Raw genomic sequence first — 47355 nt, forward strand, 5'->3', positions numbered from 1 at the left:
TCCTGTGGCTACAGCCTTTTTCGTTCTGGGCTATGGGGCCGTAAACGGACTGAATACGATCGTGAAGGCCGTACTTCCTCTTGTGCTGTTTGATCCGCAGCAGTACGCCCGCAAAACAGGAATACTGATGTCGCCGGCATTTTTTCTCGCGGCACTGGCTCCGTCTGCGTATGCCATACTGCTGGAGCGCTACGGTATACCCGGCACGCTGCTTTTTTCCTTCATCCTGACCCTGATCATTACGGCGATTTCTGTGGTCCTCTGGCAGCGTCATTCTGGCTCTGTTGTGCAGAACCGGGACCATGGAGCATCTACCCTTCACGAAAAAAATGTTTGACGGCTTCCATATTTCTATTATTCTGGAAATATAGTTAAAGGAGGCCGCATGGATTTACACACCGCAGCAAACGCACTTCGAGAACTGGGCCACCCGACACGTCTCCGCATATACCGGGAGCTGGTCAGGGCTGGTCATGAAGGCCTGCCGGTTGGCGAACTGCAGAAGCACCTTGAGATTCCTGCCTCCACGCTCAGCCATCATCTTTCAGCGCTGATGTCCGCTGGACTCATAAGCCAGGAACGGCAGAGTCGTACCTTGTTCTGCAGACCTTGCTATGCGCAGCTTGAGCAGCTGATGGCTTTTCTCACTGAAGAGTGCTGCGCCGGTGGCAGTAGCTGCAGCCTGTCTACCGAGATTTCCCATAAAGAGACTCCATTGTGAATAACGTGAATGATGCCCTGAACAATATCGATCTGACACTCCTGGATACGCCCCTTTCGGAAGAGAAATTAAAGGCCGAAGAGGTGGCGCATCCGCCCCGCATACTGATGCTCTACGGTTCGCTTCGGGAGCGCTCTTACAGCCGACTCACCACGGAAGAGGCCGCACGGCTGCTGACGGCCATGGGCGCGGAGGTGAAGTTATTCAATCCGTCCGGCCTGCCGCTGCCGGATGATGTACCTGAGACGCATCCGAAGGTCGCAGAGCTGCGCCAGCTAGTGCTCTGGTCTGAAGGGATGGTCTGGTGCTCTCCTGAGCGTCACGGTGCCATGACCGGCATCATGAAGACGCAGATTGACTGGATACCGCTGACGTCCGGGGCGGTCCGGCCCTCGCAGGGGAAAACCCTTGCTGTCATGCAGGTCAGCGGAGGCTCACAGTCTTTCAACGCCGTAAACCAGATGCGTATTCTTGGGCGCTGGATGCGGATGATCACTATCCCGAACCAGTCATCCGTTGCAAAAGCCTGGGCCGAGTTTGATGAGGACGGCCGCATGAAGCCTTCTCCGTATTATGACCGCATAGTGGACGTCATGGAGGAACTGATGAAGTTCACCCTGCTGACGCGCGGTCGTAGTGGTTATCTCACCGACCGCTACAGCGAAAGGAAGGAGAGTGCTGCGCAGCTCTCTGAGCGGGTAAACCAGCGCAGCATATAAAAAAGCCGGCATCTGCCGGCTTTTTCACATTTTCCCTGTCACAGCCAAGGGAAACATCAGTGGCTGACGCGATTCCCTTGCTCATCAATGACTGCTTCGCCGTCCTCTTTGGTAAACGCTCCCTTCTGCGGGTCCGGCAGTATGCCCAGAACCACTTCGGAGGGGCGGCAGAGCTTCGTTCCCAGCGGCGTCACCACCACCGGACGATTAATGAGGATCGGATGAGCCAGCATCGCATCGAGCAGTTCTTCATCGCTGAACCGGTCTTCAGCCAGGCCGAGCTGCTCGTAGGGATCGGTATTTTTACGCAGCAGGGCACGCACGCTAATGTCCATGTCCGTAATCAGCTTTTTCAGCTCGTCGCGCGACGGCGGTGTTTCCAGATACAGAATCACCGTGGGCTCGGTGCCGCTGTTGCGGATAAGCGCCAGGGTATTGCGGGACGTCCCGCAGGCCGGATTGTGATAAATGGTAATGTCAGTCATGAGCGTTACTCCATAAAGGCGCTGCACAGGCACAGCTCCGGGGTTAAGGTTAAACAGACAGGCGCAGGGCCAGCGCAGCCAGCGTCACAAACAGTACCGGCAGGGTCATCACGATGCCCACGCGGAAGTAGTAGCCCCAGCTGACGGTTATGTTTTTCTGTGCCAGGACGTGCAGCCACAGCAGGGTAGCGAGGCTACCGATAGGGGTGATTTTCGGACCGAGGTCGCAGCCGATGATGTTGGCGTAAATCATCGCCTCCTTCACCACGCCCTGAGCGGTGCTGCCGTCAATGGAGAGCGCGCCAACCAGCACGGTAGGCATGTTGTTCATGACTGATGAAAGCGCCGCCGTCAGAAAGCCGGTGCCGAGCGTTGCGCCCCAGACGCCATGCTCGGCAAACCGGTTCAGGGCGGCAGAAAGGTAATCAGTTAGCCCGGCATTGCGTAGTCCGTATACCACCAGGTACATGCCCAGCGAGAAGATAACGATCTGCCAGGGCGCACCTTTCAGTACCTTTCCGGTATCAATCACATTGCCTTTCCGGGCTACCAGCCAGAGAATAAACGCCGCCACCGCGGCCACAAGGCTGACCGGCACGCCGAGTGGTTCGAGGGCAAAGAAGCCGATCAGCAGCAGGATGAGAACAATCCAGCCGGTTTTAAAGGTACGCGCATCGCGAATGGCCTCACGCGGCGCCTTCAGCTTCGCCAGGTCGTAAGTGTCCGGGATGTCCCTGCGGAAAAACAGGTGCAGCATCACCAGCGTGGCGGCCACGGACGCGATATTCACCGGCACCATCACCGAGGCATACTCGCTGAAACCCAGTTTAAAGAAGTCTGCCGTGACGATGTTGACCAGGTTTGACACGATGAGCGGCAGGCTGGAGGTATCGGCGATAAACCCGGCCGCCATCACAAACGCCAGCGTGGCCCCGGGGCTGAAGCCCAGCGCCAGCAGCATGGCGATAACGATCGGCGTCAGAATTAGCGCGGCTCCGTCATTGGCAAACAGCGCCGCCACTGCCGCACCCAGCAGAACGATATACGTGAACAGCAGCCGGCCCCTGCCGCCTCCCCAGCGGGAAACGTGCAGCGCGGCCCATTCAAAAAAGCCGGACTCATCGAGCAGCAGGCTGATAATGATGACCGCAATAAACGTGGCCGTGGCGTTCCAGACAATCTGCCAGACCACCGGAATATCCCCGATTTGTACTACGCCGGTCAGCAGCGCCAGCGCGGCGCCGATAACGGCACTCCAGCCAATACTGAGTCCTTTCGGCTGCCAGATAACCAGTACCAGCGTCAGAATAAAAATCGCACCCGCCAGAAACATACCCTCTCCTTCTTAATTATAACTGCCCGTTGAAGCGGGCTGCTAACTGTACCCTGTAAATATATGCGTTTAATCGAATGTGTTTAGATAAAATTTTTACATGCAGACAGCTTTGCCGTTGGTGGTTGCGTTATCACGCTCAGCCTGCTGACTGAGATGAAGAATTTCATCCCGCTGACACAGATATGCCTGCTCAATGACCGCTGCTGCCCACGCAGGCATGTGTGGCGATAACCGGTAATGGATCCACTTGCCGTCGCGCCTGTCGATAAGCAGTCCACTCTCTCTGAGCAGGGCCAGGTGCCGCGATATTTTTGGCTGTGTTTCTTTCAGGATAGATACAAGCTCGCAGACGCAAAGCTCCCCTTTTTCGCGCAACAACAGCACCAGGCTGAGCCGGGTTTCGTCAGAAAGATTCTTAAAAAGTTGCAGGGGCAGCAGTGACGGCATAATTTCTCCTTCGTGGCGGACAGCAACAAGTCTCGTCTGCTGCAGACGAAAGGTCAACTTTATATTTATAAATTCATATATGTTTTGACGTGCTTACAGGCTTTTCAGTACAGCTTAATGAGGGAATAGCGGTTAAACGATATCACACAGATTTTAACGGCAGCACACTTTCAGCTGCCTTAATGGTCGGGCATGACGAAGTAACATCACAAAAAAAGCCTGTTTCTTTAGTGAACCGTTCTACTTATGGCAGAAAGCAGCATCAGTAAGAGTGGCTTCCGGCCAGATGACCTGCAGTGATAACCGGCACGATATCCTCAGGCTCTTCTGCCTGCTCCAGTTCGCGCAGAATACCGCAGTCCCGTGTTGCCCGGTTGGCATTGCAGTGGCTGTGGAGCTCAAATAGTTGTTTTTCCAGCATATTTAGTTCACGAATACGGGCCTGAACGTGGTTCAGATGTTCATTTATCAGGGCATTAACCGTACCGCAGTCTGCGTCTGGCTGGCTGCGCGCCTGCAGCAACACCCGGATTTCTTCATGGGTCATATCGAGCGCCCGGCAGCGCCGGATAAACATAAGCCTTTCGAGATGTGCGCTATCGTAATGGCGGTAGTTATTAGTCTGGTCCCGCAATGCGGCCTGCAGAAGCCCCTCTCGCTCATAATAACGTACCGTCTCTACAGGACATCCCGCCTGGCGGGCCAGTTCACCAATTTTCATATCACACCTCTTCTGAGCTTGACCCTGTAGTTACATCAGGGTCTTTAATGCCAGTATACGTTATGAACGGGATAAAAAAATGAGTGACTGCTGCAGTAATAAAAAATGTGGATCAGCCGCAACCGGAGAGGAGGCGTCTGTTAAAAATACCGCCACTGCCCCGACTGAGGCTTCAGGGAAAATGCCACCAAAAACGACTCAGACCACACCGGCCTGTTGCAGCACCGGGAGCTGCTGCTCAACGGACGGCCTGAGCCAGATGTCCGAACCGGTTGCAGAGCTTCCCCGCAACGATGACGTTCAGACGCGTCTGCGCATCATGCAGATGGACTGCCCGACGGAGGAGACGCTCCTCCGAAAAAAACTGGCAAAATTACCTGCCGTCAGCAATCTTGAATTCAATCTGATACAGAGGGTGCTTACCGTGACCCATACACCGCAGGCGCTGGAACCGGTTCTGCAGGCGGTGCGCTCGCTGGGTTTTGACCCGGAACCGATTGATAAAGCAATGCAGCCTGAAGGCAGCTGCTGCTCAGGCCGTGAGGCGGAAAATACCGGCGGTTCCTGCTGCTCGCCTGCCCCTGTCACATTCGGTGAGCTGCAGACGCAGCAGGTGACCGCTGACGGGGTGCGTACCAGTATCAGGATCATGCAGATGGACTGCCCGGTTGAAGAGGGCATGATCCGTAAAAAGCTGGACGGCATGTCAGCCGTCAAGGAACTGGATTTCAATCTTATGCAGCGTGTACTGACGGTGGTTCACGCACCGGATACGCTGGAGCCGGTTCTGGCCGCCATTCGTTCTCTGGGCTTTGAACCTGAACTTCCTGACAGTAATGGCCGGCACGCGGTCACTGAGGAAAAGAAAAAACACTGGTGGCCGCTCGCGCTTGCCGGTTTGGCGGCAATCGCCGCCGAAGCCATGCACTGGGCGGGCATGCCGGAATGGCTGGAAGCGGCTCTTGCTCTGGCTGCCGTTGCGGCCTGTGGCCTGTCCACGTACAAAAAAGGCTGGATTGCTCTTCGCAACGGCAACCTGAATATCAACGCCCTGATGAGTATTGCCGTCACCGGGGCGCTGGCGCTCGGACAGTGGCCTGAAGCCGCCATGGTAATGGTGCTGTTCACGATTGCGGAACTGATTGAAGCGAAATCTCTTGATCGCGCCCGCAATGCCATCGGCTCTCTGATGAAGCTGACGCCTGAAACGGCCACGGTTCAGCAACCGGACGGCTCCTGGAAAGAAACTGAGGCCAGGTCTGTATCCCTTAACAGCGTGGTCAGGGTAAAACCGGGCGAGCGTATCGCTCTCGACGGCACGGTGGTCCGGGGCAGGACCGCCATTAATCAGGCACCTATTACCGGCGAAAGTCTGCCGGTGGATAAAGGGGAAGGTGACCCGGTCTTCGCCGGGACGGTCAACGGCTCCGGTGGCTTTGAGTACCGTGTAACGGCCGCTGCCGGAAATACCACGCTGGCGCGTATCATTCATGCCGTGGAGGAAGCGCAGGGGGCAAAAGCCCCTACGCAGCGCTTTGTTGATCGCTTTGCACAAATTTATACCCCTGTGGTGTTTGCTATTGCCGTCGCAGTTGCCGTTCTCCCACCGCTGATTGCAGGTGAAAGCTGGCAGGAGTGGATTTACAAGGCGCTGGTGATGCTGGTTATCGCCTGCCCCTGTGCGCTGGTCATTTCCACGCCAGTGACCATTGTCAGTGGCCTGACGGCAGCAGCCCGCCGGGGGATATTGATCAAGGGCGGCGTTTATCTTGAAGAAGGCCGAAAGCTGAAGTGGCTGGCGCTCGACAAGACCGGCACCCTGACGCACGGTAAGCCGGTACAGACGGATGCGATTATCTATACCGGGGTGGCAGAAGATGAGGGGCGCAGTCTGGCTGTGAGCCTGGCAGGTTACTCCGATCATCCGGTTTCGCAGGCTGTATCGGCGGCATCAGATGGCATTCAGCGTTATGAAGTGGAAAACTTTGAGGCTCTGCCAGGCCGCGGCGTGCGCGGCGTCATCAACGGTCAAACCTACAGTCTGGGCAATCTGAGGCTGGCTGAAGAAACGGTGCGCTGTCCGGAAGCGGTCAGGGCTGCACTAACGGAACTGGAGACCGGGGGTAAAACGGTCATCATGCTCTGTGACACTCATCAGGTGCTAGGGCTGTTTGCGGTGGCTGATACGGTGAAGGAAAGCAGCCGCGAGGCGATAAGTCAGTTGCATAGTCTGGGTGTTAAAACGCTCATGCTGACCGGAGACAATGCGCACACTGCGCAGGCCATTGCCGGTCAGGTTGGTATCGATGAGGCGCGGGGGGATCAACTGCCGGAAGATAAACTGCGTGCTGTAGAAACATTTACGGCGCAGGGCACGACCGGCATGGTGGGCGACGGCATCAATGATGCACCGGCGCTGGCCCGCGCCGATATCGGCTTTGCCATGGGTGCAATGGGCACGGATACCGCCATCGAGACTGCCGATGTGGCCCTCATGGATGATGATTTGCGTAAAATTCCGGCTTTTGTCCGACTCTCCCGGCAGACGTATAACATTCTGGTTCAGAATATCGTTATGGCTATTGGGATCAAGGCAGTGTTCCTGGCCCTGACCATTGCAGGTATGGGGACCATGTGGATGGCCGTATTCGCGGATGTGGGGGCAAGCCTGCTTGTCGTGGCAAACGGTCTGCGCCTGTTGCGTAAGTAACCTGTCTGGCTGCTCTTCCGGTAAAGACAGGCACCTGAAAATAGCCGCTAATCTGCACTCCGATAAAGGAAGAGAGTATGAAACCGCGTAACATGATTTTATTGCTGATGCTCGCAGTCGTGTTTCCGGCAACGGCTGCGCAGGCAGTACACGGAAACCATGCCGGAATGTCACCGTCTTCTGAGGCCTATATGGACGGCATGAATAATATGCACGAAGGAATGATAAAGGCCGTACAGGACCCGGATGCAGACAGGGCATTTGCCAGGAGCATGATTGAACATCACAAAGGAGCCATTGCCATGGCCGAAACGGAACTCCGTTATGGTAAATCACCGGCAATGCGGAAGATGGCTGAAAGCATTATCAGCGCCTAGAAAGAAGAAATACGGCAGATGGAAGTATGGCTCAGTAAATAAGCTCTTTTTTATTACTTTCGTTACGGCGTAGCAGCTCCTTACTACGCCGTCCTTCACACACATAAAGTGAATTCCGGTCAGGGCCTGCTACAGAATACGTGGGATATCTGTTTTCATAAGAGCGGCGTTCAGTTTTTCCACATCACCTTCTATTACTTCTTTCTCATCGGGCGTCAGTGGCACTTCTTCAAGATAATGTTTTACCGATGCCTTACTTTCCAGTAACAGTCCTCTTGCACTTCTCTTTGGCAGATTAAAATCACATCCGATGCATGCCATACGGTGCGGGCAACTGCTCCAGAAGGGATTAGTACAGAAAGAGTCGCCCAGATCATAATATGTCGCAGGTCCCGTGAGGCTGGTTGCTGCGGGGTCATGATCAATCAGCACGCTTATCATGTGCGCTACCCGGTCAGCTTTAACAAAAGAGGCAGCAAGCTGCGTCGGGCGTATTCGAATATAATGCATGGTGGATTGCGGCGAAGAGTGTCCTGACCACTGCATCAGCTCGTATAAAGACATGCCCTGAGGAACACTGGCCAGGGCAGTTACGGCCGATGCGCGTCCCCTGTGGCTGGTAATGGGGCCCCGGCTGTCTTCCTCAGGCACTCCTGCCCGGGCACAGAGAACCGGAATAACGGTGCGGTTTATTATGTCTCTTCCCACCGGTTTGCCCCGGTACTGAAACAGAAAACGGACTTTTTCACCGGTGCGTTCATCCGTCAGAGCTGCCTGTTCTTCTGGTCGTTCTGCCAGCCAGATATCGACATACTTTTTCACCACTGCAGAAACCGGCTTAACAAAGGCTTTAGATGTCTTGCCGGCCGGCACGTTCAGATAGCAAAGAGTCCCGGCAGGAATGGTACTGCCGTCGTCCCGGTTAATATCTTCCGATTGTGGAATGATGCAGCCAGCGGTCAGGCGCATCAGCTCATTCTGACGCAGCCCTGCATGCGTCCAGATGACTGCCATAGCCTGCAGCATAGAGAGGGGGTAGTGAATTTCACTGAGCAAATCTTCCTGACGCAGATTCAGGCTTGCCCAGACCAGTTTCAGCCATACAGGATCATCAATAACACGCGGATTGACGCCCTGACGAAAGAGCGGTGTATCAGGTGTGGAGAGATGGCGGGCCGGACTGAATTTCAGACGTCCCCATTCCCAGAGTTCGTAGTCAAACATAAAACGACGAACGGCATACACGAAACCGGCACGGGAATTTGGCAGCATGGGCTCTCCGGAACGTGGAGAGCGGCGCACCCCACGTTCTGTACCCAGTGAAAGTTCATCAACCTTCATTCTTCCGATTGCAGCAATGAAGCTGGCGCAGATCTCCATTGTCCAGTCGGACGGCGAGCGAATTTCCGGATGCTCGCGGGCGAGCCACAGACCGCAGCGGAGGATAAAGCTGTACTGGCTCTCTCTGGACCGGGGCCGAAGCACCGACGTTTCTCTCCAGCGCCGGCACCACGTTACCCACTCTGTGGCAATATTTTCTGTGGGTTTTTCGTGCCACTCACGGTAATTGCGCATACGTACGGCACTTTTGAGGATGCCCATTGCGGCCAGCGCATGTGAAACTCTGCCTACTGTTCGTGCGATTCCCCGATCGTGATAATTCTGCGCGCGCCACAGGAGTTCAGTTGTGAAGCTTTCAAGCTCAGGATTATTGTTCATCATCATCAGTATGCCCAGCAGGGCTGACAGGGCGTTTTTCTGGTTCTGTCGTTTGTATCCCAGCGAGACAAGCGTATCAGTCAGCCGGTTGAGTTCCTGAATGAAAATGTCCCGGCCATAGATGGCACAGGCGTACAACGACGGAGCACCATGATGCGGCAGGTCGAACGGTGAGGGAAACGGGCCAAGATGGAAGGCAAATGCCGCAATAAGGGGCCTGCCGGAACGGTGCTGCAGGCACAACGTCAGCCACTTTTCCGAATCCCACAGCCAGCAGGGTTTCCTTGTCCGGTGTATTTCCGCCAGCACGACAGGAATGATAATCCTGACGAGTCTGTCACTCGTACCGCTGCGGGCGGCAATATCCTGAAGTGGCCGCAGTAAAGATGACAGCGGACCTTGCTTGCTCAAAGCAGAGATACGTTTGTGCCCTGTGCTTAATGCCTCAAGCTCTTCAATGCTTAACACATTATTCAGCTGATAATCTGAACGCCTGAAGGGGACATAAATTTTATGAATTCCTGTTTCTGCTTTCATCACACGGCTCCCGCCTGAAAGATAAGCCCTGCAATCTTACGGTCGGTTTCAGCGACGGCAGCAGCCATGCGGGCAGCCATATCCGTTCCCGACAGATGAATATAAATTTGTGTTGTACGTGGGTCCCTGTGCCCTGCATAAGTAGCCAGTTCATGCAGTTTCCATCCGGCCCGTGCCAGATGCGTCAGCCGGAGGTGACGAAAAGTATGCGTGGTGATGTCTGGCTGATCAGTCTCTGCCGCCCATTTCCGTACGGTTTTACTCCAGCTCCAGAAAGAGAGAGGAGCGCCGTAATTACGGTCAGAGACGGAACGGAACAAAGCACCGCCTGACCAGCCTTCCAGCCGTAGCTTTTGAAAATGGTTTGCCAGTACCGGCGCAACGTCGGCGCTATAGCAGACCATTCTTTCCCGTCTGTTTTTCGTCGTTTCTGCCCGGATGCGTATCAGGCGATGAGCCAGGTCAATGTCCTCAAGCCTCAGAGCCGTCACTTCAGTACGTCGGAGCGCCCCATAATAAGCCAGAGCAAGCATCAGTCGGTCACGCAGAGGCGCTGCAGAAACGTGTTTCAGGAACCTGAGCCACTCCCCGTCATCGGGAATAACGGGGAGTCGGTTGATACGTGGGATCAGGCCGCGTCCGGTATAAATGGCACCAGGCAAACCCGAACGGGGTAACGGGTTGAGACTGCAAATATCCTGATAAACCAGAAAGTCATACCAGAGACGAAGAGCTGAAAGGCGCAACTGGAGCGTGGCGCTTGCAACGGACGACGGCATATCAGGGAGCTGAGGTCGGATATATCCTGCAATGTCTTCAAAGGAAGCTCTTTCAGGAGCAATGTCGTGTATTTCACAGAAGGCAAAAAAATGCGTCAGGGCACTTCGATAGGCTTTAATAGTTGCGCTGGCTCTTCCTAAATTCGAAAGAATTGTAAGCCACTGCTCAGTCAGCAGAAGAGCAGATGCGGAATGCATGGAAGTGTTCACGGCCTTCCCCTTTCAGTTCATAACAACTGATTAAAGTTTATACCGAAGATGTTGCATTCCATTTAACTTACTATAAGCTGTAATTACTTGAAAATGCTACAACACCCTTTTTCTCAGCCTCACGACCAACCTTGAACCAGGGATCGCCCATTTTTAACCCAAGTGATTTTGCTGCTGAGGAACGGGCTATTATGCAGCCATCGTTATTAGACAGCACCACCACAGGTTTGCCACGGAGATCTGGTCTGAAAACTGTCTCGCAGGAAGCGTAAAATGAGTTAACATCGACTAGGGCGAACACTGCTAAGCGCCCCTAAACTTGAATGAATGCACAAGATGGCGTACCACACCGAAGACAACGGTTTCGATGTCGTCAGTCAGGGGTATAGCTGAATATGCGGGATTAGCTGGCAACAGGGCTGGAGAAGGCAACAACTGCAGTCGTTTACAGGTAAACTCTCCATTTACAGCTGCAATGACAATATCACCGTGCCTGGCCTCACGAATACATTCAACTATTAATAAATCTCCATCTCTGATACCGGCGTTACGCATCGAATCCCCTTCTGCTCGCACCAGGTAAGTACTTTCTGGATAGCGGATACAAAGGTCATCCAGGGAAAGACGCTTTTCAACATAATCCTGAGCGGGAGAAGGGAAACCACATGAAACCCCATCGCCAAACAAAGGAACACATGCCAGTGATGGATTGCTACCTGTAAGTCTGGCTATCGCCGCCATCATCAAAACCGGTGTGTTTGCTGAATTTTTCTGCGAACTTTTATCCCAACACATCGTCTGTTCTAAAGGAATTGGCATAACTCGCCCCCCTCAAATTATACTGTTTATAAATACAGTATAATAATGCATTTTCAACGATGACAAGCTGTAACTATTTGGAAAAAAGTAACCTGATGAGTTTTAAAGAATTAATTAGTGTTCTCAGTCAGGTATCATGGATGTTCGTAATTGCACAAAAATTCCGCTATAGTCCCTTTAGAATTCACGTAATTCGGAGGGGGTGATGTATCAGTCTCAAGAGAAACGCGCCTGGAATCGTGGCGTCCGTTTTGCGGGTATATGGAAACGAGCCAGAACTACTCTATTAAACTGGGATAAACGGTGTGTGTCGTGGGCGGCTACTCATCGTCTACCGTCTTGGTGTGGGCATATCCCAATGATACCCATTGCATGTTTTGTAATCCTCACTTTTGGATCATTGTTTCTCATTAGTGCCGTGCTCTCACCTCATAGAAAACATCTCTCCGAAAGTGAAAATGCACCATGTGAGAACTTTATGGAAGAGCAGCCAGGTTATGGAAAATATCGTGATGGCCAGCATGGATGGGGATGGTACGACGCTGCAGGGCGTATGGTTAACGAGGATGAGTAAGGGCTCCCCCTTACTCATTTGTGACAATTTACGCTTACTTCATAGCTTTATTTGCAACAGCATTAGCTCCAGCCTCTCCCAACTTACCTCCAGAGCTTTCAGCTTTTGCTGTTCCTTGCTGATATGCTGAGCTTAAAGCATTCCCGATGGTAACTCCTGCCCATGATAATGCCCCTAACCAAACAGCAGGAAGTACCAGAAACATAGTGCCCATAACCAGATTCATAATAAGGTCATCTGAGCTGTTCTGCAGTCCCGCCATATTGAACCGACTGTGTGTATCCGAACTGTACAACGCGGTTAACAGCCAGCTGTCGAGCCAGCGCGCCAGTTCCCACCAGAATGTCAGGAAGTTAAGAGCAAACATCACAAAGGTCAGCGTAATAACGGTTTTGAATTCGTAGGCCGCAAATGCCAGGATCAGCGGCAGCATGACATATATTGCCATCAGCAGGATGGCCTGCACCATTGGCAGCGCCTGTCGCATCGCATCGAACGCCGGGAACGCGGCCAGACTGCCGAGGGCCGTACCGCCAATGGAGGCCACGCGCGCCGCGGCATTATCCAGGGTAAAATCGGCATTGCCGCCATAGCCGGCATACACGTGACCATTCTGTGAGACAGTCAGGCTTTCCGGGCTTACCAGACGACGGATGACGGCTTCCTGATAGTCACTGTCGTTAAAGCCTGACATTTTCATTGCGGCCGAGATACGCAGCCACATATCGGGGTCGGCCTGATCTTTCACCCGCGCTTTCAGTCCTGTGTCCGTACTGCTCCACCACTCGCTGCAGGTGGGATAGCCTCCTCTTCCGGTATTGGGCCGGCCACTGTCCCGGCTGTCAGACCATGGGAACGCAGCCCGGGGCAGTTTGGACTGCAACGAAGGATAGTACCGGCTCAGGAATGTACTGCTGCCAATCCATTCGATATCACGCAGCGTAGTTTTGTCCTTTGTCTGGCCCTGATCCTGTTGCTTCCACAGATACAGCGCAACCGAATAGCAGTCGTTGGTGAAGTCCTGCAGTTCCTGCGCCAGCGCTTTGTTGTCGATACGCGTATGCTGCACTTCAAAGCGGATCTGCCGCATGTCAGGGCGGCAGGGAATGGTCGCCACGGCCGCCTGGGTTACCCCTTTCGAGAGTTTATGAATCAGCACCCACCACACCGGTGCTGCGGCCGTCTGGTCGTTGAGACTGGTGACCACGCCGGCATACCCGCTTTCATCCGGCGCTTTTGGCGTCCACACACCACAGCTCTTTGCCCGGGTTGTGTCGTACTGCATCGTACTGAGGCTGACATTAATCAGCGGTACGCAGCAGGCAATCATCACCAGGAATCCGGCATACAGCGCGTTCTCGATACGAGGCAGCGACAGCATCCCCTTGTTGCCTTCATCCTCCCCCTCTTCACGGACTTTGAGCCAGATCCCCACCACCTTAAACGCCAGCGGCAGGACAAAAAGCCCGGTGCTCAGCAGGACATTCCACAGGCCGTTATTGATCACCCAGCCGAGCAGCGTGAGAAAATACTCAAGATAGCTGTTTGTTGTCATCGTCAGGCTCCCGGACCGGTAAACATCGCGTACTCACACAACGCGATAAAAAGCACACTGACCACACTGATGCGCAGCAGCGGCCGCCGGTATGCCTCCCGAAAACCCGGCGCATGCCGGATTTTCCAGAGGCCCCAGGCAACAAGCGCATACAGCGCCAGTCGCCACATCAGCCAGCCGTAACGCGTCGACTGCATCCAGCTCCGGAATGCAGCAGCTTCAGTCGGATGTTTCATGGCGGTGTCAGCCATCATCAGTGAGACCACCATGAACAGCGCCATACAGGCGAGGAAGAAGCCGGCACGGGTCAAGACTTTCCTGACAGTCGTTTTATTACGCATCCTTATTCCCTCATTCAGCCGACTGCGGCGCTGCCATCTGGTTGAAGCGACTGTCGGTATTGTCATCGGACTGGGTCTGCGGGTTGGTTTCGACGCGCTGATTCTCCCTGTCGATAATGGTCAGCACAGAATTACGTGACAGTTCGCGCTTCATCTCCATCTCGTTTTTCAGCGCCGCGATTTCCCGATCCAGCGCCTCAATGCGCTGGCCGGCGGTATCAATGGCCTTTGGCTGGGCAGCGGCATTCGGCTCCGACATACCGGTAACCATCATGCGACGCATCAGCAGCGCCGTTTCCACCGTGTCAGACATGGCCAGTTCGCCTGCAAGGCGGGCGGTTAGGGCCGCGTTATCCGGATCACGCTGCAGGGCTTTAATCACGCCGGCCGTCACCGGCAGTCCGCCAGTTTTCAGCTTCGCCAGATTCGCGGCCGTGGGCTTTTCCGTACCGTTGACGAGCCTGACCAGCTGCTCAGCGTTGGCTTTGGTTGCCTCTTCCAGCAGTGGGGCAAAACCGGTGCCGGCAACGGTCGTACCGGGCTGGTCATCCGCATCACCGCTGGTACATTCACTCGCGTTGGCACAGGTGCGCATCGAGCGATCGCCCAGCACCTTCACGGTCATGGCCGCCGCCTCTTCCGCGCTGCCGAATTTAGAGCATGCGCCACCGTTACAGCTGCTTTCGCCCACGGTCGAATCAGACGTGACGGGCAGACCGTTCATCATGTTGTAGCCGGCAGCGACAAGGTCATGGGTGACACGTATCGCGGGCTGCCCCGCCCCCCCACGTTTTTGGCCGCCAACCCAGTTACTACCTGACGCGCCGCTGGCCTTGCGACCTGCGTCATCAACACGAACTGCGTCAGCATCACCGCTGTTTACGATGGATTTGTACTCATCCATCATGGCCTGCTGCGTCCAGTTACTGCTGTCGCTGAAGTCCATCATTTTTTTCGCCATGTTCTGGCAGTTGAGTTGCGCCTTGTCGAATGACACATTGGCCTGAAGCACGCCGTTGGTGAGCATGTCATACAGACCGGGGTTAGCCCGCTGAATGACCATCGCCGGCAGACTGGCCACCGCGCCGGTGGCCCCCTGAATCACGTCGCCCATCAGGTTTTTAAAGCCTGATGTGACGCCGTTGAGCTGGTTGCCGACTGTGGTTTTCAGATCAAAATTGCCGCACATCAGGTCACTGCTCCAGCCGGTATTCAGCCCCAGCTTCTGCATATTGCCGCGCGTGGCCGGCTGGGAAATGACCGAGCCGCCGCCGAGGGTGTAGAACAGTTTGTCCGACACCGCACCATCGACGGACTTGCCGTAACCGATGGCGCTGTTGTTCACCTGCGGCAGGGACATGCCCAGGATGGTATTGTCATCATCGGCCGCGTGCGCGCCCGGGAGGACAGTCAGCAGTGAGCCGGTCAGCAGCAGGCTTAAGCGAACGGCTGAAAATGAAGGTGTTTTTTTCACGGTTTTCCTCATCAGATATCAGTGCTGCCCAAAAATTTCTGCCCGCGCTTTTTGCAGCAGCTGTAGGGCTGCCAGAACGCAAAGGCTTCATTGTTATCGCTCGCGGCGGTATAGCTCCCGTCCGGGAAGACGGCACATGACTGAGTCATGTGGGGAGCCAGCCGCTGCCATTTGTGATTGCGCGTGCCGGTGTTTTCCGTGACTTCGCCCGGTGGCCAGTACCCGTCATGATGGCTGCCCTGGAGCACCTGATAAACATGGGGCTGCCCGGCGCGGGTGATAATGTCTGCCACACGCTGCGCCACCACGGCAGAGGCTTTGTCATCATCGGTCTGGCTGATAAACCCCGAACGGGGATAGATGTTGCCCCACATATTGGCTGCTGCCTGACTGCCGATTTCCCGCTGGCCGGGCACAAGCGCTTCCGGATACAGGGACTCCGGTACGCCCGTGCGCCAGGCCGCCGAATCCAGCGTACTCAGGAAGTAAGGCATTAACGGGGTGGCTGCGGTATCACAGGAATAGCCCGGAATACTGCCGCCAATCAGGGAGGTGGCCGGGTGGCCAATCGCATCGGCATACTTGAAACGCACGGCGGACTTGCGCTGGCCGGGATTTTTCATGTCTGCCGGATTGGCTCCTCCGGCAGAAACACCGGAAAGCCCGCTGGTCACGGCACTTTCCAGCCCGCCGGCGGTCTGGCTGACAAACGCCATTTCCTGCCACGGGTTGCCGCCCGGCGCGACATAGGTCGAAACGACTGCCTGAGGAATGAAGTGGGTGACTTTGACCGACGTGCGCACCTTGCAGCCAAAGGGGGTGCAGAACAGCCAGTAACAGATGCCACTGACACGCCAGCTGATACAGTTTTGCGATACGGCGCTGGCAATAATCTGCGCCGTGTTAAGTGCTGCAACAGCTGCCGGCGCGGTTGCCGTACCCAGTACCGTGGCAACCGCCAGCGAGCACACTGTGGTTCTGATGCGGGAAGGTTTTGTATTCACTGACCACCCCCCCGGTTACGCAGGGAAGTGGCCACGTCAACATCCGTGGTGCCGTACACCACATCGCGGTCATCAAACACCACGGCCGGCACTTTTTTAATGCCCAGTTCCCAGGCCCGGACCACCTGGCGATAGGAATCATTCAGCTGCAGCTGTTTTTGTTGCCAGGCAGATGATGCCATAACCTGCCTGACCTGTGCTTCGGCCTGCTGCGGGTCTGCAGGCAGTTCCCCGAACATCTCGGCCTGCAGTTGGTCAGGACCATCAAGAAGTACCACCGGCACGTCCGGCGGCAGATTTGCCGGCAGATGCTGACTGTCGGTGAAGACGACCGTGCCGGCCAGTACGGATGCCGGCAGCAGAGCCGGCAGGAAAACAAGTGAGGTCAGTTTCATGAATCGGGGCTCCGTCAGACTGAATCGCCTGACAGCGTGCCCGTGGCCGTTCAAAAAAGCCGCATTAAATTCTATACCCGAACAAAAAAATTAATCAGCGAATCTGTAGCTTTTGCAGTAGGAAATGATCACAACCATTTAGCTAATGATATAACTACAGACGGTTAAACCCGGCATAAAGTACTAATCTGTAATCATTCAACTAAATTGCCAGAGGTGATGATGAATATCAGGTATCTGTATGGAAAGGAGAAGATTCTTGGCCCCGTTATCCGCGACGAAGCTCCGATACGACTGTGTGACCTGACGCATTATTCACGCATGGAAAACGAAAAAATGCGCGATAATGAAATGGAAAAAATTTTCACTCCGGATCGTTATCAAGTTGCTATAAAAATTAATGGGCGCACCCTTAACCCTGACGATATGACTGCAGATCCCATGTTTACGCTATCGCCTCGTCATTGTTATTGTATATGTTTGAGTAATCGGCAAGATGAGCCAGAACTCTATGCTGCTTTTAAAGCTGATATCTGCATCGCATTCGACGTTGATCTCCTCCAAGAAAGACTTTCTCTTTTAGACCACAGATTCCCGGGTACTGAAATTAAAGGGAAAGATGTGATCTATTATCATCCAGGAACGGCACCAGACAGCTTCACTCCTGAAGAACTTGTTTTTTTTAAACCAAATATATTTTCTCATGAAGCAGAGTATAGGATTGCGCTATTTTATCCTCTAAACAAAACAGGGTTTGCATACGAGGGAGGAGTTTTACCTTTCAAAATGGAAGGTGAATCAATGTTCATGGATATTTCCCATCAGCAAAAAGGATTTATAAGTGAATGCGTTAAGAAGGTTATGCGAAGGAAATCTTCTTGACCTCGTAGTCAATTTTATGACGTTACTTAGCAAAAAACCGGCCCTGAGGGCCGGTATGCAATATTGTTATTTTCTTTTTGTAATCATGCCCCTGGTGAAGGCAAGTCTGTAGTTATACGTCAAGCCCGTTAATCCACAGCATCAGATACACCAGGTCAGCCGAATCCGGCACCGTGATATACCAGCGCGGATGCGCATACTCCTCTTCCTGCGGCCAGCTCGTCTGTCCCGTCACGGTGATAAGAATATTCACCGCCTGCTTCAGCTTTCCCTCAAGATAGATGGCCACGCTGCTGCTGAGTCCCACCCGGTGCGGGTGACACGTCATTTTGACCGGCCCGGTCAGGCGCTGCCTGAGCATCGCCCGCAGCCTCACCAGATGCTGATGTGTCGCCGGGAGCACGCCGGGCTCCCCCTGAGGCGACAGGGTGAAAAGCGCACCGCCACTGTGCTCATGAATGGCGGGTTCAGGGTACTTCAGTGTCATCATACCGTGGCAGGCTCCTGTTGTTTATCCGTCAGACCGCGCAGACGGTCCAGATTCTGCGCGACGCGTTTTGCCGCCTCGAGTTCGCTGCAGTGAAATTCATTCATCAGCGCCCGGCGTTCGGCTTTCTCTTCTTTTTCCGTCATGCCCAGTGCCAGGAAGAGACTGGGCGGCACGGCACGAAACAGCGCTTCGATCCGTTTCGCCAGCACCACGCCTTCCGTATAACACCCCGACAGTTTACTGGCGGAAAGCAGCACCGATTCCTGCTCCGGCGTGAGCGCGCGGAAACGGCTGATATCTTTGACCTCCTCCGGGGGCATGGTCAGACAAATCCACCATTCCGCCATGTTCAGCATTTTTTCGGCAATATCCGGGTAGTCTTTAAGGTTCTGGGTGGCCAGCCACAGCCAGGCACCGAGCTTACGCCACATCTTGACCACCTTCGTCATGTAGGGCGACAGCAGCGGGTTGACCGTCACGATATGCGCCTCATCCACCGTGAAGACAATATCCCGGCCCAGGAACTGGTCACGCTCCGCGATGTTGTTGATCATGTTGGTCATCGAGACCATGGTCAGGGCCATCTGCGCCTCGTAACCCTCACGCGCCAGATGCCCCAGGTCGACCAGCGTCACGTCCGCTTCCGGCCACAGCTCCCCTTCGCGGTTGAACAGCTCCGCTTCAAAGCTCCCGGCCTGAGTGAACATGCCCAGGGATTCCGCCATTTCCGCCGCTTTCGCCTTGCGCTGAGCATTGCGGACATTGATGACGCCCTCATCGTTGTCAGAGGCAATGTCGTACAGCGCCTTCTGCAGGTCAGACGGCAGCATCTGCCGCCCTTCCTTATACGTGGCATGTGCCGCCATCAGCAGCGCCTCACGTATCATCGCCCTGTCGGCACGCTTAAGGTCAGCCTCTTCTTTCGGGTCGCCGCCGGTGATCATCATGCGCGCGGAGATTTCCATTTCACCGAGAACGTCACGCTTGTCATCCTCGCCATCGTCGTCCGTGTCGATATCAGGCAGGTCGCTCTCATCCACGGCCTGGGCGGCCAGGCCTTCTTCCACCAGTTTGTGAGCATCAGCAAACGGCGGCAGACTGACGCCGCTTCCGGGTTTGACGCTGATTTTATTCACCGTCAGCCCGAGGCTGTCAAAGAAGTCGGCCAGCAGGCCGAACGAGTTGCCGGCCTCCGCAATAAACAGCCGCGGACGATGGACGGCCATCAGCTGGGAGAGCGCGGCACACAGCGTGGCCGACTTGCCCGCCCCGGTCGGGCCGAACAACAGCAGATGCGCGTTCTGGGTGCGGTCGAGCTTGTTGAGCGGATCGAATGTAAGGGTATCCCCGCCGCGGTTGAAAAAGCTGAAGCCGGGATGCCCCGTGCCGGTTTCCCGCCCGGTTACCGGCAAAAGTCCTGCCAGGTGCTGAACCCATGTCAGACGGGTATACCAGTGTTTTTTGTCGCTGTCCGGGTTAAAGCACATCGGCAGCGCCCGCAGCCAGCTGTTCAGCGGACCTTCTTCAAACTCCGGCCGTACCGGCTGCAGACCGGCCCCTAGCAATACGGTGGACAGCTCCAGCCGCTTGCGCTTCAGGCTGGTCATGTCGTCGCCGCGCAGCAGGAAGGTGATCCCCGCCCGGTACAGCTTGTGCCGGTTGCCCAGATACTCTTTGACCGTCTTCACATCCTGGCGGACGCGGCCCGACTCGGTATTCTCACCGACCGCATTTTTCGACAGCCGGTTAAACTGCTCTTCAAGCCGGTCCTGGGGCTGTACCACCACGGTCATGCACACCATGGTCCCTTCCGGAAACATATCCATCAGGGCATTAATTTTCTTTTCACCCCGGCTTTTCTCGCCGGTCAGGGTGCCCGGCTCCGGCGGTGTACGCAGTTTTTCCACCGCCACCGCGCAGTGCGGCTTGTTGTCAATCCACCACACGCCGTTTTCCGGGTCTGAAACCGGCGGCGTGAACCACAGGGTTTCGGCAAAATCATTGCTGACCGGCACGGTGCCTTCAGGTGTCTCGCGCGGGTCTGCGTAAGCAGCCTGCCGATAGAGCGTGGTTTTCTCCACCCAGTCCGGTGACGGATTGAACAGCCGCAGCAGCCAGCCATGCACCTGCAGGCCGTTCTGCCGGGTGCAGCGGATCCCCGCCCCGCCCAGGGCATTAACGACCCGGTCACACACCTGATTGAGCATCGCCACCGGCGGCATCGGATCCCGGCTTTTACCAAGCCAGCGATAAACAACCATCCGGGTGCGGCGCTGCTGCCCGCGCCACGGCTGGCCGGTAATCAGCGAGTCAGTAAAAAGTCCCTCAGGCCGGGAGATACTGCGGATATGGCGCTCCATTTCACCCAGCCAGGCGTCGGTAAACGCCGTGCGCTGTGCATGTGGTTTGACATACCCGCGCAGCCTGTCCAGGTACGCGTCAGTGTCGTCCTCGTCCTGGCAGAAGAACTGCACGACCCAGGGATTCACGTCATGTTCATCAAAGCTGTCCTGAAGTGCATCCTCAACCGAGTCCCGGATCTGCTCCAGGCGCTCTTCGGTTCGCCCTTCGGTCGCCACCGGTGTCACATCATAAACGGCCCCCACCGACACGCCGTCATCAAGCAGGAGACACTGCTCTTCATCGAGAAATTCTGCCCAGGGCAAAAAGTCAATGATGGACGGATTGGCGTGATAAACCTTCTCCTCATCCTGGCGCGTCATTTTCCCGGGGCGCTTCAGAGGTTGCCGGCCCTTCACGGCCGCGGTCAGGGTTTCATCTGCCTGAACGGACTGGCCGTCATCAACCGGCGTCTGCCGGTCGGTGGATTTATTACGCGTAAACAGTGAAAGCATTACAGGGCCTCCGTGCGCTCGCCAGGCATGGCATACTGCGTCTGGCTGTAGAACGGGAACACAGTGCTGTAACCCGGCACCGGCGTGTTACCGTCTGCCAGATGGGGATACAGGTACATCACCATGTCGGGGTTGGGCAGCCGGGGAAACTGCTGGGTGATTTCGCTTTCCTGAGTACGGCTGTAGCTGCGGTCGGCCTGCGCGTCCGCCTGCGTTTCGCTGCCCGTCAGCGGGCGTCGCAGCGTGTCGCGGGCCGCCGCAGACTGGCGGGAAGTACTGCCGCCACCGTCCGCCCCGTTCCACAGTTCAAGCATGGTGTTATCGCCCGCCGGCAGCATTTCCTCTTTGGAGGTTGAGCAGCCGCTGAGCATTACACAGCTCAGGGCCAGAATGAAAACCGTTCTGTACATTACCGGTATCTCCTTTGTGAGGCGGCCGGATCGTAACCGCCGCAGATAAAAACGAACGCACTGACATTCAGCAGGTGCCCCAGCTCCCGTAATGTCATACGCGGGCAGTAAAGCCGGCGCGGGATTTTCGGGCTGCGCCACGAAACGGCACACTCCCGGGCACTGAGCGGCAGGGAGAACCTGCCGATATCCAGTAAAAGCTGGCCATTGCGCCAGCGCAGTAAAGGTGCGCCGGCAGGCAACAGCGCGACGGGTCGCAGCAACAGAACCGCAGAAGACGCAGGGATCACGTCAATATGCCAGCCTGCCCCGTCGCTGAACATCCAGCACACGGATGAAAGAGGGAAAAACGTTATCTGTCCCGCCATGGCCGTGTACTCAGTCCAGTCCGCCATTGTCACTGACGCCACCCGGCAGGGTGAAGTCGTAGCGCACCTTACGGCCCTTATCTTCATAATCAATGGCCAGCTGACGGGTGATATGCACGGCGAGACGGGCACCGGGCGGCACATAAATGGCATCAAACGTCATCCCGTAACGCTGTTTGATCCAGTCGGTGGTTTCAGACATGCCGCCGGAAATGGCTTTCCCCAGCGCCGCCTGTCCGGCGTCGCCGGTCATGGTGGCGGAAATGCCATTCACGTTGTTCTGCGTCGTGTACTGCCCCTGGCTCATCGCTTCACCCGCCGCACCGGCAGCCGACAGGCCAAAGATGGTGGGCAGGTAGGTGGAGGCGTTGGACTTACGTTCGCCGCCAATGCACGGGATCCCGTTTTCATCCGAAATCCAACCGATACCGCCACTGGTGCCGGTATCCTGTTTAGCCTGAGCGTTATTATTTTGCCCGCCGGCGTTGTTACTGGTGTCGGGTCTGGGGAGGGTGCGCACCGTACCGTCGGAAAAAACAAAGGTGACGCTGTTAACCTGCCCGCGCACGCAGGACAGCGTCCAGTCGCCGCTGGCCGTCCCCGAAACAATCGCCCCTTCGACGTCCGGTAACTCGATGCCGTTCGCCGTCAGGTTATCCTTACCGATAAGCACCTTGAACGGATAAGGATCGGTCACGGTGCCGTTGATGGGCACCCGGCCAAGCAGTGCCGTCATGGCGCGGCTGCCGACCAGCGTGGAATTTTCCGGCAGCGTGTAAACCGGCTCGGCGCTCTCTTCCGCCCCTTTTTCATTCGTCCGTCCCTTCACTTTCTGCTCATAGGCGGCTTTCTGGCGGGTCAGCTCATTTTCCCCCAGAAAAGAGGTCGGGAACTGAGGTGAGGCTTTGCCGCTGGCCGCATCCCGCGGATCCGTCTCTTTCTGGTCCGTCGGCGCGACCCACATCATGCCGTCACTGCCCTGAGAAGCGCTCCCCCCGGTGCTGCTGCCCATGCCGTCCAGTCCCAGCCCCAGCGGGATATCGCTGTCCGCCGTTTTTTTCTCGCTGTCAGGCTTTTTGAGTTTGTCAGTCAGCTCCTGGATTTTCGCCGTCAGGCTCAGTTGTTCGTTCTGAAGCTGAGCCTGCCGCTTGTCGTACTGCTCGCGCAGGCCATTAACGGCCTCATTCACCTGTCCTGAAACGTCCTGATTGCGCCGGCGCAACCGTTCGTTTTCTTTCACCAAATCCGCGTTCTGCTTATCCAGCGTTTTCTGGCGGTCACGCACATCGTTCAGCCGGCCGATGAGCGTGCGCAGGGTGTCCTCCGGCGTGTCGCCTTCCACCCCCAGCGCCTTCAGTTCATCCGGCGAGAGGTTTTTCAGGGAGCCGCTTTGTTTTGCCTGAGGTTGTTCTGCCGGTTCGTTTTTGCAGCTTTTGAGCCCCACGGCCAGCCCGGCAATCACCACGGCCGGCACGATAAACTTCACCAGGGCATTAGATTTAATCTGCATGGCGGGCCTCCTGTTTTACCGTGCGGGTCGCTTTACGCAGTGCAGACGGCTCAGCAATGAATGCGCTCTCCGGACGACCGGCGGTCACCACATACACCGTGGTGGTGTCTTCAGGCGTGCCGGCCGGACCGACCCAGCGGTGCTGGAAGGTGGCGGACACAAACTGTCCCTGCAGCGAGCGTGGATCCAGAACGACCTTACGGCTGCCGGTGTTCGTGAGCCTGAGTGCCACCACGCTGCGGTTTGCCACACCCCAGCCAGCCAGCGGCGTGACCGTTAATGGTTCAGAGGGATACAGCGTGCTGACACGTCGGGGCAGATGAGGATTGACCGGATGAATACCCGGGACCGCCTCGACCGTACGTGCCGGAGCATAAAGGCTCTGAGCGGCATATCGGGTCAGCAGCACCGGGATGGGGGCGCTGTAGCGGATTTTTTTACGCTTTGCCTGAGTACCATCATCGCTGCCGGTGGGAGCAGATGAGCCTGATCCGGAAGCAGCCCGGTCTGCACCACCTGGCTGACCGGCCGCATCGCCGGCGTGACTCAGCGTGCTGACATCACCGCTGTAGACCAGCCGCACCGGCTCAGTCGGCCCTTTTTCACCGGCGGCGATATCAAACAGCAGAACCTCGCCGCTTTCCACATCCTGCAGCTGCACCCGCGTCTGCGGAAAGGCGCTGTCGGCTTTCAGGTAGACGGCTCCCCCGGTGCTCTGCACCCGGAGTTTACCGTTAAGCGCCGGCGGAAAACCGACGCGGACGTTTTTGTCCACAAAGACCACCCGCTCCTGCCCCACCTTCAGGGGGATCTGCAGCGGAATACGCTCCCATTTCATCAGCTCATCTGCGCCGGCAGGACGTGATACCAGCATTGCCAGGGGCAGCAGGGCGAAGGACAGCGCCATCAGCCCGGCGCGGTAGTGGGGGTTTTTACTCATCACTGAAACACTCCTGACTTCTCCGGTTTAGGTGCAGGCGGTGCCGCCTCCAGACGCTGGGGCACACCGGCATAACAGTCCAGCGCCAGCCCGAACGGGTTGCGCTCCGCATCACCTTCCCAGCGCACCACTTTAAGCGGGTAACGTACCAGGGCGCGTTTGACCGGCTCGGCATGGAAATATTCGTCGGCCACCACGTCCAGGCGGGCAATCCAGTGATCGCGATCCTGTACGGTCACGCTCTGTGACTGGTAACCGCGACCAGGCACTTCATACACCACGCGCACGCGGTCGGTGAGCTCCCCGGCGTCACCGCGTTTCTTTGCATCCGCTTTCAGGAAATCCTGACAGGACGGCGTCAGATACGGCGACAGCGCATTGATTTTGGCGGAATAATCCACCTCGCCGTTTTTCGGCCAGGCATTGAGCTGCTGAAAAATGTAGAACGCAAAGGAGTAGACCGTCGGGGGCGGCACTTCCCACCAGGGCCGCGTGCTGCCGGTACGTAAATCCGGCGGGTTATGCACGGTCAGCTTGCTGGGTGCCAGCATCCAGCCTGCACAGGTGAATAAAAGGAAAAAGGCAAGCACGGCGCAGGCGATGCGCAGCGTCTGAATATGCTGGTCGCGGTCTTTTACCGCATGGCGAAAACGGCTCATGAGGCTCTCCTGTTACGTTTCACTGACCAGCCCCGGGCATCCACAATCAGTTTCGGATTGCCCATCCCCAGCCGGCGTTTTTTCGTCTCCAGTCGCTGCCAGAGCCAGTTCTCGGGCTTACCGCGCTTGAGCCTGGCCATCCAGCGGCCGCCGAACCAGACGAGCAGCAGCGGCATGACCAGCAGGCCGGTGGGAACGACAACCCAGCCGGCAAGCGGGATAAACGGCAGTGACAGGAGCAGACCCGCACCCGCGCCGGCAAGGGCTGCCAGCCCCATCTCATGGGTGGTAAACCCGCGAAATACCACGGGCTCACTGTTGAGACGGTCAGGTAAAAAACGAATGGTCTGCATCGTCGCAGGCTCCTACAACAGAATGTCGGCAGACTTGCCGAGCAGCCAGATAACGGCAACCAGCAGCACCACACCCACCACCACAATGGCCCCGAATTTGGTCCAGGTGGCTTTCTCATTGCGGACTTCGGTGAAGGTGTGCAGGGCGGCAATGGCAACGTTGATAAAGGCAACGGCCGCCACGACCAGCCCCCCGATAACAATGCCGTCCTGCAGGTAGCCCTTGATTTGTCCGGACAGCCCGCTTCCGCCTCCGGATTCAGGCGCTTCAACGCTTGGCAAGTCCGCAAAGGCCGGTTTGCAGGTGAGCCAGCCCAGGAGGGCAAGCGTACCGGCGCGGGTCAGCGTACGACTGGCGAGACGGCGCAGGCGGGCAACAACAGACTCAGAATGGTGCATGGAATTCATCTCCTGACTTAACGTTCATAATCGGGTTAACTGGCAAACATCCAGATACACACAAGCAACAGCAGCACGGTGCGGACGGCAAAACGCCCCAGGGCCGCGTCCCGCACTTTGGTGTTACTCCAGCCGGTCCAGACATCCGACAGCGCCCACGCGGCCCATAAAAAAAGAAATGCCAGCAGTGCCCCGATGCAGAGCAGATGAAGGATGTTCACATCAAGACTGCCGGAGCCGGCTTTAAACGCGTTCGTTTGTTCGGATGTCATGGGCATCAGGGCCGCTCCCGCCGGTAATTACCGGCCACATAAGACGGGTCACGCGGTTGCGCGCGGGAGGGCTCCAGATAGCGGTCAATGCCGCTGCGGATGGTGTTGAGATCGGATGTGGCCTGACGGTAATCAAAGAAAAAGCGGCCACGGTCAGCCGGGTCGGCCTGTGCAGCCGCCACGCGGGCCCGTTCAAGCGACGCCTGAACCTGGTCCAGCTGACGCTGAACAGACGCAAGCTCGTCTTTCTCGGATGCCTGTGCAGCAGCTGATGCCAGAAAGGTCAGCAATACCAGGCCAGTGATGCCCGGGACACGACGGTTGCGCCGCATGGCCGGACGATTTGAGTTCATACGCACCTCCAGAAGGATTAAGGGGTGCGGACAGGATGCGGAAGAGGGAGCGTCGGGTCAGCGATAAACCCTAAACAGGAATTTCAAAATTAATTGCAGGTCAGTGCCGGTGGCAGGTTTAGCTGTAAATAAAGGTTCATTGTGATATTAAGAAAACTCAACGGTAAACAGAGGGAAAATGAAAATGATGAAGACTGTTCTGAAGGCCACGTTAATCACTGCACTGATTACCGGCCCTGTTCTTGCGGCCGACGGTACTGGCAAAGTCCAACTTTCAGACCTGCATTTCGCCACAGCAGCAAATGGTTTGCAGCAAATTGAAGGCACGGGAACAAACGTGTCAGGTGGGCCTGTGAAGACTGTAATTGTCAAATTCAACTTGCTTCAGAATGGGGCAGTAATAGGAAATACGGCAGCGATGGCTGAAAATCTGGAGCCGGGTCAGCAATGGAAGCTACAGGCACCCTACGACAGCATAACCAACAAGCCAGACAGCTTCAAAGTGACAGAACTGACGGTATTTAATAACTGACACTGACGCGCCAGTAACAGTGGTTTCATGGCTTGTCTGCTGACGGCAGGCGCGCAAAACAAGTTTTGCACGCCTCCGTCCAGCCCTGATTTAAAGATACTTCTTGAATGAGGCAGTGGTCACGGTCACGGCGATACCCAACAGGACAGCCGCCGGCAACAACAGCAGATTGGGGTAGACTGCAGTGGGCCAGGAAAGGTACAGCATGGCGGGCACCACGGCTGCCGGTTTGACCAGTTTCTTGGCATGGTGATAGACAAAAGAACTTTCATACCCCGCCCCGTAACGCCGCAGATCACGCCGCCCCAGCCCCTCAACCAGGGCCACCACCACGACCAGCACAAACAGCGGGACGGACAGCACCAGGATGGTGACGCGTACCAGTGTGATAATGCTTATCCATACCGTGGCCAGCAGGTATTCACGCAGGTAGCCGGCAAGCCAGCCGCTCCAGCTGTTGATTTCCCGCGTGACTGCATTGTCACTGTGCATCTGGTGCGCATACTGCTGCCGGACCCAGTCAAGGAAGCCACTGTCCACAAAGGCCCACTGATACGCGGTGCTAACCCAGCGCACAACCGTCACCGATGGCTCAGACAGCAGCAGGCTGCGGGTGAACTCTGTGGACAGCCACCCCAGCTCGGTGTTCATGACCGCTTCACTGTGCGCCGCCCCGGCTTCCGGCCAGAAGAAGGCGATGCCGATATATTCAATCAGCAGGCTCAGCAGCAGCGAGGACAGCACCACGCCCACCAGGGCCCATGGCCAGCCCCAGAGCAGATTATACAGAATGCCGTGCTTGCGTTCCGGCAGCGTCTGCTGCTGTGGGGGACGTTTTACCTCAGCCATTCGCCCCTCCTGTGACCGGCACGTTCAGGGCCGGGCCGTCCCGCCACCAGGATTCGCCGCTGTGATAGCTGCGCCGCATCTCCTCCGCTATTTTCTCAATACTTTCCGGCATCAGCACATCATCAGCATCCCCGGCAGGCAGCGGCATGCGGATTTTCCACAGTTGCCCTCCTTCCAGCAGGGCAAACGCCTGCCCTTTTGGTAGTGTCACGATATCGGCCGGCTCCAGTAGTGGGACTTTTACCGTCCCGACGCGGTCCTGGGTGCTTGAGGTGAAGTCCTGGTCTGCATTGACATCCGCCGTGTCCTGGTGCCCGGAGACCAGCGTTTTGGTGTAAATCTCCACCTGCGGCAGCTGCGTGGTCAGCAACTCGGCGGTGCGGTTCTCCCTGACGCGCAGCATAATCAGGTTGTTAAAGTTACCCTGTACCTGGGCCGTCTTGGCCGCATTCCCGATGCGTGCCTCAATATCAGAAGACGTCTGGGTATAGGCCGTCACCTGCATGCCGGCACCGCCCCCTTTGTTGATGAGAGGAATAAACTCATACCCCATCAGCTCGTTAAACTCATCGCAGTGCAGGTTAATCAGGGACTTCCCTTCTTTCCCGCCCGGCAGGCCCGCATTGATACCGTGTTTATAAATGTGCCCGGCCACACTCACCAGATCGGCGAACATGGAGTTACCGACCGCGCTCGCCACTTCACTGTCACTGAGCGCATCGAGCCCCACATACACCACGGCTTTTTTACGGATGATCTGTTCCCAGTCAAAAATCGGCCGCGTGTCGTCAATGTCCTGATAATCCGGCGACAGCAGCTCGGCGGTCTTGCCGGTGGTCAGTTTTTCCAGCAGCGGCAGCAGCGACGCCACGATTTTGTCAAAGTAAGTACGGTCATAACGTACCGCTGACCGCAGCCCGTCAAGGATGGGATCATAGAGTTTTTTACCCTCTTCTGAACTCAGGGCAACCTCAATGGCCCAGATACGTAAGGCATCCGGCTGACCCTGCATGTTACGGGGCACGTCGTCCTCTCCCAGCACCTGCTGATTATTCTCAATCTGCGTCTGCAGAGCCGGCAGCTGCGCCTGGATGATTTTTTCCGCATAGCGGATATAGAGATCGGCGATATTGTTCACGTAGCGCATGATCAGCGTGTAGTCAGGGCGCTCACCCAGGGCGACCAGCGCACGGGCGATGATGTTGACGAACCGCCAGGCAAATTCGCGAAATGCCGCGCTGTTCCCCTCACCCGACAGCTGACCGGCCACGCGGGACGCCACCTCTGACACGCGACCAAAACGCCCGACGGCATTATAACGGGCTGAAATTTCAGGCCAGCCAAGATGAAAAATATACAGCTTGTCCCCGCGTCCAGCCCGGTGGGCCTCTGCCCAGACGCGTTTCATCAGGTCTGCGTCGCCTTTCGGATCAAACACGATGGTGACTTCACCCCGCCGGATATCCTGGGTGACCAGCAGCTCTGCCAGCCGGGTCTTCCCGACGCGCGTGGTGCCGTACACCACCGTATGGCCAACGCGCTCCCCCAGAGCCAGGGTGACGTCTTTTTCGTCGGGCTCGATGCCGTGCAGCGCCGGATTGCCGCCCACCGGTGGTAATGGCCGCACCGGGTTCAGCGGCGTATCGGCACTCAGCAGCTTACCCAGCCAGGGCAGACGGTGCTCTGTCATCATTTCGAGCTGACGCGCCCCCAGGTAAAAGCGGTTTGGCTGCAGGTAACGGGCCACTTCAGGGCGCAACGTATCCTGCAGCCGCTGGGTGTGTTTCTGCGTCCAGCGGAACCCCCGGCCTAGAAACAGGCGACGATGACTGACGGGGATCTGTTTAGTACTCATGACATAGCGCGGCAGGCGGCGGAGATTCCGGCGGTAGCGAATAATCTTCATCCCCTGATGCGTGCGGGTGACGGCCAGCGCCGCAAACCCGGCTGCGGTGACATAGCTGACAGACGGAGCCAGAGCGACAGCCCAGGGTGCCTGCACACAGACATACGCCGCCATGCCCGATACCACGGCGGTATTCAGCTCAACGGCCGGACGCAGCAGGGCCTCAATGACGTAACGGTTACTCATCGTCTGCCTCCTTTATAATTTTACCGTCGGCTATACGGATATACGTTCCCCTCCCGGCACCGGCTTCCCTGCAGGAAAGGGAGTGGTAACGCAGGGCATCCGCCAGTAAGCGCCAGAGCACATACAGAACATTCGACAGGATGAAAAAAATGATCCATACAGCCCGCAATGACAGCAGGTAATTGTTCGCCGCGGTTTCTGTGGAGACGGCAGTGACGGTACAGGCTGCCGGCTTTGCATCAGGCGGAGCCGCATTATCAGGCGCCGGGCATTCCTCCCACATGTAATGTCCGGGCGGCGCGGTGCGCCATGCCGTTGCCTCCTTCTGCAACTGGTCGTTCAGGTCACTGACCGGATGGCCGAAAACAAGCCAGGCGAGCAGGTAGACACCGCCGAAAGCGGCAGGCACGAAAACGGCATGACGGAATAAACAGAACACAAGCCACAACGCGTAACGCAGGCTGTTCAGGAAGATGTGCATAAAAGATTCCTCAGAGATACTGCCGGACGTCCTGACCGGCGAGAATGGCCAGCAGGCGTTGCCCGCTGATGATGCGCAGACGCGGTGACGCCGTGCGAATGGTGCGGCTCATTTTTCCGGTACGGCCCGTGTGGATAAACAGCCCCCGGCGGCCGGACTGCAGGAGAAGCCGGTCGAAGTCCTCAACATGTGCGGGGGAAACAGCACGACTGTACCGTTTGGCCTGGATAAGCCAGTGCTCACCGTCAATGATGACCTGACCATCAAGGCCGCCGTCACCGCTGTAGGAGGCATTGCGCACCACGGTCAGCCCCTGGCGTTCAAAGGCAGAGAGCAACAGCTCTTCAAAGACATAGGGACTGACTTTGCGCAGATAGCTCAGACGCTGCCCGTCTCCCGGCAGGCGGGTCAGTTTATCCAGTACCCGCCCCGCCGTTGCCCGGTATCGCCGGTGACGGCGGGTGCTGGCTTTCTCCCGCCGACGCAGGTTCAGAAAGGCCATCACCACCAGGAAAAGGACAACCAGTATGACCGCCCCGTAAGGGTGCGCCATCAGCAGACCGTTGATATCTGGCGCGCTCATCACGGCTTAACCTGCTGCGTCAGGCCGGTATCGGTGATGAGTACCGGATAATGCGCAATCTGCAGGCGACGGGCCAGTTCGCTGCCGGAAGCCGGGGCCAGGCTGACACCGGGTGCCAGCTCGCGCAGCTCGCGCACGGTATCCATGTCTGTGACGTTGACTATCATCCCGGCCGCATGCTGTTCAGCCAGCGCGCCGGCATTGGCTTTCAGCCATTCACGGGACAGAGCATCATCCCCGATCAGAAACAACGCCCCAATGCCGGGCAACTGCAGCGGCCGGTCTGCTGTATTCCCCGGGCTCAGTTCAGGTGTGTTAACGGGTAACATACCCGCCATCCCGTCAGCCAGCGGAACACCGTGGTCCGGCTGGCGTGAAGGCTGTACGTCACTGACGCCGGGCATGCCGGGCTGTTTATTAACGGCCTCAAAATACGGCGCAGCATCTTCACCGCCCAGATCAGCAATCACATTCAGTTCAGCATGGCCGGTCAGGGGAAGGAGGGTAAACAGCAGTAAGGACAGCGTTTTCATCAGGGTTATCTCCCGGGTTCAGTCCAGACGAAGCCTGGATCGGGGGTGAGCGCAGCAACCGAGCGGGGCGCTTCAGCTGCCGGCGCAGAAATGCGGGGTGCAGGGCTGATTTTTGCCAGATGCCCTCTCACAATGGCGCGGTAACGTGCAGCAGGCTGACCACCTGCGGGATGGTGGTAGCAGCCGGCCGCATCCAGCCAGCTGCCTGGCTTACGCGCCCAGCACTCACGCAGAATGGTGGCGGCGGCGTTCAGGTTGGTGTAAGGGTCAAACGCATCCCACGTCGAGGCAAAATGATGACCGTTCCAGCCCAGATTGACCTGGGCAATACCGACATCGATGCGCTTAAGCGGGTGACGCTTCATAAAGACCTGCAGCGCCTGCCAGGCCTGCAGGCGCGTCTCATAGCGATACCCTTTGCCTGCCACATTGATGGTCCAGGGCCATGGCCGTATTCCGCGGGGAAGTTTGCGCGAAGACTCGCTCAGTGATACCGAGTAAAGCGCTTCGGGGGGCACGCCGTGCGCCATGGCCACGCGGACGTAACCCTCCGGCACCGTCTGGTCAGCATGGCCGTCAGGGACGGCCGCCATCAGTAAGCCCAGCGCCAGCGCGCCGGTCAGAATGCTGCGATTGCCCATTTACCGTCTCCCGCCTGCTGCAGTAAAACCGGCATCAGGCCGTTACCAAAGCGCATCCACCGGCCGCCGTCGTGGTTAAGCGTGATCTGGCGCTTGCGGACCTTTTCCACGGGAATGTGATGGTCCCGCGCCCAGCTGCGAAGCGCATCATCACTGCCCTGGCTGTCGACCAGATAGATGTCCACCGGCCGGTTGTCAGCCAGCACGGCAGACAGTTTCGCGTCGCAGGTTGCGCAGTCTTTTGACCTGACGAACAGTGCCAGCCGGCCGCCACTGTCGTGCGCCACGCCGGAGGCGTTCCCCATATTGACCGGCAGTGTGCCCGGATACAGGCGCTGCCAGGCCGCGTTCACCTCACGCTGGAAATCAAGCTCTTTCTGGGTGCGGGCAAACTCTTCCTTCACCCACTTTTCAGCAAACTTACGGCGCTCTGCCGGCGTCTGCGCCTCGATACCGAGGGTGGAAAGCGGATCGAGACCCGGCGACTGGGTACCCCGGGGTCCCTTCATCAGCTGCTGATAACGCTGATAATCGTCGGCACTGAGTCCCCACTGACCGGCCTGCTGCTGCAGGTTTTGCTGTGCGGAGTCCGCCCGTTGTGTTGATTCCTGTCGGCTGACATCCGTCTGTCCTGATGTGGTCGCGGCCAGGGTCAGGGGACTCAGCAGCATGGCGGCTAAAAAGGTGTGTTTCAGTTTCATCATTCGCTCCGTTATTCTGCTCTGAGCACGGTCAGGCGGCCGTTAACCCGAAACGTCGCCTCACCATAACCGGCACTGACCAGCGTCCAGCCGGCAACGGTTTCGCCCTCTCCGACCAGGGCCACCTGCGACAGGCTGCTGTAGCCCCGGGGCGCGATGGCAGCCCAGGACTCTGCCCCCCGCTTCTCCACGCCCGTCAGCACAAAAGGCGCATTGCGGGCCACGCGAAGGGACGGAGCAGCACGACGTGTGTCAGCGGGACGGGGCTTTTTTGCAGCAGGCGCGTTTTTTTTGACCGGTGCGGCGACAGGTGCGGCGGGTGCGGGTGCCGGCTGTGATTTCAGCGCTGTCAGCTGCTCAGTCAGCGCACTCAGGCGGGTTTCCAGCCCCTGCTGGGCGTCCTGAAGGGTTCGCAATGACTGACGCACGGCGTCGTCGCTGCCGGCCTGTTTCGCAGCAGCGCTCAGCTCCTGCTGCATCTCACCAAGTTTTTTCCGGGTATCCTGCAGGCCGGTTTTGAGCGTGGTCACATCTGACTGCAGGGCCGCGACTGTCTCAACAGTGGCCGCTGTACTGCCCTGAGATTCAAGGCGTGCAAGGCGTTCATCAAGGTTCGATATGCCCAGACTGAAGGCGGTGTAGCCCAGCGCCAGAATGCCGGCCAGCGCCACACCGCTGGCAGCGCCCCAGATGAGGCGGCAGCGGGGACGCCAGCTGAATCTTTTACGAGCCGGAGCGGGGTCAGTATGGAATGGTTGCTGTTCGCTCATTTTCTCAGAAACCCTCCGCTGACAGGTTTAACGGGTACTGACTGAGGGGCGCTGATGGCCGGTTGTGACACGGCGGACGGCGCAGGCGTGGACCAGCTGCTGACCGGCGGCGGAAGCTGGGAGACCGGCAGCTGGTAGCCGTCGCGCAGGCTGTGGCAGACCACACGCTGTACATCATCCACCTCAAGCTGCCAGGCCGGACCGGCCAGGACCTGCAGGGCAGTACGCAGGCGCATCGGGCCCAGCTGGTACTGAACCGCCGGCAATGCCTGGCGGTAAAGCACGCCGTTGGCGGAGCCTGTCGCGCACAGGGAATAACCGGACTGGCGCAGGGCGTAACGCAGCGCATCCGCCACGGTAGGATGCAGGGATGACGGGATACGGATATCAATAATCTGGGAGAGAGGGTCACGCTGGGCCGCCTGCGGATCGGTGCTGACCAGCAGATAACGATCGTAGCGCACCACTTCCGGCGTCCGCGCATACTCGTCCGGAGAGACCGGCTGAACGTTGCGGGTGACGGTGGTGCCGGGTGTCGGGTCGGCAGGCGCACGCTGTTGCAACTTTTGCGGCTGGGAAACACAGCCCGCAAGGAGCAGCAGGGGAAGAACAGTGGCAAGCCTGCCTGGTGAAAATACGTTGTGAGAGGTGTTACGTTTCATCCGGAATTTTCCTGTACAGTGATAAAACAGCCCTCACTGTGCGGAATCGGTCCGGTTTCACTCAATTAACAACTGATTTTCCGTTGATGAAAAAAAACGCCACCCGAAAGGATGGCGTTGCGGTGAAACAGACAGTAATCAGTCCGGGTAAAACTCGTTACTGAGAATAGTATCTGTTGTCCAGATGCTGTCTTCAGGAAAGATATCCAGACCTATGCCGGTTTCTTTGGAAGCATCGGCGCGGGCGTCAAACCACACATCCGCAAGCCATTCAGGATCAGAAAACGCGCTTTTCAGGCTCGGCGTCTTGTTCAGACGTCGTACAATCAAATCACGCTGACCTTTAATGGTTAACTCCCAGCTTTTACCTCGATGGGTTGGCTGAAACTTCCATTTAAGAAGGTGGGCCAGTAAGACAGCCATACGGCTGGCCAGCTCACGCTTTTCACTTTTGCCCACGTCTTCAATCTCCTCGGCGATGTTCTCAATATCAATCTGACTGAGCTTTCCGGCACGCAGTAAAGCTGCCTGTTCACTGGCCCAGGCAACAACGTCTGAATCGTAACGTGCTCCCATACAAGCCTCCGTTAGTCAAAAAGTGAAGAAACCGCCAGAACAGATATGCTCCGGGGATAACATAAGATGCAACATAAAAAGTTGCTTCCTGAAGTTTGTCAGAGACAGTCATAACAGTCAAAGCTCCATTAATTCAGAGGGCGTGAATTGCCACTCTGGAACAGTCATACCCGAATCCAATGAACGGTATATCGTCATCGAAGTCCATCGGTGGCGCACCGGCACTGCTGCCGGAGGCCTGGCCACTGTGAGTCGGTCCTGAAGGTTGCTGAGGCTGCCCCCAGTCATTCCGGGAAGACGTATTCTGTCCGCTGCCGGACTGGCGGCCGCCAAGCATCTGCATGGTGCCACCAATATTGACCACCACCTCTGTGGTGTATTTCTCCTGGCCGGCCTGATCGGTCCATTTGCGTGTGCGCAGCTGACCCTCGATGTAAACCTGGGAGCCTTTGCGCAGATATTCACCCGCAATTTCTGCCAGCTTGCCGAAAATAACCACCCTGTGCCATTCGGTCACTTCTTTCTGTTCGCCGGACTGCTTATCGCGCCAGCTCTCAGACGTGGCCAGAGAAAGGGTGGCAACTGCACTGCCGTTGGGAATATAACGAACTTCAGGATCCTGGCCGAGGTTTCCGACAAGGATAACCTTGTTAACGCCGCGTGAGGACATAATCATTTCTCCTGTAAGGAATAAAGAAACACCCCGCGAACGGGGTGTGTCAGGTGCGCATCAGAATGAGTTTTCTGCGTAGTTTTGTTGTGCGGCAGAGCCATTCTGCGGCGGCACGGAGTCAGATTTTTCAGTCTTGTAAACCATTTCCTGGCCTATTTTGATCCAGTCCACCTTTATCAGGCGGGCTTTCAGACTGACGCGCTGTTCGCCGGCATGGTCGCCTTTGTTCAGCGTAAATATGTCCGTGGACGGGTTACTCAGGTTAAAGCCCAACAGGACTTTCTTGTCTTCATCGACGGCTTTCTGGCAGCGGGCGATAAGGCTGGTTGCCTCTTTACCTGCGACAGAAATGTCAAAACGGACGTAGGCCGGATTATCAGTCGGACCACTCAGTGCATTTATTACGCAGCTGAGGAACGAGCCATTCTGATGGTTAACCTGGCGGATGTTGCTGAGATACCCGATGCCTTTGATAGTCAGGTTGAAGTACTCAGATTTTGCAGATGCAGAAGTATTGTTTGCAGACATGATGTTTTCTCCATGGAGGTAAAAAAAGGTACGGCGGAGAAACCATCTGCCCTGACGGGAGTGGTTTCCCGTCGGGGGTCAGGATCGGTTGAATCCTGAGAGTCTGGTATGTTGAAAGGACCTCAATCACTGTGCAGTGATATCCGTTTCCAGAGGTTAAACGGATTTACCACCCGAAGGTATCCTCTCTCAGGCTGCGAGGATTTTCCGGTCACCCGAAGGTGTTTCTCTCAGACCGGTGAAACGTTAGCTGGCAGTCACCCTAAGGCGTTTCTCTCAGACTGCTGAAACTTTAGCTGGCTGTGAAAAACAGCGGTAAGCACTGTTGATTTTTAAACCAAACAAGCCTGGTGTCAACCCATAAAACCAGAAATGAAAACGGCGCTGCATATGCAACGCCGTGGGGGCTGTACCAGACCTTAATGTATCTCACTACTCCGGGGATCCGTTCCCGACGCGATTTTCACGGAGCGCATGCGTCTTACAGTTCCTGCCAGATGTGCGATGGCAGACCGTCGTGCCGGTTGCCAGATTAATCCCGTTAAAGTTAAGCTGGCTGCCTCCGGCAAAGGGGTACATATCGAAGCGTAGTCACATTAGCAGAACCCGGCCCGGGGTTGTACAGTGAAATAACTCATCACTGTGCGGATGATTCTGTTTTTGTCCCTGATGCTGCTTTTTTGCGCTTTGTGGTCTTTTTCCCGTTGGTGTTAATAATACCTTTGCAGTCTGGGTAACGCACGCAACCCCAAAAATCTCCTTTCTTACCTTTGCGTTTACGTGTGGGCCCTTTGCATAACGGACAAGGGGGCGTGACGGGAGCGGTGATTTTCACACTGTCCTGGCGGCCTTTTTCGACAAGGTGACGGGTCCACTGCAGCTGCTTTTGCATAAAGACCGCAAGCGACATTTTCCCCTGCGAAATATCATCCAGTGCCTGCTCCCATAATGCGGTCATGCCCGGGCTCGTCAGCGTTTCCGGCAGGGCCGCAATCAGCTCCCGGGCCATCTGCGTTGAGTGGATGTGCTTCCCTTTTTTCTCCAGATAGTGTCGTTTGAAGAGGGTTTCGAGTACTGCCGCACGCGTCGCCTCTGTGCCCAGACCTGCGTTATCACGCAGCACTTTCTTGAGCTTCGGGTCACTGACGAAACTGGCCGCGTTCTTCATGGCAGCAATCAACGTCCCCTCCGTGAACGGTTTAGGCGGACTGGTTTTCATATCTTTAACCTCAGAACCGGTGACAGCGCAAATATCCCCTTTTGCCAGCGCCGGCAGCGCCATACTGTCACCGTCGACGTCCTCTTCATCGTCATCTTTTTCAGCCTGGAACAATGACTTCCAGCCCGTCACCACACCGACTTTCCCGCGTGTACGGAACAGCTGACCACCGATATTGAAAGACGCCTCCGTCACGTCAGATTCCTGCAGCGGAAGGAACTGGGCGAAATAATGCTGGCGAATCAGATGGTAGACCTTCAGCTCATCGGCGCTGAGGCGCGACAAATCAAATGCCTGTCGGGTGGGAATGATGGCATGGTGCGCGGTGATTTTCTTGTCATTCCAGACACGCGAGACAAACTTCCTGTCCAGCTGATTCAGTACCGGGGCCACAGCGGGATCGGATTTTGCCACTGCCGCCAGAACGTCGGGTATTTCCTGCTGCATCGAAGTTGGAAGGAAACCGCAATCTGTCCGGGGGTAGGTGGTCGCTTTGTGGGTTTCGTAGAGGGATTGGGCAATGGCGAGCACATCATTTGCGCCCATGCCGAACTTTCGGGAGCAGACCTGCTGAAGGGTGCCCAGGTCAAAACAGAGGGGGGCCGCCGTTTTTTCCCGCTTCTGTGTTACCTCCAGTACCACAGCCCTGCCCTGCTGCTGACACAACTGCCCCACCGCCCGGGCGGCCTGGGGATTGATGCAACGCTTTTCCTCATCACAGTACTGCTCAACGGGCACCCAGACTGCCCGGAACCGGACGCCCTCTTTTTCAATAAGCGCATGTACCTGCCACCAGGGCTTTGGCACGAAGGATGTGATTTCATTATCCCTGTTAACCACCATAGCAAGCGTCGGCGTCTGTACCCGCCCGACGGACAGCACTTCTGACACCCCTGAGTCACGGGCCTTAAGGGTATAAAGACGCGTCAGGTTCATGCCAATGAGCCAGTCCGCCTGGCTCCTGCCCTTGCCGGCATCATACAGCAGGGCTGTTTTTTCCCCCGGAAGAATACTGCTAAGTGCTTCCTTCACACTGGCCTCATCCAGGGCTGACAACCAGAGCCGGCGTACCGCGCCACTGTAGCGGCAGTATTCCATCAGCTCACGAGCGATCACCTCGCCCTCGCGGTCGGCATCGGTTGCGATGACCACTTCAGACGCCTTTTTGAGCAGCTTACTGATAACGGTGAACTGCGATTTTGTCTGCTCTTTAACGACCATTTTCCAGGCCTCAGGCAGCACAGGCAGAACATCGGCACGCCATGGCCTGCCATACTGCTCGCCATAGGCTTCAGGGCTGGCAGTTTCGAGTAAATGGCCGACCGCCCAGGTCACAACGATGTTACCGCCGCTGATAAATCCCTGCTCACGCTTGCTGATACCCAGCACGCGGGCAATATCCTTTGCCTGGGAGGGTTTTTCACACAGAAAGAGTTGCATGTGTTGCCTCCCGCATCAGCGTTTTTCACCCGCCGCAACAGCGCGGACATCATTCATCAGCTTCGTGACGCCGGACCCGGCCAGACGCTGTGATGATGATGAGCGATAGACAACATAGAGCCTGCTGCCGGACCCGTTTTTCTCGATTTCGATATCCAGGTGATCACGTCCGTTCCAGTCGGAGCCCATTTTGTAGTAGCTGCCCGGCATGGCGTCCCAGACGGGATGCGCATCATCTTCTGCCGCCGCTTTCCAGTCCCCGTCATTTGCGGCCTGCCGCAGTGCCTCAAGCTCCTGTGTGGAGATAAATTTGTAATGGCGCTTCAGGCGGGCCGCCGCGGTATCCACATCGACCGGCACGGAGAACGTTTTATCGACGGACTGCATGGCCTGTTGCCCCGCCGGGCTCATCAGCGGCATCCCGCCACTTTCTCCGCTGTCGTTGCCGCCTAACGTTTTTGTCAGGTTCGCAGCGGTATCGCTGACCTGTTTATTAATCGCAGCCCAGTCCGTTGTTGCGCATCCGCTCAGTAAAAAGAAGGAGGTGAGGAGGAACACAGGGCGAATCATATTATTTCTCCTCCTGAACGGCTTTTCTCAGAGGTGGAGAAAAGGAAGAGCGTTTCTTACCAGTAAGAATGTCAGTATCGGGCATGCCCAGTTTTTCTATTGCCTGTTGTGCTTCTTTAGTCTGGATTGCTATGTCAGCACGGTTAACCTTGACGGTTCGATAAAGGCGTAGCACACCATATACTTTTCTGATTAAGTGAGCGCAATGGCTCAGTAGTTCATCGCGACGGTTGCGGGATATGAGACCGTAATGAGCCGCCTGGAATGCTTTAAGGGCCATCTGGTCATATCCGACGAGTACCCATACACATCTGTAACCCAGCGGAGAACGACTGTATACGCCTATATTAAGTGGAGACGAGGAGGCAATGTCAGAAAATGAAACAGCAGGGGGAACTGATTTCAATATGACCTCAAGTTCTTCTACCCGGCTTTTGATATGTTCTCCAGCTTCATTCAAAAGCGTTTCAACCCTGAACATCGCCTCATCTGCCCATGGGTTATCTGCCAGGGAATCCTGATAAATAATTCCTGAGCGCTTAATAGCCTGGGGCATACTCATGATGGCATGCTTAACTTTCTTTACACCCTCCTTCGCCTGAGCCTGCGGGCGGCCTTCCCAGAGACGGATAGCATAGTTTGAGTGGATCTCGATTTTCAGGGAGGATGTGAGTCCGCCCGGTTTATCGCTTCGCGTTTCATTTTCAGTGGTCATGAAATCATCTCCTGTAAGATCCCGGTCAGGTTCGACCTGAGTCAGTGATACTCTTCAGGCAGGAGCTTGGGGACAACTAGAAACCAGATCCCTAATCTCGGAAATTCACTTATATGGCTTCATAGCGGGCTGGCTCAGGGCGTTGAAGTAGTCAGTTATATAGAATGACACCTCAAACTGCTTAAAAATCAAAAGATAAAATCCTTTCATGTTTTACTCAAACCAGACCCATACAGTGCTGTACATTTTTTATCCGCCGCTGCCACTCGCAGCACTGTTTGCTTTTTAACCACTGCCGCCACTCGCAGCACCGATTACTTTTTAACCACTGCTACCACTCGCAGCACCGATTGCTTTTTAACCACTGCTGCCACTCGCAGCGGTGGTTGTTTTTTAACCTCCGGTTCTAGAAGTAGCTATCTATCGTTTAGCTTTCTACGAATATCTCTAACCAAATTTCGTATGTTCTCTTCCGATACAGGATGGACAGAAGAACGTGGTTCTGGCTTCCACAGCTGTTGTTCAGGACGCTGAGCATTTTTTTGCACGGCACTCTCAGGCGAATCATCAGCCTGACGGGGCGCGTATAACCTGCCCTCACGGGCCTTTTTCATTACGGCCAGCAACCAGCCAACCGGGTTGCTGAGCTGCTGGCGTGCCATCACCTTTTGCAGGCTGAGCAGCACAAGTTGTGCCTGTTCTTCAGGCAGCGCCTGCAGCTGGGCGGTCAGCATGGCAATATCTTCTGCCGGCACAAGTTCATGCAAACTGTCGGGAAGCACAGGTTTACCCGGTACGTACGTATTTTTATTCACACTGTGTGTGATACTACGTACGTAATGGTTCGGTTTCCGAACCCGGTCATAACTGCCTGTTTTTACTGGCAGTACGGATTCCGAACTCAGTGAATTGTTGTATCTTTCTGGGCTGAGTTCGGTATCCGAACCCTGTTTTTTAGCGATGATTCCTGGCCGTTTATGACTGAGTTCGGTTTCCGAACCCGGTGCGGGACGGGGTATTCGGTGATGATGTTTCGCCATCTGGCTGGGCGTCTGTGGGCGGTCCAGACGCGATTCGATCAGCGCAAGATGGCTGCGATAATGGCGCATGGTGGGGTCGTTTTTTATATCGTCGAGCACTTCGCGGGCGGTCTGGCTGATAGTCCGGTTTTTACTCAGGCAGGCATCCGCCACCGTATCAAGGAAGCGGGGGTCGAGCGTTTCCGCATCGCTGAACGTCAGGGGCTCATCGTGCTGAGCATAGATATTCCCCCGCACCCGCCCTTTATCATCCCGCACGCGTTTACAGAGGCTGAGCCAGCCGGTTATTCGTAGCATAAGCAGGACGCGGCTTACCGTTTCCCTTGAGGCTTTCCCCTTTCCGGGTGAGGCAAGCTGCAGTTGCAGTTCGTCATAGCTGGGGAAAACTGCCCCCTCATTATTTTGTGCATACAGCCGGATCATCATCCAGCCCATCTTGTCCAGTGGTGACAACCGCGTGTCGAGCAACAGCCGGCGGGGAATGGAATCATGCACATTTCCGGTAAACAGCAGGCCGTTACGTATCCTGCCATCATCCCGCCGGGGTCTGGCCGCAAGGCGGGCATTCATTTTATCCAGCGTATAAGCAATCAGGCTTTCTGCAGGCAGACTCATTATTTTTCCTTTTCGGCCGCCATCACGGCCGTTCTGAACTGTCAGTATGCTTAGTAATGCACCCGCGTACGGGTGCAGGGTAAACAGGCTGTCATGCTGCTATTTCCGTATGGCGCTGTTATAGCGTTCGTGGCTGAGAAGAAGCCATGTCCGGCCTTCGTTGCGACTCAGCAAACGCCAGAACGGGCCGAGATCGATTTTGTAGTAACCGCAGCCTTTCTCATCGAGCCGGGTGTAATTACGCGCCCCCTGCCGGAAACGGCGAACCTGACGTAACGCCTTCTGACAGCATTGCGGCGGCGTACCATGGGGAGCCCGCAGGCCCGGCGCAACCATCCTGTATTTCATGCCGTCTTCCTTACCGGCGTTCGTGCCGGAGAAGGCTGCCGGGTTTTGTGCCAGCCGCGGACGGCATGCCAGACGGACGTCAGCGAGACGTTCATCTGTTCTGCAGCCAGCATCATTACGTCCAGCCCGTCAGCACTTTCCGCATCTTCAACGCCGGACTTTTGCCACTGACGCCACAGGGCGGCGTTTTCCTCATCACCCAGTGCGTTACCGCGCCCCGGCCGGACATCGATACCGGCAATACGACGGCGGGCCGCCACGTCCGTACTGGAGAGCCCGAAGTAATTGGCCATCAGTTCAATGGAGCCGCCCAGCGCCAGCGCCCGATCGATACGCTGGAGTCGTTTCTGTTCCGTCCGGGCCTGCTGCAGCATGCGCACCAGATTGCCGTGATTGATGCCCACACTGATGATCGACACCTCACTGCCGGAAAGGTAGTGAAGCTCTTCGAGCGAGAGCCCCTGCAGCATCTGCATTTCCTCGCGGTTCAGTCCCAGCGATTCGCAGCGGCGCAGATAGCCACTTCTGAGATCCATAACCAGCTGCATCAGCAATCCGTTGGCAGCCTGAGATAAACTGTTCATCATTCCCCCTTAATCCTGACGGTAACCAATGGCTGCCGGACCCCGGCCGCTGACACCATGATGAATACGGGCATTTTGTCCGGCTTCATACCCCTGATAACGTGCTGTATCCGCCCCGCGGCAGGCTTTCAGTTCACGGGTTGTGACTGTTTTCATACTGCGGCTTTCCAGCCAGTGGCTCATCACCTGCTCCTCCTCGCTGCTGATGTCAGTTGCCGATATCACCTCACGCACCCCACATACCCAGCCGTCACGGAACTGCTCCGCTCTCGCCCGGCGTGTGGCCAGTTTCAGCCGCTTACTCTGGGTTTTGAGATAAGAATTTGTGGCATCTTTCAGCTGGCGCGTCAGCACATCAAAGGCATAGGCTGCTATCTCAGGTTTTTCACTGAATCCGTAAAAGGTTACCGAACGGCGATACCCGGCAGAGGTCTGACGCCATGAGTAATAAGCGCGGCAGCCAAAGGCATGACAGACGCCCCGGACAAGGGTCACCATCCATTCCGGAACTTTTTCAGCATCCGAAGGGGCCGTGCGGGAAGACGCCTCGCGCACAGATGTAAGACTGGCGTCAAGCTCGCTGATACCGTATCTGGCCATCAGCTTCTGGGCACGCTGCAGGGCCAGTCCTGCCTCATGGGCATTACTGTTGCTGCGGCCCAGCTTCAGCAGTTTCCTGACAAGATTCAGCAGTCGCAACTGTCGCTGTGAGTTATTCATCACTGTTATCCTCCCCGTACGTCAGACCGCGTTGCAGCTCCCGAAGACGGCGCATAACGCGCATCAGGCGCAGCAGTTTCAGAGCATCTTCATCTGTCAGTGCAGGTGCTTCCCCCTCACCCGGGCCGCCGGTGAAAAGCTCCGGCAGACCACACACTCCTGCCGCAGGATGCAGCGCAGGCGCTTCGCCGGTCAGGCCCAGCAGAAATGCGGCGGCTTCAGAACACACCTCACCTGCCCCGACGTAACCGGCAGACATGTCATTGTCGCGTTGCGGAAGAATTTCATCTTCGCAGCCAAGGACCTCACCCAGCTCCCAGGCCAGACGAAAAGCGGTATTCTGCAGGTGTTCGATATCGTCCTGATGGGCCGGCACATGCCAGATGCTGTCATTAGTCACTGGCGCGTCATCCTGCAGGACAACTTCAGGTTCTGGTGTTAAAAGAGAAAGCAGGCCATCCTCCCCATTGTCCTCTTCTCCACCATTCTCTTCTCCGTACCCATCGGAGAGGGTAACCAGCCCGCTAACATCCCCGCTCTCACCTGAAATGACCGGCGCGGCACCGTACATATCTGGCTGAACCTCATGCCGGGGGGGCTGTTTATCCAGTTTTTCAGGTGGGGTATTATCCGTGGCGGGCGTTACCGGCTCTCCTGAGATTTCACGACGTGGACTGGAGAAAGGCTGCGCGACCTCAACAGACTTCTGCGCCGGTGTGGCCTGACCTGCAGAGTCAGCGGTGACGAGGCTGTTTACGGGAGGGATGGACACCGGTTCTGGATCGCCGAAGTGATGTCTGCGGTTACGTTCTTTAGGATCCAGTTCCATCATCCAGCGGTCATAATCCAGCTCCGGATGGGGCAGCGCATTCAGTAAATCACCAATTAATTCATCGCGAAACATCTCAAGAGACCACAGTTCCGGTGAGTTGAAACGGCCACAACACTGGCCAAAAACGTCGCTGAAGGATTTGTCGCCTGTGTCTGAAATCAGGCAAAACTCATCCCACACGCGTTCAGCATCATGCCGGAGCGCCAGCAGCGCCGTTATCTGAGGCCTGCCGAGCCCGGACTCAAGCAGGTCTGGGATCCACGGAAAAAGATATTTCAGTGCATCTTCCATACGGCTGATAGTTGAATTATGTACCGGCAGACCTTCACGGGTCAGAAGCTCTGACAACTGTCGTAAAGAGACTGGCTTTCCTAACTGCTCTTCATATATAGAGCGGGCTTTGTGGATCCCCTGCGCTTTTTCAATAAAACTCAGTTCCCCGCGCACTTCATTCTCTGCCAGATGGCCGATAACACACTGCAGCCGTCCCGGCCACGGCTTGAACAACACATGGACACGGAAAAAACGGTCTTCTCCGGTCTCCTGCCACAGTTCTGACAGGATCTGATAACGTGTATTACCACCGTCGCTGAAGATGTACATATCGGGCTCACCATCCGGGTCACGGGTGACTTTGGGTACGGTGTCCAGCCCGCGCGAACGGATGGAAGCCTTGATATCGTCATAACGCGGATTGCGTGATGTTCGCGGATTATCAGGATTCGGGCTTAACTGGTCGAGCGTCAGGACCATGGGCATTTCAGCCGCCGGCATGACGCTGATATTGCCGGCCGCCTGCGACTGGCGTCCGGGCTGCAGCATGGCAGCCCCCACATTAGAACTTTTACGGCTCATGCCTGTTTCCTCCCGCTGCGGTAACCGAAGTCATAGCTGCCTTCCTGAAACTCCGAAAAGAGGGTATAACGCCCGTCAAATTTGACTTTCACCGTGCCGGTTGGCCCCTGCCGCTGCTTGCCGACAATGATCTCAGCCACCCCGGCATCAGGAGTGCCGGGGTTATAAACCTCATCCCGGTAAATAAACATGATGAGGTCTGCATCCTGCTCAAGCGCACCAGAGTCACGCAGGTCACCATTATTAGGGCGTTTATCGGCCCGCTGCTCCACCAGGCGGTTGAGCTGGGAAAGCGCCAGTACCGGACAGCCCAGCTCTTTACCGAGCGCCTTAAGCGAGCGGGAAATTTCCGCTATTTCCTGCGTGCGGTTTTCCTGCTCGGGGGAGCGGACAAGCTGCAGATAGTCCAGCATGATGAGAGAGGGTCTGCCGTATTTGCGGACATAGCGACGGGCGCGGGCGCGCAGTGTAGCCGGGGTCTGGTAGCTGGTATCATCAATGATCAGACGGTTTTTCCATTCAATAATGCGACCGGTAGCCGCTGACACGCGAGCCCAGTCTTCATCATCCATGTTGCCGCTGCGAAGCCGGGACAGTTCCACCCGGCCTTCCATCGCCAGCAGGCGCATCATCAGCTGCTCTGAGGGCATTTCAAGACTGAACACAAAGACGTGATCGTCAGGTTTTGCGCCCACGGCCGCGGTGCAGGCGGCCATGGCCAGCGACGTTTTTCCCATGGAAGGACGGGCGGCCAGCAGGGCCAGATCGCCGGGCTGGAGACCACAGGTCATCGCGTCCAGTTCACTGAAACCGGTCGGTGTGCCGGTGAGGCCGTCACTGGCGGACATACTTTCCAGATGCGTCAGCAGTTTATCCAGCGCCTCGTTAACGCCGGTCTCACTGTTGAGCTGCATGGCTCCCTGTTCGGCAATGTTAAACAGCTTACCTTCGGCCGACTCAAGGATGCCGGCCGAGCTGGCTTTCGGGGCCTGCACATCGGAAAGAAGACTGTTACCCACTGTCATCAGCTGCCGCAGGCGGCTTTTCTCCGCCACCACGCCGGCGTAAGCAAGGATATTGGCTGCAGACGGCGTGTTTTTACTCATTTCAGCCAGATAAGCAAAGCCGCCACACTGTTCAAGGTCGCCTTTGTTCTCCAGCCGTTCCGTAATAGTGATGAGATCGAGCGGTAGCCCTTCTCCGGCCAGCTCGGCCATGACGCGGAAGACCATACGGTGCGGCCGGGAAAACAAATCTTCCGGGGAGATTTGCAGTATCACCTCATCCCACCGGTCGTTATCAAGCATCAGTCCGCCCAGTACGGCCTGCTCAGCCTCATAAGAGCAGGGCATCATCATCTCAGACATGACGCACCTCCCGGGTCAGAACGTCACTGAAATGGCTCTGCCACTCAGGGAACAGTTCACACGCGAGGTCGTGCATGGTGACGGCTGCGGCCGGACCTTTGCGGCGTGTTTTGTATTCCAGACGATGCACGGGCTGCTGCTTGACGTGCCCCAGTTTGAAAATATCCAGCGCCTCGATACGGGTATTGAGTAAACGATAAACGTCACGGTTGCCCAGCGCAGAGGCGTCGTAATGTTTTTCGTTAATGATGGCGGCAAGACCGTCCATTGCTTCACGGTCAAGCAGAGTGTTTTCGATACAGTTGACGAGAATGGAAATATCAGGAAGGCGGATACCGTAATTTTCATAGGTTTTCAGGCGGGTAAGCATGTGAAGGGAGCCGCGGATAAATTCACGGACATCCGGAAGGATGGGTTTAACAACGCCCATCACATTACCGGTAGAGGACAGGAGGGAAAGCTCAGTCATAACGCCTGTTGCGCCTTTAGAATCCACAATAATGGCGTCATAACGGTTAAAGAAAGGATGCTGAAGTATGTTACGCAGGCGAAGACGGCCATCTGCAGCGTGGAGCATCGCGGTCGGCAACAGTTCGTCCGGGTCGTTTGAGTAGATGACATCGAGATTTTTTATGGCGGTCTGCGAAATGCATTGCGTATGGTCACTGACCATCTGCATCAACAATTCATAGAGACCGAATGGGGATTCATGCTCCAGCGCGAAGATACTGCTGGCTGTGGGCTGGGAATAGTCTGCATCCACAAGAAGGGTATTCAGGCCAGCATCGGCAAGAAAACCGGCAAGGTAAGCAGCAAACGTGGATTTGCCTTCTCCACCTTTGGGAGAGATAACGGGAAGTATTGTCATTTTGCACATCCAAAACAATGGTTTGGATGTATGCGTTAGCGATTATTCACATCTCTGTAACACAAAGGCAAAAAATTTAACTTTCCGGCAATGGGATTGAAAATCCCCGTGTCCTTGGTTCGATTCCGAGTCCGGGCACCACTATTT

52 protein-coding genes and 1 pseudogene (1 of these 53 cut by a window edge) are annotated in these 47355 nt (G+C 56.3%); 7 read left to right on the forward strand and 46 right to left on the reverse strand.

Annotation, left to right across the window (positions count from 1 at the left end):
* The 3 genes in view from RTP97_RS06995 to arsH are tightly spaced (at most 48 nt apart) and all read left to right on the forward strand, a layout consistent with a single transcriptional unit that may run on beyond the window.
* Window positions 1–337: the 3' end of an MFS transporter gene (locus RTP97_RS06995; protein WP_023202698.1), read on the forward strand. It extends 896 nt beyond the left edge of the window; 337 of the gene's 1233 nt are visible here — the last part of the coding sequence; its start codon lies beyond the left edge, outside the window; it ends in the stop codon at window positions 335–337.
* Between the two features lie 48 nt (window positions 338–385).
* The gene (locus tag RTP97_RS07000; RefSeq protein ID WP_006785996.1) at window positions 386–721 is read left to right on the forward strand and encodes an ArsR/SmtB family transcription factor; all 336 of its coding nucleotides are present in this window, start codon (window positions 386–388) and stop codon (window positions 719–721) included.
* Window positions 718–1440, forward strand: coding sequence for an arsenical resistance protein ArsH (gene arsH / locus RTP97_RS07005; RefSeq protein WP_006785995.1), 723 nt, complete (start codon window positions 718–720; stop codon window positions 1438–1440). Before RTP97_RS07000 ends, arsH begins: the two co-directional genes overlap by 4 nt.
* 56 nt (window positions 1441–1496) lie before the next feature.
* Here the strand turns inward: arsH and arsC are convergent, their stop codons facing one another.
* The 4 genes from arsC to cadR form a co-directional block, all read right to left on the reverse strand.
* Window positions 1497–1925 (reverse strand): glutaredoxin-dependent arsenate reductase, encoded by a 429-nt coding sequence (gene arsC / locus RTP97_RS07010; protein WP_006785993.1) that lies wholly within the window; start codon window positions 1923–1925, stop codon window positions 1497–1499.
* A 49-nt stretch (window positions 1926–1974) separates the two neighbouring features.
* Window positions 1975–3258 (reverse strand): arsenic transporter, encoded by a 1284-nt coding sequence (locus RTP97_RS07015; RefSeq protein WP_006785992.1) that lies wholly within the window; start codon window positions 3256–3258, stop codon window positions 1975–1977.
* 96 nt (window positions 3259–3354) lie between these two features.
* Window positions 3355–3708 (reverse strand): metalloregulator ArsR/SmtB family transcription factor, encoded by a 354-nt coding sequence (locus tag RTP97_RS07020; RefSeq protein ID WP_006785991.1) that lies wholly within the window; start codon window positions 3706–3708, stop codon window positions 3355–3357.
* A gap of 262 nt (window positions 3709–3970) precedes the next feature.
* Entirely contained in the window at window positions 3971–4429 is a 459-nt protein-coding gene (gene cadR, locus RTP97_RS07025) for a Cd(II)/Pb(II)-responsive transcriptional regulator (protein ID WP_006785990.1), read from the reverse strand.
* Window positions 4430–4688: 259 nt separating this feature from the next.
* Here cadR and RTP97_RS07030 point away from each other — a divergent pair, with 259 nt between their 5' ends.
* Both RTP97_RS07030 and RTP97_RS07035 read left to right on the forward strand, forming a co-directional pair.
* Window positions 4689–7139: a heavy metal translocating P-type ATPase gene (locus RTP97_RS07030; RefSeq protein ID WP_312412157.1), complete on the forward strand. Its 2451-nt coding sequence runs from the start codon at window positions 4689–4691 to the stop codon at window positions 7137–7139.
* 77 nt (window positions 7140–7216) lie between these two features.
* Window positions 7217–7516, forward strand: coding sequence for a DUF305 domain-containing protein (locus RTP97_RS07035; protein WP_006785988.1), 300 nt, complete (start codon window positions 7217–7219; stop codon window positions 7514–7516).
* Window positions 7517–7645: 129 nt separating this feature from the next.
* Here the strand turns inward: RTP97_RS07035 and RTP97_RS07040 are convergent, their stop codons facing one another.
* The 9 genes and pseudogenes from RTP97_RS07040 to RTP97_RS07080 form a co-directional block, all read right to left on the reverse strand.
* Window positions 7646–9772, reverse strand: coding sequence for a tyrosine-type recombinase/integrase (locus RTP97_RS07040; RefSeq protein WP_006785987.1), 2127 nt, complete (start codon window positions 9770–9772; stop codon window positions 7646–7648).
* The gene (locus RTP97_RS07045) at window positions 9772–10749 is read right to left on the reverse strand and encodes a site-specific integrase (RefSeq protein WP_023202702.1); all 978 of its coding nucleotides are present in this window, start codon (window positions 10747–10749) and stop codon (window positions 9772–9774) included. Before RTP97_RS07045 ends, RTP97_RS07040 begins: the two co-directional genes overlap by 1 nt.
* Before the next feature lie 85 nt (window positions 10750–10834).
* Window positions 10835–11062 (reverse strand): annotated as a pseudogene (locus RTP97_RS07050) (DNA polymerase V subunit UmuC); the annotation flags it as partial.
* A gap of 2 nt (window positions 11063–11064) precedes the next feature.
* On the reverse strand, window positions 11065–11502 hold the full coding sequence (gene umuD / locus RTP97_RS07055) for a translesion error-prone DNA polymerase V autoproteolytic subunit (protein WP_223350678.1): 438 nt from the start codon (window positions 11500–11502) through the stop codon (window positions 11065–11067).
* Window positions 11503–12188: 686 nt separating this feature from the next.
* Entirely contained in the window at window positions 12189–13709 is a 1521-nt protein-coding gene (locus tag RTP97_RS07060; RefSeq protein WP_006785984.1) for a conjugal transfer protein TraG N-terminal domain-containing protein, read from the reverse strand.
* A 2-nt stretch (window positions 13710–13711) separates the two neighbouring features.
* Window positions 13712–14050, reverse strand: coding sequence for a hypothetical protein (locus RTP97_RS07065; protein ID WP_020899218.1), 339 nt, complete (start codon window positions 14048–14050; stop codon window positions 13712–13714).
* Between the two features lie 10 nt (window positions 14051–14060).
* Window positions 14061–15536 carry an integrating conjugative element protein gene (locus RTP97_RS07070; RefSeq protein WP_020899219.1) on the reverse strand — a complete coding sequence of 492 codons (1476 nt, stop codon included), beginning with the start codon at window positions 15534–15536 and terminating at the stop codon, window positions 14061–14063.
* Window positions 15536–16528 carry a TIGR03756 family integrating conjugative element protein gene (locus RTP97_RS07075; protein WP_020899220.1) on the reverse strand — a complete coding sequence of 331 codons (993 nt, stop codon included), beginning with the start codon at window positions 16526–16528 and terminating at the stop codon, window positions 15536–15538. The genes RTP97_RS07070 and RTP97_RS07075 overlap by 1 nt, the downstream gene beginning before the upstream one ends.
* Window positions 16525–16923, reverse strand: coding sequence for a TIGR03757 family integrating conjugative element protein (locus RTP97_RS07080; RefSeq protein WP_006785980.1), 399 nt, complete (start codon window positions 16921–16923; stop codon window positions 16525–16527). The genes RTP97_RS07075 and RTP97_RS07080 overlap by 4 nt, the downstream gene beginning before the upstream one ends.
* Before the next feature lie 336 nt (window positions 16924–17259).
* Here RTP97_RS07080 and RTP97_RS07085 point away from each other — a divergent pair, with 336 nt between their 5' ends.
* Window positions 17260–17805 (forward strand): hypothetical protein, encoded by a 546-nt coding sequence (locus RTP97_RS07085; RefSeq protein WP_223151192.1) that lies wholly within the window; start codon window positions 17260–17262, stop codon window positions 17803–17805.
* Between the two features lie 112 nt (window positions 17806–17917).
* Here the strand turns inward: RTP97_RS07085 and RTP97_RS07090 are convergent, their stop codons facing one another.
* The 11 genes from RTP97_RS07090 to RTP97_RS07140 are packed head-to-tail and all read right to left on the reverse strand — an operon-like array spanning window position 17918 to window position 26414.
* Entirely contained in the window at window positions 17918–18295 is a 378-nt protein-coding gene (locus tag RTP97_RS07090) for a hypothetical protein (protein WP_004115528.1), read from the reverse strand.
* Window positions 18292–21150, reverse strand: a complete 2859-nt coding sequence (locus RTP97_RS07095) for a conjugative transfer ATPase (protein WP_023202704.1) — start codon at window positions 21148–21150, stop codon at window positions 18292–18294. The genes RTP97_RS07090 and RTP97_RS07095 overlap by 4 nt, the downstream gene beginning before the upstream one ends.
* Window positions 21150–21560 (reverse strand): TIGR03751 family conjugal transfer lipoprotein, encoded by a 411-nt coding sequence (locus RTP97_RS07100; RefSeq protein WP_006785978.1) that lies wholly within the window; start codon window positions 21558–21560, stop codon window positions 21150–21152. Before RTP97_RS07100 ends, RTP97_RS07095 begins: the two co-directional genes overlap by 1 nt.
* Entirely contained in the window at window positions 21560–21955 is a 396-nt protein-coding gene (locus RTP97_RS07105; protein WP_020899223.1) for a hypothetical protein, read from the reverse strand. Before RTP97_RS07105 ends, RTP97_RS07100 begins: the two co-directional genes overlap by 1 nt.
* Entirely contained in the window at window positions 21939–23438 is a 1500-nt protein-coding gene (locus tag RTP97_RS07110; protein WP_006785974.1) for a TIGR03752 family integrating conjugative element protein, read from the reverse strand. The genes RTP97_RS07105 and RTP97_RS07110 overlap by 17 nt, the downstream gene beginning before the upstream one ends.
* Window positions 23428–24378: a TIGR03749 family integrating conjugative element protein gene (locus RTP97_RS07115; RefSeq protein WP_006785972.1), complete on the reverse strand. Its 951-nt coding sequence runs from the start codon at window positions 24376–24378 to the stop codon at window positions 23428–23430. Before RTP97_RS07115 ends, RTP97_RS07110 begins: the two co-directional genes overlap by 11 nt.
* Entirely contained in the window at window positions 24378–25037 is a 660-nt protein-coding gene (locus RTP97_RS07120; RefSeq protein WP_004115533.1) for a PFL_4703 family integrating conjugative element protein, read from the reverse strand. The genes RTP97_RS07115 and RTP97_RS07120 overlap by 1 nt, the downstream gene beginning before the upstream one ends.
* The gene (locus RTP97_RS07125) at window positions 25034–25390 is read right to left on the reverse strand and encodes a TIGR03750 family conjugal transfer protein (protein ID WP_004115534.1); all 357 of its coding nucleotides are present in this window, start codon (window positions 25388–25390) and stop codon (window positions 25034–25036) included. The genes RTP97_RS07120 and RTP97_RS07125 overlap by 4 nt, the downstream gene beginning before the upstream one ends.
* Before the next feature lie 12 nt (window positions 25391–25402).
* Window positions 25403–25789: a TIGR03745 family integrating conjugative element membrane protein gene (locus tag RTP97_RS07130; RefSeq protein WP_006785968.1), complete on the reverse strand. Its 387-nt coding sequence runs from the start codon at window positions 25787–25789 to the stop codon at window positions 25403–25405.
* 35 nt (window positions 25790–25824) lie between these two features.
* Window positions 25825–26067 carry a TIGR03758 family integrating conjugative element protein gene (locus RTP97_RS07135; RefSeq protein WP_003029734.1) on the reverse strand — a complete coding sequence of 81 codons (243 nt, stop codon included), beginning with the start codon at window positions 26065–26067 and terminating at the stop codon, window positions 25825–25827.
* Window positions 26067–26414, reverse strand: coding sequence for an RAQPRD family integrative conjugative element protein (locus RTP97_RS07140; protein ID WP_006785967.1), 348 nt, complete (start codon window positions 26412–26414; stop codon window positions 26067–26069). The genes RTP97_RS07135 and RTP97_RS07140 overlap by 1 nt, the downstream gene beginning before the upstream one ends.
* Before the next feature lie 184 nt (window positions 26415–26598).
* Here RTP97_RS07140 and RTP97_RS07145 point away from each other — a divergent pair, with 184 nt between their 5' ends.
* Window positions 26599–26946 carry an FxLYD domain-containing protein gene (locus RTP97_RS07145; protein ID WP_016808262.1) on the forward strand — a complete coding sequence of 116 codons (348 nt, stop codon included), beginning with the start codon at window positions 26599–26601 and terminating at the stop codon, window positions 26944–26946.
* Window positions 26947–27036: 90 nt separating this feature from the next.
* On the opposite strand, the gene RTP97_RS07150 is transcribed toward RTP97_RS07145, so the two are convergent.
* The 22 genes from RTP97_RS07150 to RTP97_RS07255 form a co-directional block, all read right to left on the reverse strand.
* A complete protein-coding gene (locus tag RTP97_RS07150; RefSeq protein ID WP_006785966.1) occupies window positions 27037–27795 on the reverse strand; it encodes a TIGR03747 family integrating conjugative element membrane protein in 759 nt (252 codons plus the stop codon).
* On the reverse strand, window positions 27788–29887 hold the full coding sequence (gene traD / locus RTP97_RS07155) for a type IV conjugative transfer system coupling protein TraD (protein ID WP_006785965.1): 2100 nt from the start codon (window positions 29885–29887) through the stop codon (window positions 27788–27790). The genes RTP97_RS07150 and traD overlap by 8 nt, the downstream gene beginning before the upstream one ends.
* Window positions 29880–30368 (reverse strand): hypothetical protein, encoded by a 489-nt coding sequence (locus RTP97_RS07160; protein ID WP_006785964.1) that lies wholly within the window; start codon window positions 30366–30368, stop codon window positions 29880–29882. The genes traD and RTP97_RS07160 overlap by 8 nt, the downstream gene beginning before the upstream one ends.
* Window positions 30369–30378: 10 nt before the next feature.
* Window positions 30379–30951 carry a restriction endonuclease gene (locus RTP97_RS07165; protein ID WP_006785963.1) on the reverse strand — a complete coding sequence of 191 codons (573 nt, stop codon included), beginning with the start codon at window positions 30949–30951 and terminating at the stop codon, window positions 30379–30381.
* Window positions 30951–31484 (reverse strand): integrating conjugative element protein, encoded by a 534-nt coding sequence (locus tag RTP97_RS07170; protein WP_006785962.1) that lies wholly within the window; start codon window positions 31482–31484, stop codon window positions 30951–30953. Before RTP97_RS07170 ends, RTP97_RS07165 begins: the two co-directional genes overlap by 1 nt.
* A 5-nt stretch (window positions 31485–31489) precedes the next feature.
* Window positions 31490–32125, reverse strand: a complete 636-nt coding sequence (locus RTP97_RS07175) for a transglycosylase SLT domain-containing protein (protein WP_006785961.1) — start codon at window positions 32123–32125, stop codon at window positions 31490–31492.
* The gene (locus RTP97_RS07180; protein WP_006785960.1) at window positions 32104–32826 is read right to left on the reverse strand and encodes a TIGR03759 family integrating conjugative element protein; all 723 of its coding nucleotides are present in this window, start codon (window positions 32824–32826) and stop codon (window positions 32104–32106) included. Before RTP97_RS07180 ends, RTP97_RS07175 begins: the two co-directional genes overlap by 22 nt.
* 11 nt (window positions 32827–32837) lie before the next feature.
* The gene (locus RTP97_RS07185) at window positions 32838–33596 is read right to left on the reverse strand and encodes a hypothetical protein (protein ID WP_020899224.1); all 759 of its coding nucleotides are present in this window, start codon (window positions 33594–33596) and stop codon (window positions 32838–32840) included.
* Window positions 33593–34258 carry a PilL N-terminal domain-containing protein gene (locus RTP97_RS07190; protein WP_006785957.1) on the reverse strand — a complete coding sequence of 222 codons (666 nt, stop codon included), beginning with the start codon at window positions 34256–34258 and terminating at the stop codon, window positions 33593–33595. The genes RTP97_RS07185 and RTP97_RS07190 overlap by 4 nt, the downstream gene beginning before the upstream one ends.
* 138 nt (window positions 34259–34396) lie before the next feature.
* The gene (locus RTP97_RS07195) at window positions 34397–34834 is read right to left on the reverse strand and encodes a DUF29 domain-containing protein (protein WP_006785955.1); all 438 of its coding nucleotides are present in this window, start codon (window positions 34832–34834) and stop codon (window positions 34397–34399) included.
* A 133-nt stretch (window positions 34835–34967) separates the two neighbouring features.
* Window positions 34968–35504, reverse strand: coding sequence for a single-stranded DNA-binding protein (locus RTP97_RS07200; protein WP_006785953.1), 537 nt, complete (start codon window positions 35502–35504; stop codon window positions 34968–34970).
* A gap of 60 nt (window positions 35505–35564) precedes the next feature.
* Complete coding sequence (locus RTP97_RS07205) at window positions 35565–36035, reverse strand: STY4534 family ICE replication protein (RefSeq protein ID WP_006785950.1); 471 nt, start codon at window positions 36033–36035, stop codon at window positions 35565–35567.
* A 637-nt stretch (window positions 36036–36672) separates the two neighbouring features.
* Window positions 36673–38694 carry a DNA topoisomerase III gene (locus RTP97_RS07210; protein ID WP_006777725.1) on the reverse strand — a complete coding sequence of 674 codons (2022 nt, stop codon included), beginning with the start codon at window positions 38692–38694 and terminating at the stop codon, window positions 36673–36675.
* Window positions 38695–38709: 15 nt separating this feature from the next.
* Entirely contained in the window at window positions 38710–39264 is a 555-nt protein-coding gene (locus RTP97_RS07215) for a hypothetical protein (RefSeq protein ID WP_006777724.1), read from the reverse strand.
* Window position 39265: 1 nt separating this feature from the next.
* On the reverse strand, window positions 39266–39979 hold the full coding sequence (locus tag RTP97_RS07220; protein WP_010615557.1) for a PFL_4669 family integrating conjugative element protein: 714 nt from the start codon (window positions 39977–39979) through the stop codon (window positions 39266–39268).
* Window positions 39980–40395: 416 nt separating this feature from the next.
* Window positions 40396–41634: an STY4528 family pathogenicity island replication protein gene (locus RTP97_RS07225; protein ID WP_006777723.1), complete on the reverse strand. Its 1239-nt coding sequence runs from the start codon at window positions 41632–41634 to the stop codon at window positions 40396–40398.
* 99 nt (window positions 41635–41733) lie between these two features.
* Window positions 41734–41982 (reverse strand): hypothetical protein, encoded by a 249-nt coding sequence (locus RTP97_RS07230; protein WP_004115572.1) that lies wholly within the window; start codon window positions 41980–41982, stop codon window positions 41734–41736.
* Window positions 41979–42569 (reverse strand): DUF2857 domain-containing protein, encoded by a 591-nt coding sequence (locus RTP97_RS07235; protein WP_006777722.1) that lies wholly within the window; start codon window positions 42567–42569, stop codon window positions 41979–41981. Before RTP97_RS07235 ends, RTP97_RS07230 begins: the two co-directional genes overlap by 4 nt.
* A 6-nt stretch (window positions 42570–42575) precedes the next feature.
* Window positions 42576–43286: a DUF2786 domain-containing protein gene (locus tag RTP97_RS07240; protein WP_006777721.1), complete on the reverse strand. Its 711-nt coding sequence runs from the start codon at window positions 43284–43286 to the stop codon at window positions 42576–42578.
* Window positions 43279–44973 carry a ParB family protein gene (locus RTP97_RS07245; RefSeq protein WP_049272637.1) on the reverse strand — a complete coding sequence of 565 codons (1695 nt, stop codon included), beginning with the start codon at window positions 44971–44973 and terminating at the stop codon, window positions 43279–43281. The genes RTP97_RS07240 and RTP97_RS07245 overlap by 8 nt, the downstream gene beginning before the upstream one ends.
* On the reverse strand, window positions 44970–46340 hold the full coding sequence (dnaB-PI, locus tag RTP97_RS07250; RefSeq protein WP_006777718.1) for an SPI-7-type island replicative DNA helicase: 1371 nt from the start codon (window positions 46338–46340) through the stop codon (window positions 44970–44972). The genes RTP97_RS07245 and dnaB-PI overlap by 4 nt, the downstream gene beginning before the upstream one ends.
* Window positions 46333–47208 (reverse strand): ParA family protein, encoded by an 876-nt coding sequence (locus tag RTP97_RS07255; protein ID WP_006777717.1) that lies wholly within the window; start codon window positions 47206–47208, stop codon window positions 46333–46335. Before RTP97_RS07255 ends, dnaB-PI begins: the two co-directional genes overlap by 8 nt.
* Window positions 47209–47355 lie beyond the last annotated feature (147 nt).

This window comes from Pseudescherichia sp. (assembly GCF_031998825.1).
In the GTDB taxonomy this organism is placed as follows: Bacteria; Pseudomonadota; Gammaproteobacteria; order Enterobacterales; family Enterobacteriaceae; genus Pseudescherichia.

Excerpts from the sequence above, each read along its gene's own strand:
- RTP97_RS07060 (WP_006785984.1), bottom strand. The coding sequence starts at position 13,709 with ATGACAACAAACAGCTATCTTGAGTATTTTCTCACGCTGCTCGGCTGG.
- RTP97_RS07150 (WP_006785966.1), bottom strand. The coding sequence starts at position 27,795 with ATGGCTGAGGTAAAACGTCCCCCACAGCAGCAGACGCTGCCGGAACGC.
- RTP97_RS07165 (WP_006785963.1), bottom strand. The coding sequence starts at position 30,951 with ATGAGCGCGCCAGATATCAACGGTCTGCTGATGGCGCACCCTTACGGG.
- RTP97_RS07235 (WP_006777722.1), bottom strand. The coding sequence starts at position 42,569 with ATGATGAACAGTTTATCTCAGGCTGCCAACGGATTGCTGATGCAGCTG.
- RTP97_RS07185 (WP_020899224.1), bottom strand. The coding sequence starts at position 33,596 with ATGAGCGAACAGCAACCATTCCATACTGACCCCGCTCCGGCTCGTAAA.
- RTP97_RS07140 (WP_006785967.1), bottom strand. The coding sequence starts at position 26,414 with ATGAACTCAAATCGTCCGGCCATGCGGCGCAACCGTCGTGTCCCGGGC.
- RTP97_RS07100 (WP_006785978.1), bottom strand. The coding sequence starts at position 21,560 with ATGTACAGAACGGTTTTCATTCTGGCCCTGAGCTGTGTAATGCTCAGC.
- RTP97_RS07065 (WP_020899218.1), bottom strand. The coding sequence starts at position 14,050 with ATGCGTAATAAAACGACTGTCAGGAAAGTCTTGACCCGTGCCGGCTTC.
- RTP97_RS07160 (WP_006785964.1), bottom strand. The coding sequence starts at position 30,368 with ATGCACATCTTCCTGAACAGCCTGCGTTACGCGTTGTGGCTTGTGTTC.
- RTP97_RS07070 (WP_020899219.1), bottom strand. The coding sequence starts at position 15,536 with ATGAGGAAAACCGTGAAAAAAACACCTTCATTTTCAGCCGTTCGCTTA.
- RTP97_RS07090 (WP_004115528.1), bottom strand. The coding sequence starts at position 18,295 with ATGATGACACTGAAGTACCCTGAACCCGCCATTCATGAGCACAGTGGC.
- RTP97_RS07180 (WP_006785960.1), bottom strand. The coding sequence starts at position 32,826 with ATGAAACTGAAACACACCTTTTTAGCCGCCATGCTGCTGAGTCCCCTG.
- cadR (WP_006785990.1), bottom strand. The coding sequence starts at position 4,429 with ATGAAAATTGGTGAACTGGCCCGCCAGGCGGGATGTCCTGTAGAGACG.
- RTP97_RS07125 (WP_004115534.1), bottom strand. The coding sequence starts at position 25,390 with ATGCAGACCATTCGTTTTTTACCTGACCGTCTCAACAGTGAGCCCGTG.
- RTP97_RS07220 (WP_010615557.1), bottom strand. The coding sequence starts at position 39,979 with ATGACCACTGAAAATGAAACGCGAAGCGATAAACCGGGCGGACTCACA.
- RTP97_RS07115 (WP_006785972.1), bottom strand. The coding sequence starts at position 24,378 with ATGAGTAAAAACCCCCACTACCGCGCCGGGCTGATGGCGCTGTCCTTC.
- RTP97_RS07105 (WP_020899223.1), bottom strand. The coding sequence starts at position 21,955 with ATGGCGGACTGGACTGAGTACACGGCCATGGCGGGACAGATAACGTTT.
- RTP97_RS07095 (WP_023202704.1), bottom strand. The coding sequence starts at position 21,150 with ATGCTTTCACTGTTTACGCGTAATAAATCCACCGACCGGCAGACGCCG.
- RTP97_RS07145 (WP_016808262.1), top strand. The coding sequence starts at position 26,599 with ATGATGAAGACTGTTCTGAAGGCCACGTTAATCACTGCACTGATTACC.
- RTP97_RS07240 (WP_006777721.1), bottom strand. The coding sequence starts at position 43,286 with ATGAATAACTCACAGCGACAGTTGCGACTGCTGAATCTTGTCAGGAAA.
- RTP97_RS07195 (WP_006785955.1), bottom strand. The coding sequence starts at position 34,834 with ATGGGAGCACGTTACGATTCAGACGTTGTTGCCTGGGCCAGTGAACAG.
- RTP97_RS07030 (WP_312412157.1), top strand. The coding sequence starts at position 4,689 with ATGTCCGAACCGGTTGCAGAGCTTCCCCGCAACGATGACGTTCAGACG.
- umuD (WP_223350678.1), bottom strand. The coding sequence starts at position 11,502 with ATGGCGGCGATAGCCAGACTTACAGGTAGCAATCCATCACTGGCATGT.
- RTP97_RS07175 (WP_006785961.1), bottom strand. The coding sequence starts at position 32,125 with ATGGGCAATCGCAGCATTCTGACCGGCGCGCTGGCGCTGGGCTTACTG.
- traD (WP_006785965.1), bottom strand. The coding sequence starts at position 29,887 with ATGAGTAACCGTTACGTCATTGAGGCCCTGCTGCGTCCGGCCGTTGAG.
- RTP97_RS07205 (WP_006785950.1), bottom strand. The coding sequence starts at position 36,035 with ATGTCTGCAAACAATACTTCTGCATCTGCAAAATCTGAGTACTTCAAC.
- RTP97_RS07015 (WP_006785992.1), bottom strand. The coding sequence starts at position 3,258 with ATGTTTCTGGCGGGTGCGATTTTTATTCTGACGCTGGTACTGGTTATC.
- RTP97_RS07135 (WP_003029734.1), bottom strand. The coding sequence starts at position 26,067 with ATGCCCATGACATCCGAACAAACGAACGCGTTTAAAGCCGGCTCCGGC.
- RTP97_RS07190 (WP_006785957.1), bottom strand. The coding sequence starts at position 34,258 with ATGAAACGTAACACCTCTCACAACGTATTTTCACCAGGCAGGCTTGCC.
- RTP97_RS07040 (WP_006785987.1), bottom strand. The coding sequence starts at position 9,772 with ATGAAAGCAGAAACAGGAATTCATAAAATTTATGTCCCCTTCAGGCGT.
- RTP97_RS07080 (WP_006785980.1), bottom strand. The coding sequence starts at position 16,923 with ATGAAACTGACCTCACTTGTTTTCCTGCCGGCTCTGCTGCCGGCATCC.
- RTP97_RS07020 (WP_006785991.1), bottom strand. The coding sequence starts at position 3,708 with ATGCCGTCACTGCTGCCCCTGCAACTTTTTAAGAATCTTTCTGACGAA.
- RTP97_RS07110 (WP_006785974.1), bottom strand. The coding sequence starts at position 23,438 with ATGCAGATTAAATCTAATGCCCTGGTGAAGTTTATCGTGCCGGCCGTG.
- RTP97_RS07230 (WP_004115572.1), bottom strand. The coding sequence starts at position 41,982 with ATGAAATACAGGATGGTTGCGCCGGGCCTGCGGGCTCCCCATGGTACG.
- RTP97_RS07225 (WP_006777723.1), bottom strand. The coding sequence starts at position 41,634 with ATGAGTCTGCCTGCAGAAAGCCTGATTGCTTATACGCTGGATAAAATG.
- RTP97_RS07210 (WP_006777725.1), bottom strand. The coding sequence starts at position 38,694 with ATGCAACTCTTTCTGTGTGAAAAACCCTCCCAGGCAAAGGATATTGCC.
- RTP97_RS07245 (WP_049272637.1), bottom strand. The coding sequence starts at position 44,973 with ATGAGCCGTAAAAGTTCTAATGTGGGGGCTGCCATGCTGCAGCCCGGA.
- RTP97_RS07045 (WP_023202702.1), bottom strand. The coding sequence starts at position 10,749 with ATGCATTCCGCATCTGCTCTTCTGCTGACTGAGCAGTGGCTTACAATT.
- RTP97_RS07085 (WP_223151192.1), top strand. The coding sequence starts at position 17,260 with ATGCGCGATAATGAAATGGAAAAAATTTTCACTCCGGATCGTTATCAA.
- dnaB-PI (WP_006777718.1), bottom strand. The coding sequence starts at position 46,340 with ATGTCTGAGATGATGATGCCCTGCTCTTATGAGGCTGAGCAGGCCGTA.
- RTP97_RS07215 (WP_006777724.1), bottom strand. The coding sequence starts at position 39,264 with ATGATTCGCCCTGTGTTCCTCCTCACCTCCTTCTTTTTACTGAGCGGA.
- RTP97_RS07000 (WP_006785996.1), top strand. The coding sequence starts at position 386 with ATGGATTTACACACCGCAGCAAACGCACTTCGAGAACTGGGCCACCCG.
- RTP97_RS07170 (WP_006785962.1), bottom strand. The coding sequence starts at position 31,484 with ATGAAAACGCTGTCCTTACTGCTGTTTACCCTCCTTCCCCTGACCGGC.
- RTP97_RS07035 (WP_006785988.1), top strand. The coding sequence starts at position 7,217 with ATGAAACCGCGTAACATGATTTTATTGCTGATGCTCGCAGTCGTGTTT.
- arsC (WP_006785993.1), bottom strand. The coding sequence starts at position 1,925 with ATGACTGACATTACCATTTATCACAATCCGGCCTGCGGGACGTCCCGC.
- RTP97_RS07130 (WP_006785968.1), bottom strand. The coding sequence starts at position 25,789 with ATGCACCATTCTGAGTCTGTTGTTGCCCGCCTGCGCCGTCTCGCCAGT.
- RTP97_RS07200 (WP_006785953.1), bottom strand. The coding sequence starts at position 35,504 with ATGTCCTCACGCGGCGTTAACAAGGTTATCCTTGTCGGAAACCTCGGC.
- RTP97_RS07120 (WP_004115533.1), bottom strand. The coding sequence starts at position 25,037 with ATGAGCCGTTTTCGCCATGCGGTAAAAGACCGCGACCAGCATATTCAG.
- RTP97_RS07255 (WP_006777717.1), bottom strand. The coding sequence starts at position 47,208 with ATGACAATACTTCCCGTTATCTCTCCCAAAGGTGGAGAAGGCAAATCC.